Here is a 57,058-nt window from a genome sequence, read left to right as displayed (position 1 = left end):
TCCACGGGGGCGCCCGCAAAGGTGCCCTCCTGTTCCAGCACCGCCATCTGATCGGCGGTCAGCACCTTATAGGCGGTCGCCGGATGGCTCACTCGCCATCCTCCGGTCCGGCGGCGAGGTTCTCGCCGACGACCGCGTCGGGCTCGGGCGCGATGTCGGACGTGCCGTCGGCCAGGTTCATCTCGGCATCCTCCTCGGTCTCCTCGATGCGCGCGGCCGAGACGACATGCTCACCCGCCGCCACGTTGAAGAGCCGCAGGCCCGCCGAGCCGCGCCCGATGACGCGAAGCGACGCCAGCGACATGCGGATCAGCTTGGCCTGATCGGTCACCAGCATCAGCTGATGCCCCTTGGATGCCGGGAAGCTGGCGACGACATCGCCGTTGCGGGCGATATTGTCGATGTTCGTGATGCCCTGGCCACCGCGACCCGTGCGGCGATATTCATAGGCCGAGGACAGCTTGCCATAGCCGTTCGCGCAGACGGTCAGGATGAACTGCTCGGAGTTGCGCAGCTCTTCGTACCGCTCGACCGACAGCTCGGGCTCGCCTTCCTTCTCGCCCTTCCAGGGGGCGAAGCGCAGATAAGCCTCGCGCTCTTCCTGGGTGGTGCCGACGCGGTGCAGGACCGAGAGCGAGATGACCTCGTCCTCGCCCTTCAGCGCGATGCCGCGCACGCCGGTCGAGGTGCGGCTCTGGAACTCGCGCACATCGTCGGCGGCGAAGCGGATCGCCCGGCCGCAGCGCGTGGCGAGCAGCACGTCGTCCTGGGCACCGAGCAGCGCGACGCCGATCAGCCGGTCCTCGCTCTCGTCGTCGAAGCGCATCGCGATCTTGCCGTTCGAGGGGACGTTGGTGAACGCGTCCATCGAGTTGCGGCGCACCGCGCCCTTGGCGGTGGCGAACATGACGTGGAGCTTGCCCCACTCCGCCTCGTCCTCGGGCAGCGGCAGCACGGTCGAGATGGTTTCGCCCGGTGCCAGCGGCAGCAGGTTGACCATCGGCCGTCCGCGCGTGGCAGGCCCGCCCTCGGGCAGGCGCCACACCTTGTAGCGATAGACCTTGCCATGGTTCGAGAAGAACAGCACCGGCGTGTGGGTGCTGGTCACGAACAGCTCGGTGACGACGTCCTCGTCCTTGGTTGCCATGCCCGAGCGGCCCTTGCCACCCCGGTTCTGCGCGCGGAAGGCGTCGAGCGGGGTGCGCTTGATATAGCCCTGCATGGTCACGGTGACGACCATGTCCTCGCGCTCGATCAGGTCCTCGTCGTCGATGCCATCGGCGGCGGCGGCGATCTCCGAGCGGCGCGGGGTGGCGAACTGGTCACGGATCGCCACCAGCTCGCCGCGCATGACCTCATAGAGCTTCACGCGGTTGGCGAGGATTTCCAGCAGCTCGGTGATCGAGTCCGCCAGACCCTTCAACTCGTCGCCGATCTCGTCGCGGCCCAGCGCGGTAAGGCGATGCAGACGCAGGTCGAGGATGGCGCGAACCTGGGTCTCGGACAGGCGATAGGTATCGCCAAAGCCCTCGCTCTCGACCGCTTCGACCAGGCGAATATAGGGCGCGATCTCGGCGATCGGCCATTCGCGGGCAAGCAGCGCCTCGCGCGCGGCGACCGGCGAGGCCGAACCGCGAATGATCCGCACCACTTCGTCCAGGTTCGTCACCGCGATGACGAGGCCCAGCAAGATGTGCGCCCGCTCGCGCGCCTTGGCCAGTTCGAACTTGGAGCGGCGGGTGATGACCTGCTCGCGGAACTGGACGAAGGCCTGAATGATGTCGCGCAGGTTCAGCAGTTCGGGCCGCCCGCCGCGAATGGCGAGCATGTTGGCCGGGAAGCTGGTCTGGGCGGGGGTGTGCCGCCACAGCTGGTTGAGTACGACCTCGGGGGTCGCGTCGCGCTTCAGGTCGATGACGATGCGAACGCCTTCGCGGTTCGACTCGTCGCGAATGTCGCTGATCCCCTCGACCAGTGCCTTTTCAGACTTTCCATTTTTCGGGTCTTTGCGCGAGCGCGCGGCTTCGGCAATTTTTTCAACAAGCGCATTTTTGCCCTGTTGATAGGGAATTTCCGTAAGAACAATCGATCGGCGGTCGCCGCGCCCTTCCTCGATCTCGTGGCGCGAACGCACGATGATCGACCCGCGCCCGGTCTGATAGGCCGACCGCGCACCCGAACGGCCGAGGATCAGCGCGCCGGTGGGGAAGTCGGGGGCGGGGACGATCTCGTTGAGTTCCTCGACCGTGATCGCGCCGTTTTCCATATACGCCAGGCAGGCATTGACCACCTCGCCCAGATTGTGCGGCGGGATGTTGGTCGCCATGCCGACCGCGATACCGCCAGCACCATTGACCAGCAGGTTCGGGTATTGCGCGGGCAGGACCGAGGGTTCGCGCTCCGAGCCGTCATAGTTGGGCTGGAAGTCGACCGTGTCCTTGTCGAGATCGTCGAGCAGCGAGTTGGCGACCTTGGCCAGACGCGCTTCGGTGTAACGCATCGCGGCGGGCGGATCGGGGTCCATCGAGCCGAAGTTACCCTGGCCGTCGATCAGCGGCACGCGCATCGACCAGTCCTGCGCCATGCGGGCCAGCGCGTCATAGATCGCGCTGTCGCCGTGCGGGTGATATTTACCCATGACGTCACCGACGATGCGCGCCGACTTGCGGTACGGTTTGCCCGCGACGAAGCCGCTCTCGGCGGCCGAATAGAGGATACGGCGATGGACGGGCTTCAGGCCGTCGCGCACATCGGGCAGCGCACGCGCCACGATTACACTCATCGCATAGTCGAGATAGCTCGACTTCATCTCGTCGACGATGGAGATCGTCGAAATATCGGAAGGTTCCGCGAGGGTCGTCTCGTCGGCCAAAGTCTGTTGCTTTCCGGCTTGATGGTCAGATGGGAACCAAGGGTACTAGCCGAGCGTGAGCCGCCTGACCACCCCCGCGCGACCCCATTCGCGAGGGGCCGTTCGGGAGCAACGGCGGGCACGGAGCGGGTCGGCGGGGATGGGCCCGGCGCCTATGCTCTCCCCGGGCAGCAGGATCGCGGGACTTGTCGAGGCGCTGGTCGCCGACGGGAGTAAACGGCGACCAGCCAGGATCTTGTGCCGCCCCGGCGGTTTCGGCGACATGTCGCAAATGTTACTATTCTGTCATGACGTTGTCGTAACAGACGTTGTCGTAACAAGGGGTTTGACGGGTCAGGGCTGGACCTCCTTGCCCTCCCAGTCGAACAGCTTGCCGCTGTCGGGCGCGCGCAGTCCGTCGAGGACGTCGAGCAGTTGCACGGCGGCGCGGTCGGCGGCGAACAGGCCGCCGGGGCGGACATTGCCCTGAAACGGCCTGGACAGCGCGGTATCGACGGTGCCGGGATGAAGGGCGACGACGATCGAACGGTCGTTGCGTCGCTTGTGCTCGATCGCCAGCGTGCGGATGAACTGGTTCAGCGCCGCCTTGGACGCGCGATAGCCGTACCAGCCGCCCATGCGATTGTCGGAGATCGATCCGACCCGCGCCGACAGCGCCGCGAAGATCGTCTTGCCGGTGCGCGGCATCAGCGGCAGCAGATGCTTGGCGACCAGCGCAGGGCCGATCGCGTTGATCGCGAAATTGCGCGCCAGCCATGCGGGCGACAGCTGGTCGATCGCCTTTTCGGGCCCCTGTTCGCCGTCATGCAGCAGGCCGGTGGCGACGATCACCAGATCGGGGGCAGGGCCGCTGGCGATCCGCGCGGCGGCGGCGGCAATGCTGGCCTCGTCCTCCAGGTCGATATGCGTGTCGCCGGTCATCGAGCGGGCGAAGCGGGCGACTGCGATCCCCTCTTCCTCCAGCGCGTCGGCAAGGGCTGCGCCGATCCCGCCCGAGGCGCCGATGACGATTGCCCGTTTCCACTCGCTCATCGCACGAATCTCCACAGGGTCGGCGTGCTCGCCTCGGCATCGAACGCATAGCCGTCGCTATCGAAACCGCGCATCGCATCGGTGTCGGTGATGGCATGCTCGACCATCCAGCGCGCCATGGCGCCGCGCGCCTTCTTGGCGTGGAAGCTGACGAAGCGGTCGCCCTCGCGGAAATCGACGCCGATCACGCGGATGGACGCGGGCAGCTTGCCGTCGACGGCATGCCAATATTCCTGGCTGGCCAGGTTCAGGATGGTGCCGGTCCCCTCCGCCTCGACTTCCTCGGCCAGGCGCGTGGCGATCCGGTCGCCCCACCAGTCGGTCAGCTTGTCCCCGCGCGGCGCCCAGCGCGTGCCCATTTCCAATCGATAGGGACGCATCGCGTCCAGCGGGCGGAGCAGCCCGTAAAGCCCCGACAGCATCCGCAGATGATCTTGCGCGAACAGGATCGCGGGCTCGTCCAGCGTCTTGGCCTCCAGCCCGGTATAGACGTCGCCCGCAAAGGCGAACATCGCGGGCCGCTCGGGCGCGTCGGCGAAGTCGCGGAACCGCTCGGCATTCAGCTTGGCGAGCGCGGGCGAGATGCGCATCAGCGCGGACAGCTTCTCTTCGCCGAGGCCCGCAGCGGCGGCGGCCAGCGCGTCCGCCTCGACCGCGAAATGCGGACGGGTGGGGGCGAGATCGGGGAGGGGGCTCTTGTAATCGAGCGTCTTGGCGGGGGAAATGACGGCAATCATGATGGCGCACGCGCTAGCGGGCGGAGCGTTCGCGTTCAATCCGCGTTCAGCGGCTGACGGATAGGGTGGCACGCATCATCGCTTTGCTTGAACGGGACGAGACCTGTCCCTACAAGCGCGCCATCGACGGTTCCGGACCTGACAGGCTCTATTCTTGGAGAGAATTCGCATGAAAATCATTCCGAAACTCGCGCTGGCGGCGGTGCTTGCGACGGGCGTAGGTGGCGTTGCGCTGACCGCGCCGGCCGTCGCGCAGAAGAAGGGCAAGGAGCAGGAAGCCGGTGGCCTGAAGCTCAGCCCCGAGGCGTTGAAGGCGGCGCAGGCGGCACAGCCGGTGCTGCAGCAGAAGAATTATGCCGCCGCCGATCCGCTGGTGTCGGCGGTCGAGGCCGCGGCCAAGACCGAGGACGACAAGTATATCGCGGCCGCGATGCGCTACGAGCTCGAATCGGGCAAGCTGTTCGCCGCCCAACAGGCGAACCCGAATGCGCCGATCGACGAGGCCCCGCTCGCCAAGCCGCTCGACGTGCTGATCGCCAGCCCTTCGACCCCGGTGACGGACAAGCCGCGCTATGTCTATCGTCGCGGCGCGCTGGCCTATAACGGCAAGCAGTATCCGATCGCGCTGAAATATTTCGAACAGGCGCAGCAGCTGGGTTATAACGACCCCAACCTGCCGCTGCTGATCGTCAAGGCGAAAATGGAGACGGGCGACGTCGCGGGCGCGAACGCCGCGCTGGCCACCACCATCGACCAGATGAACGCCTCGGGCCAGAAGGCGCCGGAGGATTATTACAAGTACGCCATCGGTCGCGCCAACAAGAGCAAGATGGTCCCCGAGACGCTGACCTGGATGCGCAAGTGGATCGTCGCCTATCCGACGCCGCAGAACTGGCGCAACGCGCTGGTCATCTATGGCCTGCAGCCGGGTTCGCTGGCGACGCTGGACAAGAACCAGAAGCTGGACCTGTTCCGCCTGATGCGCGCCTCCAAGTCGCTGGCCGACCAGAACGACTATATGGAATATGCGCAATATGCGACCGACAAGGGCCTGCCCGCCGAGGCGGAAGCGGTCCTGAAGGAAGGCATGGCGACCGGCAAGATCCCCGCCGGTAACGCCACCGCCAAGGCGATGCTGACCGCCGCCGCCGCCAAGAGCCGCCAGGAAGGCTCGCTCGCCCCGACCGAGGCGCGCGCCAAGTCGGCCGGCGACGGCAAGCTCGCCGCGCTGACCGCCGAGGCCTATTACGGCCAGGGCAATTACGCCAAGGCGGCCGAGCTGTACCGCACCGCGCTGCAAAAGGGCGGTGTCGATGCGGGCGAGGTGAACACCCGCCTGGGCATCGCGCTCGCCGCGCAGGGCGACAAGGCCGGTGCGATCGCCGCCTTCGACGCCGTGAAGAGCGCCCCGCGCGCCGATCTGGCGGGCTTCTGGAAGGCTTGGCTCTCGACCCAGGCATAAGGTCAACTCCACGCCGATCCGGTCGGCGCGGTCCTGTCCTGCGGAAAGGCCTCGGCGAAAGCCGGGGCCTTTTTCGTTCCGGGGGGAGGGGGCGAAACTCCCTCCCACCCGCCGTTCAGCCTGAGCGCAGTCGAAGGCCACGGGATTGCGCGAAGCCGCAGGGCGCGCGCTTCGACTTCGCTCAGCGCGAACGGCTGTCTGGTCAGCGGCCCCAAGCGCCGCGCGCGCCGCGCCCTCCGTTCAGCCTGAGCGCAGTCGAAGGCCACGGGATTGCGCTCGCCTGGAGGGAGGCCGCAGGGCGTGCGCTTCGACCTCGCTCAGCGCGAACAGCTGTCGGGTCAGCAGCCCCAGGCGCCGCCCGCGTCCCGCCCTCCGTTCAGCCTGAGCGAAGTCGAAGGCCACGCGATCCCCCGGAAATGGAATTGCCCCGGCAAATCGAGGCCCAAGAAAAAAACCGGCCCCCCTCGCGGAAGGCCGGTTTCCTGTCTTGCCGAAAACCCGTGGGTCAGTCCGCTTCGATCGGAATCCCCGACACCTGCTTGGCGGTGCGAATGGTCAGCGAGGTCTTGACGCTGGCGACGTTGGGCGCCGGTGTCAGATGCCCGGTCAGGATTTCCTGGAAGCTCTTGAGGTCCGACGCGACGATCTTCAGGATGAAGTCGATTTCGCCGTTCAGCATGTGGCATTCGCGCACTTCGGGAATACCCGCGACATGCGCCTCGAACGCGGCCAGGTCATGCTCGGCCTGGCTGCGCAGCGACACCATCGCGAAGACGGTGATCGGAAAGCCCAGACGCGCGGCGTCCAGATCGGCGTGATAGCCCCGGATCGCCCCCGCTTCCTCGAGCGCGCGGACGCGACGCAGGCAGGGCGGGGCGGTCAAGCCGACGCGTTCGGCGAGTTCGACATTGGTCATACGGCCATCGGCCTGCAACAGCGCCAGGATCTGCCGATCGATACGATCGAGCGCCATTACACGATACTCCACATAAAAAGCCGATTCCCTATGTTCGTTTGCGGCTGGATATAAGAAAATTACGCACTACCGCAATTGTCTCACTTTGCAACGGCATGTCGCGTGATATTTGCAGGTTACCAGTTGGAAGGATAAAGACGTTACGTCAGGGTCCTCGGGGGCCATGGCCCAAGCGTAAAGGGAGCTCTGTGCGGTTCGACGACAGTCTGGCGACGATTCTTTCGGCCGACACTGCGACGCCATTCGGCGCGCAGACTGCCTGGCGGCAGCTTGTCGACCTGATGAGTCGCGGGCGGGTTCCCGCGGATCCGCCGATGCTGGCGCGACTGGCGGCGTTGCGCGATATCGTGCCCGAGCCCGTTCGGGCCGCCAGCGCCCGCATGCTGCGTCAGGGCCCGGCACCGGTCGCGCTGGTCGCCTTCTTCGCCCAGGACGATCTGCCCGTCGCGGGGCCAGTCCTGCGCTCGGTGACCCTGGCGGATGCGGACTGGCTGGCGATCCTGCCCCGGCTGACGCCCGGCACCCGATCGATCCTCCGTCATCGTCGAGATTTGTCGGAAACGGTGCAGCGGGGACTGGAGAGCTTCGGCGCGGTCGATTTCGTCCTGCCGCACTTCGGCGCGGAAACGGTGGCCGATCCCGAGCCTGAGCCCGAACCCGTCACCGTGGCGCCGACCCCATCCCAGCCGCAAAGCTGGCCGATCGCCCGCGACACGCCCCCGCCGCCGCCCGCCGCTGCGCCATTGCCGCCGCAGGAGCCGCCGGTCGCCGAACAGCCGCCGTTGTCGATCCTGCTCGATCCCGTGCCGACCCAGCCCGCCACGCCGTTCGTGGCGCTGGGGCAGGTGGCCCGGACCCTGCCCTTCATGGCCGAGGCGATGCGCCATGCCGAGCCCGCTTCCGCCCCCCCGCGCTATGAGATCGCCGATCTGGTCGCGCGGATCGACGCGTTCAACCAGCGCCGCGAAGAAGTGGCGGGGGCGACCCCGAGCCATGCGGGCCCGGCGCATTTCGATTTCGAGACCGACACGCGCGGACTGATCCTGGGCGTCGATGGCGTCGCGCGCGGGCCGCTGGTCGGCGTCAGCATCGCCGAGACCGTGATGCAGGGGCTGGCGCAGTTCGACGGCGTGGCGATGGGGGCGTTTCGTCGCCGCTCGCCCTTCCGCGACGCCCGGCTGGAGATTGGCGGCGCATCGGAAGCGGCGGGATCGTGGCGGGTTTCGGCCATGCCCTATTTCGACCCGCTGACCGGCCAGTTTCTGGGCTATCGCGGCAGCGGGCGGCGGCCCCGGCGCGACGAGATCGCCAATGCGGTCGGCGCCGACACGGCGTCGGACAAGGCCTCGTCCGATTCGCTGCGCCAGCTGGTCCATGAACTCCGCACCCCCGCCAATGCGGTGGCGGGCTTTGCCGAGCTGATCGAAAGCGAACTGCTCGGACCCGTCGCGCCGGTCTATCGCGACCGGGCATCGGCCATCCGGTCGATGGCGGCGGACCTGCTCGCCTCGGTCGAGGATCTCGACACGGCGGCGCGGATCGAGGGACGGGTGCTCGAGCTACGGCCGACCGTCGTGCCGCTGGAGCCGCTGATCCGGCGCATCCTGACCGAACTCCACCCGTTGGCCGAACTGCGCCGTGCGGAAATCCGGTTCGAGGCGCCCGAGCAGGCGATCACCGCCCTGGCGGATGACCGCGCGAGCGAGCGGCTGATCACCCGGCTGTTCTCTGTCCTGCTGTCCAATTGCGTGGTCGGCGAGCGGCTGGCCGCCGGGCTGGCGATCGATCAGGGCATGGCGGTGCTTCGCGTCGACCGACCGCTGGCCCTGACCGTCGAGACCGAGGGTGCGCTGCTCAGCGAGGCGGGCGACGAGGATCAGCGTGACGGCGCGCCGCTGCTCGGCACCGGCTTTTCGCTGCGGCTGATCGACAAGCTGGGCGCGGAGATGGGGGGCGGCCTGACCATCGGGCTCCACCGGGTCGTGTTGGCACTGCCGCTCGGCGGGGAGCAGCGCGCGGGACAGGCGTCGCGCCGCTGAAGCCGGCCATGTCGACCCGGCCCTGGCGCCCCGACCCGCCCAGCGCGGAGGAACGGATCGACTGGCCCGCCGATTTCGGCACCCGCTTCCTGGTCACCGTCGATGTCGAGGAGGAATTCGACTGGTCCGCGCCGCTCGACCGGCGGCACCGCGCGACGACGGCGATGCGGGCCTTCCCGGCGGCGCATCGGCGTTTTGCCGCGTCGGGCGTCGGGCTGACCTGCATGGTCGACTATCCGGTCGCGGTCGATCCGGCGTCGGTCGCGATCCTGTCCGAGTGTCTGAACGACGGGCGGTCGGAAATCGGGGCGCAGCTTCATGCCTGGGTCACCCCGCCCTATCGGGAGGTGGTCGACCCCTTCACCAGCCATGCGGGCAACCTGCCCCTCGCGCTGGAGGCGGCCAAGCTCGATACGCTGACCGAGGCACTGGCGCAGGGCTTCGGCACGGGGCCGCGCATCTTCCGGTCGGGGCGCTATGGGCTGGGGTCGTCCTCGCTGGGCCTGTTGGCGGAGCGGGGCTATCGGATCGACAGCTCGATGCGCGCGCTGCACGACTATGGCGACGAAGGGGGCATGGATTTCGGCGGCATCGCGGCGCATGGCTTTCGCCGTGACGGGATGATCGAGTTGCCGCTGACCAGCGTGTTCGACGGGCGCTTGCGGCGATGCGGACCGCGCCTCCATCGGTGCACGGGGCAGGTCCCATATGGTCGCGGAATGCTGGCACGGGCGGGGTTGCTCAACCGGATACCGTTGACGCCCGAAGGGGTGGGTATCGCCGATGCGCTGGCGGGGATCGACCGGTCCTTGCAGGACGGTATCCGCGTGCTGGTCCTTTCCTTTCATTCCCCGACGCTGGAGCCGGGGCATACCCCCTATGTCCGCGATGCGCGCGACCGGGCGCAGTTCGACCGGTGGTGGGATGCGGTGTTCGACCGGCTGGCCGAGCGGGGCGTCCTGCCCACCACGGTCGCGGATATCCTCGCGGCGCTCGACCGGCGCCCCGGCTGACACCGGCGGGCGACCAGGACGGCCGCCCGCCGGTCGGGGATCAGCGCTTCATCGCCTCGATCAGCTTCTTGACGTCCTGGCTGCGACCGCGCGGCAGGATCAGGATGTCGTCGCCGCTCGCCACGACGATCAGATTCTCGACATCGACCGCCGCGACGCGTACCCGGTCGGTGCGGATCAGGCAGTTCTTGGTATCGATCGCCAGCACTTCGCCGCGATGCGCATTGCCGAACCCGTCCAGCTCGCTGATCGCGTGCAGCGCGTCCCAGCTGCCGACATCGTTCCAGCCCATCGCGACCGGCACCACCGCGACGCGATCGGCGCGCTCCATGACCGCATAGTCGATCGAATCGGACGGGCAGGCGGCGAAGTCGGCCTCGTTGGGGCAGATGCGCTTGCCCTCATGCGTGGCACCGCGCATCGCCTTTTCGGCGGCGACGAGCATTTCGGGGGCGTGCTGGCCCAGTTCCTCCAGATAGCGGTCGGCGCGGAACAGGAAGATGCCACCGTTCCAAGCATAGTCGCCGCGCGCCAGCATCGCCTCGGCACGTTCCAGGCGGGGCTTTTCGACGAAGCGCGCGACCTGGTTGACCCCCGGCGCGATCTCGCGGCCGACCTGGATCCAGCCATAGCCGGTCTCGGGCTTGTCGGGCGAGATGCCGAAGGTCGCAAGCCAGCCCTGCGACACCATGGGCAGCGCGGCGCGGATCGCGGCATGGAACGCGTCCAGATCGGCGATGACATGGTCGGACGGCATGACCAGCAGCACGTCCTCGGGCTTGGCGGCGAGGGCGGCGAGTGCGATGGCGGGCGCGGTGTTGCGCGCCACCGGCTCGAGGATCAGCGCCTGGGCCGGGGTGCCCGCGGCGACCAGCTGGTTCTCAACCAGATCGGCATGACGTTGACCCGCGACGATGATCGGTGCCGCGAAGTCTTCCGAATTGGTGCGTTGCGCGGTCAGTTGCAACATGGTCTCGTCCGAGGTCAGCGCGAGCAGCTGCTTGGGCATTTCCGGCTTGGACATGGGCCACAGTCGCGTGCCGGAGCCGCCGGACAGGATGACCGGAACGATCGGATTGTGCATGAATGCCCCTTTGTTGATCCGCCATCGCCGATCGGATGACGGTTTCGCCTATAACGCGCCCATAACGCATATCTTCACGCTTCGTTTGTCATTCCGTGTAAAAATTGGGACAGTCGTGCGTTCAGGGGGGTGACGAGTAGCGTCCGGTCGATGATCCGTGTGTTCAAACACTATGTCCCCCATGCGGTTCTGCTGCTCGGGTTGGTCGATTTCACGCTGCTGCTGCTCGCCTCCGAGCTGGGGTGGCGGTTGCGGGCCTGGCAGATCGGCTATCCGGTCGGTGCGGCGATCGACCGCTGGCCGCAGATATTGAGCTTTGCCGCGCCGCTTCAGGTCGCGCTGCTGGCGGTGGGGGCCTATTCGACCGCGTCCTTTCTGTCGTTGCGCTTCGCGGCGGCGCGGTTGATGGTCGCGGTATCGCTGGGCGTCATCTTCCTGTCGCTGATCTTCTTCTTCTTTCCGGCGGTCTCCTATTGGCGATCGAGCCTGTTGTTCGCGATGATGTTCGCGATCCTTCTGCTGGTCGTCATGCGTGGCGCGTTGGGGCGGCTGCTGGGCGGGGACCGGTTCAAGCGGCGGGTGATCGTGATGGGGGCGGGGCGCCGCGCCGCCCAGATCGTCGAGCTGGCCGAGCGGCCGGGCGCCAATTTCCTGGTCGTCGGGGTGATCGCCATGTCCGACGCCGAAAGGGTGCTGCCACAGGCCATTCACCGCGAGGATATTCCCAATCTCCAGGCGTTCGTCGTCGGTCGCGAGGTGGTCGAGGTCGTGCTGGCGCTGGAGGAACGCCGCCGCGCCTTGCCCTATCAGGACCTGTTGCGTGTCCGGACGGCGGGCGTGCAGGTGTTCGAGCTGTCGAGCTTTCTGGAGCGCGAGACCGGGCGGATCGACCTGGCCTCGGTCAGCCATAGCTGGCTGATCTTCTCCGACGGTTTCTCGTCGGGGCGCGTCCGCTCGGTGATCCTCAAGCGGGCGTTCGACGTCACGGTCAGCCTGGTGCTGCTGATCGCGGCGGTGCCGATCATTGCGATCACCGCCATCGCCATCCGACTGGAGTCGAAGGGGCCCGTCTTCTATCGCCAGCGCCGTGTCGGCCTGTTCAACCAGGCGTTCGACATTCCCAAGCTGCGCTCTATGCGGCAGGATGCCGAACTGGCCGGGCAGGCGGTCTGGGCGGAAAAGGACGATCCGCGCATCACCCGTGTCGGCCGCTTCATCCGCAAGGTCCGGATCGACGAACTGCCGCAGATCTGGTCGGTGCTGAAGGGCGAGATGAGCTTTGTCGGCCCGCGCCCCGAACGCCCGCAATTCGTGGAACAGCTCGAACAGCAAATTCCCTTTTACGCCGAACGGCATATGGTAAAGCCGGGGATCACCGGATGGGCGCAGCTCAACTATCCCTATGGCGCCTCGATCGACGATGCGCGGCACAAGCTGGAATATGACTTGTACTACGCCAAGAATTATTCGCCCTTCCTCGACGCGCTGATCCTGCTCCAGACGCTGCGGGTCATCCTGTGGCCGTCGGGCGCGCGGTGAGCGACGCGGCCGGGCCGGGCGCCCCGGCGGCCAGCCCCTATCCGATGCTGCGGCGCAAGCGGCGACTCTGGCGTCGGGGGCGGTTGCCGCTTCGCGTCCGGCTGATCGCCGTGTTGGCGGCGATCGCGCTGGCGGTGGGGGCGCTGCTGGTCCAGCTGTTTACCGCCAGGCCGCCGGTCGACCCCGTGCTGGCGCTACGCAAGGCGAGCGTTGCACTGGAGGCGGGCAATTATCACGCCGCGCACGACCAGGCGCTCCAGGCCGCGGCTGCCGCGCCGCGCTCGGGGCCGGCGCAGATGATGCTTGCCCGGACCAGCCTGTTGCTGGGGCAGGGGGTGACGGCGGAGGCGGCGCTGGACCGCGCGCTGGCCGACGGCGTGCCAGAGGTCGAGACGCTGGCCGGGCGGGCGGAGGCGCGCTGGTCGCTGGGCAATCTGGCGGGCGCGCAAGAGGCGGTCGATCGCATGCCCGCGCAGCAGGACGCCGCGATGATGCGCGCCGCCGCGCAGGTTCGTGCCGCCCGCGCCGGTGGCGCGACGCTTCGCCGGATGTTGCAGGCGGTCGTGGCGCGCTTTCCGAACGACGCGCGAAGCTGGACCGATCTGGGTCGCAGCCGGTTCGGTGCGGGCGACATGCTGGGCGCGAGCGAGGCCGCGACCCGCGCCGCCGCGCTGGCCCCCGCCGATCCGGCGGCGCTGACCCTGCAGGCCGAGGTGGTGCGCGCGCGCTATGGTCTGGCGGCGAGCCTGCCCTGGTTCGAGGCGGCGTTACGGCGCGATGCCTATTATCATCCGGCGCTGATCCGTTATGCCGCGACGCTGGGCGATAGCGGCCGTTTGAGCGATGCGCTGGCGGCGACCCGCAGGGCGCTGGTGTCCGAGCCGGGCAGTCCCGAGGCATTCTACCTCCAGGCGGTGATCGCCGCGCGGGCCGGGCGTTTCGCCTTGGCGGAGGGCGTGCTGGAGCAGACGCGCGGCGCCTTGTCCTATCGTCCCGCCGTCGTGCTGCTCAACGGTTTGCTGGCCTATGCCCAGGGGCGGCCGCAGCGGGCGGTGCGGGTGTGGGGGCGGCTCGTCGCGATGCAGCCGATGAACGTCGCCGCCCGTCGCCTGTTGGCGGCGGCACAGATCGCGACGGGGGATCGCCCGGCCGCGCTGGCGACGCTTCGCCCGATCCTGAGCCGCGTGGATGCCGATGGCTATGCGCTGCGCCTCGCGGCGTTCGCGGCCCCGGCGGGGGAGGGGGCGGGCCTGGTCGACCGGATCGCGCAGGCGCATGTCGGCGAAGCGGCGATCTTTCGCCCCGACCGCCCGCTGGGCGACCTGACCATCGCGGCGGAAACCTCGCCGACCGACCCGACCTATGCGCTGGGGGTCATTCGCGCGCTGGCCAGCCAGGGGGACCGGGCAGGCGCGCTTGCCAAAGCGCAGGCGCTGGTCCGCGCCACGCCGGGCGCCCCGGCCGCGCTGCTGGCCTATGGCGATGTGCTGGCGACCATCGGCCGCCCGGCGGAGGCGCTGGGCCCCTATGCCCGTGCCGCCGATCTGACCTTCGACGAGCCGACGATGTTGCGGCTGGTCGACGGCTATGGGCGAGCCGGGCGGGCTAGGGATGCCGCCGTCGCGCTCGGCCTGTATCTCTCGCAAAACCCGCAGAGCGTGCCCGCGCGCCGTCTGCTCGGACGGTGGCAGCTGGCCGCCGGGGAATGGGATGCCGCGATCGAAACGCTCGAAGGATTGCGGATGCAGCTGGGGCCGGACGACGTCGCGCTGCTCCACGATCTGGCGCTGGCCTATGCCGGGGCCGGGGACGGGCTGGTCGCGCGGCGTTACGGCGCCGTGGCCTATGGGTTGGCTCCGATGAACGCGGCGGCGGCGGATGCCTATGGCGTGGCGCTGGCGGCGGCGGGCGAGACGGAGGGCGCGCGTCAGCTGTTCGACAAGGCGCTGGCGCTCGCTCCCGGCAATCCGGTCATTGCGGGGCATCGCGCCGCGCTCTGACGCCCGCCGGTCTTTGCAGCGGGGTATCCGCGCCGTAGAAGCGCGGGCATGACCGACCTTCCCGTTTCCGTGCTGGAGCGCATCGCCGCCGCGCTCGAACGCCTGGCCCCCGCGCCCATCGCCTCCGCCGATCCGCTGGCGCATCCCGCCTATCTGTGGCGTGACGGCGTGCTTCGGCCGGTGCGCGGCTTCGCGCCGCTGCCGCTGGACCTGTTGCAGGGGCTGGACCGTCAGCGCGAGGCGCTGCTCACCAATCTGACCCGGCTGGCCGACGGGCATGCGGCGCAGGACGTGCTGCTCTGGGGCGCGCGGGGCACGGGCAAGTCGGCGCTGGTGAAGGCCAGCGTCGCGGCGGTACAGGCGGCGCGGCCCGGTCGTCTGGCGCTGGTGTCGGTCGATACGCTCGACAGCCTGCCCACACTGTTCGCGCTGCTGGAAGGGGTGGACCGCGCCTTTGCGCTGTTCATCGACGATCTGGGTTTCGACGAGGCGGGCGAGGCGCGCAAGCTGCGCTCGCTGCTCGACGGCGGGGCGGAGGCGCGGCCCGCGCATGTCCGCTTGCTGGTCACCGCCAATCGCCGCCACCTGCTGCCCCGCGACCTGAGCGAGCAGGACAGCGCGATCAATCCGCGCGACGTGGTGGACGACCAGCTGGCGCTCGCCGACCGTTTCGGCCTGAGCCTGGGCTTCCACGCGCTCGACCAGGACGGCTATCTGGCGATCGTCCGCGCCTATACCGAGCGCCACGACCTGCCGTTCGACGGGGCCGAGGCGGTCCACTGGGCGACCCGGCGCGGCAGCCGTTCGGGGCGGGTGGCCTGGCAATATATCGTCGATCTGGCGGGACGGATGGAGCGGGTCCTGTAAGAGAAATTTCGTTTCGGTGAAAAAACCTCTTGCACCGATCCGAGCCGCTGGCTATTGGCGCGCCTCCAGCACGGATCGGCCTTCCCGAAAGGCTCTGAAAACCGATCCGTACTCTCTAGTCGGGGAGTAGCTCAGCCTGGTAGAGCACTGCCTTCGGGAGGCAGGGGCCGGAGGTTCGAATCCTCTCTCCCCGACCATTTCATCATCGCGAACATGACGTACCCCTTGCGGGGAGCACCCGACGTTGCTCGGCGCGGGCACCGTTTGCTGGTGTGATAGCGCCCTGCATCGCGATGATGGCGGGCATCCTTGTTCCGCCGCTCACCCCTCCCGGTTCATTGCGGCGTTGGCATTCGCCATCCGCCCTCAAGAGCCGCAGGAACTGGCCCTGACGATCAGCTCATAGGGAAGCTTGATCGAGGATCGGGCGCTCTCCGGACCATCGCTGCGGTCTGCCAGCAGGCTCACGGCGGCCGCCGCCATGTCGCAATTGGGTTGTCGGATCGTCGTCAGCTGCGGCCAGGCCATGCGGGCCAGTTGGGCGTCATCGAACCCGACGATGGACAATTTCTGCGGCACGGCGATCTGTGCCCGCATCGCGGCCACCAGCACGCCCAGGGCCATCTCGTCGTTGCTCGCGAAGATCGCGTCGGGTGCGCGGGGGCCATGTAGCAGGGCCTCCGCCGCGACGATGCCGGAGCGGAAGGTGAAGTCGCCCTGGACCACCAGCCGGTCGTCGGGCGCTATCCCGGCGGCGTCCATGGCATCGCGAAACCCAAGCCAGCGGCGATGGGTCGCGCTATGGGTCGGATTGCCCTTGATGAAAGCGATGTGGCGGTGGCCCAGCGCGATCAGATGCTCCGCCATGGTGCGGGCCGCCGCGCGGTCGTCGATGCTGACATAGGGTGTCCGGTCGACATCATTGCCCGGCGCGATGCGGACCACGGGCACCGCATGCCGCTCGAAGATCGCGATCAGGTCGGCGCAGTCGCAGATGGGCGGGGTGAGGATCGCACCCCCCAGTTTCAGCCCGACCAGGCTGTCCTCCAGCCTCGCCTGCCAGTCGGAACGGTCGAGCGAGACGGTCTCGATAACCACATGGCGGCCGAGCGATCGCGCCCGCTCGAGCGCGCCGAGCAGGACGTCATTGGCATAGCTGCACGCCGGGTCGTCGAAGAACAGCCCGATGAGGAAGGAGCGGGTGCTCGACAGGCTGCGGGCGAACGTGTTGGGCCGGTAGTTCAATTCCGCCACGACGCGCGCGACGGCCTCGCGCACCGCCGGGCGGACATGCGCTTCGCCGTTGATGACGCGCGAGACGGTCTTGGGGGAAACGCCGGCCTGCCGGGCCACGTCCTTGATGGTAAGCGCCTTCATCGAAACATCCGGCCGGAAGACAAGGAGCGGCACGCCGGGGTCAAGCGTCCCATATGGCGTCATCTTATGCAATCGGATGCGGCCCGCAATCATGCCGTGCCCCCGGGGCAGTCTCGATAGGAGACGGGCGATCGATACCGTCGTCGCGAAGTCCGGAAAGCATCGGGACGCCGACGGCGCGCCCCGCGAAACGCGCTGCTCCCGTCGCGAAGGACAAGGGGAGTGTGGCGGCGGAACCACAGTCATCCGGTTGATTCACCGGGCGATCCCGGCGCCGGTCAATTTTGTTGACACCGATGTCATGCCGTATAGCGTGATATGGCAAAATAATACGCCGACGCGATCGGTGAAACGCGGTCCGTGAAGGTCGCAAAGGGAGAGGTGACATGAAGGGGAAGACGCTTGCGCGCGTGCTCGTGCGCTCGACATCGGTTCTGGGGCTCACGGCGGGATTGCTGCTGGCCTCCCAGGGGCAGGCGCAGACGGCACCGGCCGAACCGCAACAAGGCACGCCCCAGGCCGATACCGGCAGCCAGACGCCGCCGCCGGGCGAGTCGAGCCCGACCAATCCCCAGCCCGAAACCAATTCGAGCGACATCGTCGTTACCGGCGTCCGCGCCTCGCTGGAGCGGTCGATCGCGATCAAGCGCGACTCCAACGGCGTCGTCGATGCGATCAGCGCGGAGGATATCGGCAAGTTCGCCAATACCAACCTGGCGGAATCGTTGCAGCGTATCACCGGCGTGTCGATCGACCGGCGCAACGGCGAAGGCTCGACCGTCACGGTGCGCGGCTTCGGCGCGCAATATAATCTCGTCACGCTCAACGGCCGCCAGCTGGCGACGTCCAATATCGTCGCGGTCGGCGGCGACCAGGGCGGCGACGGTGCGGGCGGCTTCGGGCGCTCGTTCGACTTCTCGAACCTCGCCTCGGAAGGGGTGAAGACGCTGGAGGTCTACAAGACGGGCCGCGCCGCGATCCCGTCGGGCGGTATCGGCGCGACGGTCAACGTGGTCAGCCGCCGCCCGCTCGACAATGCCGATACCGGGCTGGTCGGGTCGCTGGGCGTCAAGGGCAGCTATGACAACAGCTCGGCCGACTGCATCGACTGCGGCGCGCGCGTCACGCCCGAGGCGTCGGGCACGGTCAGCTGGTCCGACAGCGAGAAGCGCGTCGGCGTGTCGCTGTTCGGCAGCTATCAGAAACGCAATTTCAGCTTTGCGAGCGTCGCGCCGGACAATTGGAATATCCGCTCGCTCAACGACTTCCTCAACCCGGCCAACGGCTTCGTCAACGGCGCGACCAAGATCAACAACCGCCCGACGGGCAACCCGCTGGTATCGGTGCCCAACGACTTCCGCTATCACTTCTCGGAGGCCAGCCGCGAGCGGATCAACGGCCAGGCGATCCTGCAATTCCGCCCGACCGATACGCTGACCTTCACCGCCGATGGTCTCTATGCCCAGCTGCGCCAGTCGGAGCGCCGCTCGAGCCAGTCCAACTGGTTCAACCGGCCGTTCAGCGAGGTGACGTTCGACGACGCCAGCAACGGCGTCGCCACCACCCAGTTCCTGGCCGAGACGATCAACGGCGTGAAGGACGCGGCCTTCGAACAGGCGTACCGCGCGCAGAAGAACCGGCTGTACGATGTCGGCGGCAACATCGAATGGAAGCCGAGCGATCGGTTCACCCTGTCGGTCGACGGCCATATCGGCGAGGCGCAGAGCCTGCCCGACAATCCCAACGGCCAGACTTCGACCACCGTCGCGATCAACGCGCCGGTCGTGACCGGCCACACGCTGCGCTGGACCGAGAACGGCTTCCCGCAGCAGACGCTGGCGATCAACGACGGCACCCAGAGCACGACCCCGACCGGCCAGCCCTTCATCAAGGGCAATAACAACGGCGTACTGGACGTCGGCGATCTGGCAAGCGCGGTGCAGCGCCAATTCGCCTCGAACCAGACGCAGCGGATTCGCGAGCTGCGTGCCGATGCCGCCTGGGACTTCACCGATCAGATCCGGCTCGACGCAGGGGTCGATTACCGCACCACGACGACCCGCCAGACCCAGTTCAACACGCGCCAGGTGCTGGGCGACTGGGGCAACTCGCTGCCGCCCGACATCGCGCGACTGGCACCGGGGCAGGTTTTCCAGTTCTGCAATACCTGCAAGTTCGAGCATAACAATCCGAACGCCGACCCGAACACCCAGATCGCCTTCCGCACCCAGGATGCGACCAAGCTCTACAATACGCTGTTCAACTATTATTCCGGCGTGACGAACGACGGCGTCGACCACCGCAACAATATCGACGCGAACAGCGACAATTCGGTGCGCGAGAATATCTGGTCCGGCTATCTCCAGGGGAGCTGGAACGGGCAGGTGTTCGGCCGCAACGTCCAGATCGTGGCCGGCCTGCGCTATGAGAATACCAAGGTGCACGCCGTGTCGTTGCAGCCGGTGCCGCTGGCGATCGTGTGGACCGCGGACAATGACTTCGTGCTCCAGAACAGCACCGATCGCCAGGCGATCACGGCGCGGGGATCGTACAACAACTGGCTGCCCGCCGTGGACGCCAAGATCGAGGTGATGGACAATCTGTTCGCGCGCGCATCCTACAGCAAGACGATCTCGCGGGCGCCGTACGGCAACCTCTTCGCCTCGACGGGCGTCGGCGCGCCGGGACGGCCGACCGCGATCGGCGGCATCGCGACGGGTTCGGCCAACAATACCGGCCTGCTGCCGCTGTCGTCGGACAATATCGACGTGTCGGTCGAATGGTATCCGCGCAAGGATGTCTTCCTGTCGGCGGGCTTCTTCGACAAGCGGGTGCATAATTTCATCGGCAACACGGTGGTGAACCGCAACCTGTTCGGGCTGCGCGACGCGACCTCGGGGCAAGCGGGCACGCGCTCGGGCACGGCGCGCGAGCAGCTGACCAACACGTTCGGCGCCGACATCACCGACGTCAACCTGTTCACCTACACCGCCCTGCTGCAACAGAATGCGGGCAATGTGGCGGCGGCGAACGCGCAGTTCGCGGCCAATTACAACATGCAGAGCCGCGCGCTGAACCAGGGCTTCGTCGATTCGATCCTGAGCCAGGTCGACATCAGCCCCAATGCCAGCGACCCGTTGTTCAATTTCGCGGTCAACACGCCGATCAACAATCGCGACGCGCATATCTATGGCGTCGAGCTGGCGGGTCAGTATTTCCTGGGTGAGACCGGCTTCGGCATCGCGGCCAGCTATACGCTGGTCCGGGGCAATATCGGCATCGATATCGCGGCGGACCCCAGCGTGAACACCTTCGCGCTGGTCGGCCTGTCGGATACCGCCAATGCCACGCTGATCTACGACAAGAACGGCATATCGATGCGCCTGTCGTACAATTGGCGCGACAAGTTCCTGAGCGACATCAACCGCGGCGGCGACCGCAACCCGGTCTTCACCGCGCCCTATGGCCAGCTCGACCTGTCCATGAGCTTCGACCTGACGCCGCGCTTCGCGCTCGGCTTCGAGGCGATCAACCTGACCGAAGAAGGCGTGCAGACCTATGGTCGCGACCGCATGAACACCTGGTATCTGGCCGAAGGTTCGGCACGCTATCTGGTCGGCGCGCGGTATCGCTTCTGATTTCGGAAATCCGGAAGGCCGCTGTCCCCTCCGCGGTCTTCCGGGTACATGGGGCGATCATGGCCGCACCTGTCCTGCTCAACAATATCGACCATCGCGACCTTCGCGTCGCGATGGGTCATCATGCGCGCTTCGGCGACGCCATCAACCAGACCCGCGTATTCCCCGCCGAGTTCGAGGAGCTTCAGCGCGAATACGCCATATTGCTGCGCCGGGACGAAGCGGGTGCGCTATATGCGACCATCCTTCTGGGCCTGGACCCGGACGAGAACCTGTTCCTGAAGGGCGATCGCTGGGACGCCCGCTACATCCCGGCGACCCGTGCGCGCGGGCCGTTTTCGATCGGTCACGACCCCGCCGGTGAACCGATGATCTTCATCGATCCCGAGCATCCCCGACTGAGCACGGACGGCATGCCCGTCTTTCGCGAACATGGCGGCAATGCGCCGCTGCTCGACCATGTCTCGGTCATGCTGCAACGCATTTATGAGGGCGTGCAGACCGAGCAGGCCATGTACGAGGCCTGGGCGGCGCTCGACCTGCTGACGCCCGCCGTGCTGCAACTCGACCTGGACGAGGGGCGGCGATACAAGGTGCCGGACTGCCTGACGATCGATAGCGCGCGCCTGGCGGCGCTGGAGGGCGGGGCGCTTGGCGACCTTCATGCAAAGGATTATCTGCGCCCGGCATTCTGGATCGCGTCCTCGCTGGGCAATCTGCGCCATCTGATCGATCGCAAGCTGGTCGGCGATGTGCATGGCTGATCGCCTGTCCGCCGCGCGTCACGCCCGCGAGATGACCGGCACGCGGCCCCTCGATCTCGCCGCGCTGGTCCAGCGGGACGAGCCGGTCATCCTGCGGGGCTATGCCGCCGACTGGCCGCTGGTCCGCGCGGGGCGGATTTCCGCGCATACGGCCGCCGACTATCTCCTTCGCTTCGATCGCGGACGGCCGGTGACGGGCTATGTCGGCGACGCGGCGATCCGGGGGCGTTTCCATTATGACGAGACGGCCACCGCGCTGAACTTCAAGAGCCATACGCTGCCGCTTCGCGATCTGCTGGCGCGGTTGCTCGACGGGGCGGACGGGGAAGGGGAGGCGCCCGCGCTCTATATGGGGTCGACCGATCTCGACGCCTATCTGCCCGGCTTTCGCGCCGAGAATGACCTTGTGCCGTCGGATGGCCTGTTCGTCCGCCATCCGCCGCTGGCCAGTATCTGGATCGGCAATCGCACCATCGCCTCGGCGCATTACGACATGGCGAACAATGCGGCGATCTGCGCGGTCGGTCGGCGTCGCTTCACCCTGTTCCCGCCCGACCAGATCGCCAACCTCTATCCCGGACCGTTGGCCCCGACGCCGGGCGGGCAGGTCGTCAGCATGGTCGACTTCGCCCGGCCCGACCTCGATCGCTATCCCCGTTTGGCTGCCGCCATGGCCGAGGCCGTGGTGGCGGAACTCGAACCCGGCGACCTGCTGGTCTATCCGGCGCTATGGTGGCACCATGTCGAGGCGCTGGAGGCGTTCAACGTCCTCGTCAACTACTGGTGGAACACCGCGCCCGCCTATCTGGACACGCCGATGGATACGGTGATGCACGCCATGCTGTCGCTGCGCGATCGACCGCCGGCGGAAAAGCGGGCCTGGCGCGCGATCTTCGACCATTATGTCTTTGGCGATCCCGAAGCGGTCGTCGCGCATCTGCCCCCGGCGTCGCACGGCCCGCTCGCGCCGCTCGACGAGGCGATGGCGCGGCGGCTTCGCGCCTATCTTCTGCAAAGGCTGAACCGATGAGCGATCCCTGTCCGCCGACGCGGGTCGTCATCGCGGGGGGCGGGACCGCCGGGTGGCTGGCCGCCACCGCGCTCGTGCGGCAATTGGGGCCGCTCGTCCAAGTCGTCCTGGTCGAATCCGACGAGATCGGCACCGTCGGAGTGGGTGAGTCCACCATTCCCACCGCGCGCAGCTTCCATGGATTTCTCGGCATCGACGAGGCGGCGTTCATGCGCGCCACCCAGGCGACCTTCAAGCTGGGCATCGGGTTCGAGAATTGGGGCCGGGTCGGCGACCGCTATTTCCATCCGTTCGGAACCGTGGGGCGATCCGTGGCGATCGCCGATTTCCAGCATTTCTGGCTGGAGGCGCGGCGTCACGGGTTCGGCGGCGCCTATATCGACTATTCGCTCGAGGCGCGGGCGGCGGCGGCGGGCCGGTTCGGACGGGACGAGGCCGGGACCCTGGCCTATGCCTATCATCTCGATGCCACCGCCTATGCCCGCTTCCTGCGCGGGATCGCCGAACCCGCCGGGGTGCGCCGGGTCGAGGGCCGCATCGCCAGCATCGAGCGCCACGGCGAGGGCGGCGACATCGCCGCGCTGCATCTGGTATCGGGCGACCGGATCGAGGGGGACCTGTTCCTCGACTGCACCGGCTTTCGCGCGCTGCTGATCGAGGGTGCGCTGGAGACGGGTTTCGAGGACTGGAGCGAATGGCTGGCCTGCGACCGGGCGATCGCGGTCCAGACCGAGGCCGTCGCGGCTCCGGTCCCTTATACCCGCGCCATCGCGCACCGGGCGGGCTGGCGCTGGCGCATCCCGCTCCAGACGCGGGTGGGCAATGGCCTGGTCTATGCCTCGGCCCATATGAGCGAGGACGAGGCGACCGCCACCCTGATGGCGGGGATCGAGGGTATGCTGCTGTCCGAGCCCCGCGCCCTGCAATTCCGCGCCGGAATGCGTCGCCGGGCCTGGAGCCGCAACTGCGTGGCGCTGGGGCTTGCGGCGGGGTTCATCGAGCCGCTGGAGTCGACCAGCATCCATCTGGTCATGATCGCGGTGATGCGCCTGATCCAAGGCTTTCCCTTTCAGGGGCAGGACAGCGCGGCGCTGCGGACGCGGTTCAATGCCCAGTCGCGTCACGAATGGGAGCATATCCGCGACTTCATCATCCTGCATTACGCACAGACGGAGCGAACGGACTCGCCATTCTGGCAGCGCTGCTCGACGATGCGCGTGCCCGAGACCCTCGCGCAACGGATCGCATTGTTCGCCGAAAGCGCGGGGGCGTGGCAGGGGCAGGACGATCTGTTCAAGATCGATTCCTGGGTCTCGGTGATGCTGGGACAGGGACTTGTCCCGAAAGCCCATCATCGCATTCCCGGAATGCTGAGCCGTCAGGCGCTTAAGGATTCGTTCGACGGACTGGACCAACGGCTTTCGCGGCAGTTACAGCCGATCCCGGACCATCTTGCGTTTCTCAAGGGGTATTGCGGGGCGACGGCTTGATGGCATGTCGGGAATAAGGCGCGAGTTTCGCCCTGATCGTCCTCTGTCCTACCTGCCCTTTCCGAAGGGGGGGCTGTTGGGGGCTGCAGCTCCACCGACGGGATTGACGGCGGTGCCGTTGACCCGGAATTGATCGACAGAGCCGACACAATCCTGAGTTGTGCGATGCACGAGGTGGGGCTGTCGGCCATGATATTGGGGCCGTCGATTGTGACTATCGCAAATGCACGCAGCTAGCCTATCGGGCGATCCCACTATGGTAACCCTTCGACTTCGGGCCGATCCGCTATGAGGAATGGGAAGGACTCTTCCGGCCCGCAGGCGTCGGCGAGCGCCGGTCTTCCTGGCGAGGGACATTCGCCGCTGACGGTGGTCCGGCCTGTCCCGGTCCGATGACCTGGCTTGAGTCCATCGCCTTCGTCCTCGGGGTCGCGAACGTCACGCTCGTCGTGCGGCGCAGCCTGTGGAACTATCCCGTCGCGCTGGTGATGGTATCGCTCTATGCGCTGCTGTTCTGGCGGGAGCGGCTGTACAGCGACGCCGCGCTGCAACTCTTCTTCTTCGCGCTCAACCTCTATGGCTGGATCGTCTGGCGGCGCAGCGTCGCGCAGGCGGGCGAGGTGACGGTGGAGACGCTGTCCTTGCGCGCGCGTGGCGTGTGGCTGGCGGGGATCGCGATCGCCTCGCTCGGTTGGGGGGCCGCGATGGCACGCTGGACCGATGCGGCGATGCCCTTCTGGGATGCGTCCAATGCCGTTGCCAGCGTCGCGGCGCAGATATTGCTGGCGCGGCGGCGGCTGGAGAACTGGATTCTCTGGATCGTCGTCGATCTGTCCTCCATCGCGCTCTATGCGGTGAAGGGGCTGACGCTGACCGCCATCCTCTATGTCATCTTTCTGGGGCTGAGCCTGTGGGGCTATCGCGAATGGCGGGGGCGGGCGTGACGAGCATCTGCCTGCATGGGCCCGAAAGCACCGGCAAATCGACCGTCGGGCCGCGCCTCGCCCGGGCATTGGGCGGATGCTATCTGGGCGAATATGGCCGCGACTATGCCGAGGCGCATGGCACCGACTTCACCATGGCCGATCTGGTGGCGATCGGGCAGGGGCATGATGCCCGGCTGGCCCGGGCGATGGCGAAGGGGCCATGGCCGGTCGTGACCGATACCGATCCGCTGATGACCGCCGTCTGGGCCGACATGCTGTTCGCCGCGCGCGATCCCTGGTTCGCGACGTGGAACCGGCTGTCCGACGTCTATCTTCTCTTCGCCCCCGATCTCCCCTGGGTCGAGGACGGCACCCGCCTGTTCGGCACGCGCGCGGCGCGGCAACGCTTCTTCGACCTGTCGCGCGCCGAGCTGGATCGGCGCGGCGTGGCATACCGGTTGATCGAGGGGCAGGGCGAAAGCCGCTATGCAAATTGCATCGCCGCGCTAGAGCACTTTGGCATCCGCCCGCATCTTTGCTAACGGCGTCATCGAATAGCTTTTCAGGAAACCATTCCCCCCGTGTCCACGCCGCTCGACAAGATCCGCAACTTCTCCATCATCGCGCATATCGACCATGGCAAGTCGACGCTCGCCGATCGCCTGATCCAGTTCACCGGCGGCCTGACCGACCGCGAGATGAGCGAACAGGTTCTCGACAATATGGAGATCGAGAAGGAACGCGGCATCACCATCAAGGCGCAGACCGTGCGCCTGGCGTACAAGGCGCAGGATGGCGAGACTTATACGCTGAACCTGATGGACACGCCGGGCCATGTCGACTTCGCCTATGAGGTCAGCCGGTCGCTGGCGGCGTGCGAAGGCGCGCTGCTGGTCGTCGACGCCGCCCAGGGCGTCGAGGCGCAGACGCTGGCCAATGTCTATCAGTCGATCGAGCATGACCATGAGATCGTGCCCGTCATCAACAAGATCGACCTGCCCGCCGCCGAACCCGAAAAGGTCCGCGCCGAGATCGAGGATGTGATCGGTATCGACGCCTCGGGCGCGGTGCTGGCCAGCGCCAAGTCCGGCATCGGCATCGGCGACATTCTGGAAGCGATCGTCAAGAACATCCCCGCGCCCAAGGGCGACGCGACCGCGCCGCTGAAGGCGATGCTGGTCGACAGCTGGTACGACCCCTATCTGGGTGTCGTCATCCTGGTCCGCGTGATGGAAGGCACGCTGAAAAAGGGTCAGCAGATCAAGTTCATGCAGGCGGGCACCACCCACCTGATCGACCGCGTCGGCTGTTTCCGCCCGAAGATCGAGCAGCTGACCGAGCTGGGCGTCGGCGAAATCGGCTTCATCACCGCGCAGATCAAGGACGTGGCGCAGGCGCGCGTCGGCGACACGCTGACCGACGCCAAGAAGCCGACCGAGCAGGCGCTGCCGGGCTTCAAGGAAGTCCAGCCGGTCGTGTTCTGCGGCCTGTTCCCGGTCGACGCCAACGACTTTGAAAAGCTGCGCGAGTCGATCAGCAAGCTGCGGCTGAACGACGCCTCGTTCAGCTTCGAGATGGAAACCTCGGCTGCGCTCGGCTTCGGTTTCCGCTGCGGCTTCCTGGGGCTGCTCCATCTGGAGATCATCCAGGAGCGGCTGACCCGCGAATATGACCTCGACCTGATCACCACCGCGCCGTCGGTGGTCTATCAGATCGAACTGACGCACGACGGCGGGCAGATCGACCTGCACAACCCGGCCGACATGCCCGATCCCAACAAGATCGAGTCGATCAGCGAGCCGTGGATCGAGGCGACCATCTATGTCCCCGACGAATATCTGGGCTCGATCCTGAAGCTGTGCCAGGACCGGCGCGGCATTCAGAAGAACCTGACTTATGTCGGCGGGCGCGCGCAGGCGACCTATGAACTGCCGCTCAACGAAGTCGTGTTCGACTTCTATGATCGGCTGAAGTCGTTGTCGAAGGGCTATGCCAGCTTCGACTATCACCAGATCGGCTATCGCGAGGGCGACCTCGTGAAGATGTCGATCCTGGTCAATGAAGAGCCGGTCGACGCGCTGTCGATGATCGTCCACCGCGGCACCGCCGAAACGCGCGGACGCGGCATGTGCGAGCGGCTGAAGGAACTGATCCCACGCCACCTGTTCAAGATTCCGATCCAGGCAGCGATCGGCGGCAAGGTGATCGCACGCGAGACGATCAGTGCGATGCGCAAGGACGTGACCGCCAAATGCTATGGTGGCGACGCAACGCGTAAGCGCAAGCTTCTGGAAAAACAGAAAAAGGGTAAGGCCAAGATGCGCGAATACGGCTCGGTCAGCATCCCGCAGGAAGCCTTCATCGCGGCGCTGCGCATGGGTGACGAGGCGTAAGAACCCGGACCGGCCGGACGCGTGGCTGTTTAAAGCCGAGCGCCCGGTCGGGTCGGTAGCTCATGCACCGTCATCGGCATGGCGGCGAGATCCTTAGGGACGACCGCGTGAGCCCATTGGGACAGATGCCTTTGTGCTCCATCGATCGCCTTGCGGTTCCGTACGAACAGGTCGAGTTGAGGTAGGCTCTCGCACGGCTTGGGACCCCTGCCGCAGTGATAGCTTATGACAGCAATCGCATGTATCTCACCTTGTGGATCGAGTAGGATCGCACCCTTTTCATCGCAGGAATGAACGCGGCAGGCGGTGAAGAGGTGGCTGCCATCCGGTAAATCCCGGCGGGCGTCGGGCGGTCCGCCCAGAACGGCTTTGACTTGATCGATCAGGCGGCCATTATGGTAGAGCAGGCTGATGCGCTTGCGGCCATCTCTCCCCAAAAACTGAGCCAATGCCTGCTGGAAGTCCGGACGCCAAGATAGGGGATTGACCGTATCGCAGCCTGTTAGCCGCCGAAGCGAACACGGCTTCACGGCGACATCCGCAGACGGTGTAGCCAAAGCGATCGCCCACATTAAAGCCGCAAGCATCAAGACAATCCCCCCGAGAACACCGATCCATCGCATGGCGGACGGCGGTCCGCCAATGGGTTTTCGGAAAGACGTGCAGTACAAGCGGGGCGGCCGCCCAGGGAGTAAAGCGGCCGCCCTTCAGTGTATCAGAACGCGATCTTGATCGTGCCGCGATAGGACTGGTTCTCTACATCCCGGCGCTCGAAGGTCGTGTCGGCGCCCAGCGACAGCTGGACCCGGCCCGCGACATAGGACACGCCCATGCTCGCTTCGCCCCAGTTCTTGTCCTGGCCCGGCAGTGCGAACAGCGCGGAGGGGCCGATGCCGCCTGCGAAATTCGCGCCGAACACGCCCGGCCGATCCTGGAAGTCATGGACGTAATAGGCCGAGGCATAGGGGCGGAACGGTCCGTCCGAACTGAGCATCAGCCCGGCACGCCCCTGCACGCTGTTATAATCCTGGCGATCATAACGCAGGGCAGGGCCGCCGCCCGTCTCGGCCGTGGGGGTGAAGCCCAGATGGCTGACCCGCGCGGCGATACGCGGGCCGATTTTCAGACCGCCAAAACTATAGGTCTTGGCCAGCCCGACCTCGCTCGACAGCGCAAGTGCGTTGTCGCGCGACCGCAGGTCATAGGCGACCCCCGCCAGCGAAACGTTGCGCTGCGTCCGCGCCTGGAACACGCCCGCGCTGAACTGGCTGTCCAGCGAGACGCCACCCAGCTCGGTCTTGCCGTAGAGCGTGCCCTGATACAGGTCGCCGCGCGCATATTGCCCGAACGAGGTGTTGCCGGTCGTCTTGGTGTAGGAGAAGCCGAAGCCGATGATGCTCGCCTCGTCCACCTCGGTCTCGATGCCGGTCGCGACATAGAAGCCGTCGAACCGGTCGCGGACGTTCGCGCTGGTCGTCTGTGGCAGGGCGCGGGACCGGCCGTCGAGATAGCCGCCCGCCAGGAACACCGCTACATTTTCGGGCAGGACATTCTCGCGCATCGACACGCCGCCGCTGTCGGTCGCCATCTGCGGCTGGGTGCCGGCCAGATTGCTCATCGCAAGGCTGGCGACCTGCACCGGCTGGCCGACCATGGTCAGCGTGCCGCCCAGCCCCTCGCGCGGGGACAGGGTGGCGAGATGCTCGCGGTAGAAGCGCGCCGTGTTGTCGAGCGCCATCGTGCCCTGCGCCCGCTTCAGCGCCTCGGTCGAGGGGGCCAGCCCCTCCAACGAGGTGCGGATCGACGCGGCCGAGGCCAGGTCGAGCGTGCCGTACAGGCTCGGGAGATTGGCCTGGTTGCTGCGATTCTGGTCGAGCAGCCGGGCATAGGCGGTCTGGTACGGCGTGGCGTTGACGACATTGGCATAGGAGCCCGCGACGATCCGCGCGGTGATCGCATTGGCCGAATAGCTGAGCGTCGGGGTCAGGATGGCGCTGAGCGCGGCGGGGCTGTTGAACTGGCCGCTGATCCCGCCGGTCGCGGTGGCGATGGTATAGACGTCGCCCGCGCGGATCACCTGCCCGCTGACCGGTGCGAAGCCGACCGATCCGCCCACGTTCAGCTGCCCGCCGCTGCCATTGTTGGCGACGACGGCGATCTTGTCCGCCGTGCCGCCCGGCCCGACATCGATCAGCAGCTGCGTGCCCGAGGCCAGGATGACGTTGCCGCCGAAGGTCAGCGTCCCGATCGTGCCCGTGGTCCCCGGCGCGATCATGCCCGAGACGCTGGTGAAGAAGCGGCTATTGATCCGCCCCGTGCCCTGAAGCCCGCCCGCGAGCATCAGGTAATCGCCGCCCGCATTGATCGTGCCGCTATTGGCGACCATGCCCGCCAGATGGTTGAACTCGGCCACCGTGGACAGGGTGCCGCCGCTCGCCACGGTCAGCCGCGCCTGCGACCCGTTCAGCGTGAAGCGGTCGACCGTCGCCGAGGAGCTCAGCGTCGTATTGCCCGCCGCCGACAGGGTGACGTCGTAATAGCGCGCCGCGACCGTCCGGCTGGGGTCGACATTGTTCGGCACGAAGTTGGTCGCGCCCGGCAGGCCGTTGGCGATGGTCGCGGCCGGAAGCGCCGCCGCCGTCGCGCTGCCCGAGGCCTGGGCTTCGTCGGTGGCGGTCCGGCTGGTCTCGGTCAGAATCGCCTTGCCCGCCGCATTGGCTTCGCCCGTGCCGGTCTGTCCGGTGCCGTCGCCATCCTGCCGCGTGACCGCGCCGGTCTTGACATTATAGCATTCGACGCCGTCACAAATGTCGCCGAACTTGTTGGTCGGATCGTTTGCGAGGCCGAGGCCGGGCGAGGTGGGAACGCCATTCGTCAGCTGGCCGTTCTGGATGATCTGATAGGCCGGGTCGGTCGTCGTCACCCAGTGCGTGCCATCCTCCCAGGCGCCGTCGCCGGCCTTGGCGGCGGCATAGCGATAGGGGTTGTTGGCGGCGATATAGTCCCAGAAGAGGTAGAGCGGTTGGTAGAAGGACGAAGTGCCGTAGCTGGACGAAGCCTGCGCGTTGTAGAAACGGCTGCCGCCCGACAGCACGCCGATCACGACCTGCCGCGCAAAGGTGCGATCGAGGATCAGCGGCCCGCCCGAATCGCCGCCCGCCGTCGTGCCCTCATTGGGCAGTGCCTTGTCGCGGAACAGGTTGAAGTCGAACCGGCTGGCGGAGGAGGTGCCGCGACGGGGATCGTCGAAGTCGATCTGGTAGAGATTTTGCGGCAGGTTCGCGCCCTGGCCGAACAGCCACAGATTGCGGTCGTCGAGCGAGCCCAGCATGCCGATATAGTTTTCCGCGACGCGACGGCGGAAATCGATGCCGTTGGTGTCGCCCTGGTTGCCGACGCCGCTGCGGCCATAGCCGGTGACGGTCACGTGATAGCCGGTGCCGCTGTCGTTGCTGATCGAGGCGGGCGCGGGCAGGGCGGAAAACAGCAGCGCCCAGGTCGGGATGCCGGTCGCGGGCGTGTCGAGCGTGGCGAGCGCCACGTCGCCTTCCAGGAAGCCGGTCCGCTGCGACGCGGGATTCCAGCTGACCTGGTTGACATTGTAGAGCGCGTTGGCGGCCTTGGTCTTGAACTGGTCGGGATTGGCGCGGCCGCCCAGCGTGTCGAGCAGCCATTCGCGCACGCCGGTCAGATTGTCGGTCTTGAACCCGAACGAGATCGGCGTACCGCCGCGCGCCGTGCCGTAATCGGCGGCGGCGCGGGTGTTGACGCAATGCGCAGCGAAGATGACCGTGCGCGGGTTGATCAGCGTGCCGGTGCACAGGCTGAGGCTGCCGCCACCTGCGGAGACGAACATCTGTCCGACCCCGTTGACGCCCCCGGCATTGTCGATCGCGCTGGTCGCGGTGCCCGGCTGGGAGATGACGATCTGCGGTTCGTCGGTGACGCGCAGGCCCGGTACGGCCTCGATCGCGTTGGCGGCGCTGGCATAGTCCTGGGCGATCTGCGGGCGCGGTGTTTCGGCCGAGCTTTGCGCCTGTGCGGCGGCGGGCAGCGCCAGCAACGCGCTCGATGTCATCAGCGCGCGGCGAAGCCGGTCTGTGGCGGGCAGAGTGAGTCCCTGCATCATCATTATCATTCCCCTGTAGTCCGGCGTCGTCCTTACGCCGCTCCGATAACGGAGTTATTCGGGAAGATGGCGCGATACAATGACAAATGTCTGAAATTACGACATTTTGTTGTCAAGGTCGACGCGTAATTGCCGCGCCAACATAACCAAGGAAAGAACATGTCGAGCCGACGAAAGAAGCTGTGTCTGGTAGCGTGCAAAGTCTTGCCGTTCATTGCGTCATTGGGCGCGGTGCCCGCCGCGGCCCAGGAACGCGCGCCGTTGATACTGGCGGCCGCCAGTCTTCAGGAGTCGATGACCGCCGCCGCCGATGCCTGGGCCAGGCGGGGGCATGTCCGTCCCGTCATCTCGTTCGCCGCCTCCTCGGCGCTGGCGCGGCAGGTCCAGGCGGGGGGCAGGGCCGACCTGTTCGCCTCTGCCGACGAGGAATGGATGGACGTGCTGGAACGCGGCGGCCTGCTCGCCGCGCGGACCCGGAGCGCCTTTCTGGGCAATCGACTGGTGGTGATCGCTCCGGCCGGGCAGGGTGGTCATGTGACGACGCGCACGCTCGGCCGGACGCTGTCGGCCGGGCCGCTCGCCATGGCGGACACCGACAGCGTGCCTGCGGGCAAATATGGCAAGGCCGCGCTGGAGCGGCTAGGAGCCTGGTCCATGGTGGCCCCGCATGTCGTCCGTGCCGAGAATGTCCGTGCCGCGCTGGCGCTCGTTGAGCGTGGCGCGGCCCCCTATGGCATCGTCTATGCCACCGATGCCAGGGCGGCACCGCGCGTCCGCGTGGCGGGGATGTTCCCGGCGGCCAGCCATCCGCCCATCACCTATCCGCTCGCACGGCTGAAATCCTCGACCAACCCGGAAGCGGAAGGCTTCCGAAGGTTCCTGCTTTCGGGCGAGGGCAAGGCGATCTTCCGACGCTACGGCTTTTCGACGCGATGACGGCATGATGCTGTCGGCCGAGGAATGGGGGATCGTCCGGCTGTCGCTGCTGGTCGGGGGATCGGCGATGCTGGTCACGGTGCCGGTCGCCTTCGTCATCGCCTGGGCGCTGGCGCGGGGGCGGTTTCCGGGGCGGGTTCTGCTCGACGGGATCGTGCACCTGCCGCTGGTGGTGCCGCCGGTGGTGACGGGCTGGGTGCTGCTGCTCGCCTTCGGCCCCGCCGGGCCGATCGGGTCGCGGCTGGCGGCGTGGTTCGGGGTGAGCGTGCTGTTCCGCTGGACCGGCGCGGCGATCGCGGCGGGGGTGATGGCCCTGCCGCTGGTGGTGCGCGCCATCCGCCTGTCGATCGAGGCGGTCGATCCCCGGCTGGAGCAGGCGGCGCGGACGCTGGGGGCGGGGCGGTGGCGGGTCTTCGCCACCATCACCCTGCCGCTGTGCGCGCCGGGCGTGCTGGCGGGGCTGGTGCTGGGCTTTGCGCGCTCGATCGGCGAGTTCGGCGCCACCATCACCTTCGTCTCCAACGTGCCGGGCGAGACCGCGACGCTGCCGCTCGCCATCTACTCCGCGCTGCAACGCCCCGATGGCGAGGCGATGGTGTGGCGGCTGGCGGGGGTATCGGTCGCGCTGTCGCTGGTCGCGCTGATCGCGTCCGAATGGCTGGCGCGGCGCATGGGCCGGGGGCTGCATGTCCTTTGATATCGACGTCTCGGTCCGGCGCGGGGAGAGCCTCATCGCGGCGCGCTTCGCCACCGGGCCCGGCGCGACCGTGCTGTTCGGGCCATCGGGGGTCGGCAAGACCAGCATCCTGCAGATGGTAGCCGGATTGGTGCGGCCCGAAAGCGGCCATGTCCGCGTCGATGGCGAGACGCTGTTCGACGGCCCGGCGCGGATCGACGTGCCGCCCGAGCGGCGACGGATCGGCTATGTCTTTCAAGAGCCTCGGCTGTTCCCGCATATGCGGGTCGCGGCCAATCTGCGCTACGGCATGCGGCAGGCGGGCGGCGACCGGGACGGGGTCGTCGCGATGCTGGGCATCGGCCATCTGCTCGACCGCTGGCCGCGCACCCTGTCGGGTGGCGAGGCGCGGCGCGTGGCGATCGGGCGCGCGCTGCTCAGCGGACCACGCGTCCTGCTGCTCGACGAGCCGCTCTCCTCGCTCGACCGGGGGCGGCGGGGCGAGATACTGGATGCGTTGGTGGCGGTGCGGGACACGACCGGCATCCCGATCCTGATGGTGACGCACGACCCGGACGAGGCCGAGCGCATCGCCACCGCCATCGTCCGGCTATAGCGTCCACGTCAGAACAGGGTGGTCAGCACCACGCCGCCGACGATCGCGATGCCCGCCAGGATCTGACGCAGTTTCAGCGTCTCCCGGAACAGGCGGTGTCCGGCCATGGCGGCGATCGGCGCTTCGATGATGCCCAGCGCGCGGACGGGGGCCGCCGGGGACAGGGCCAGCGCGACGAACCATCCCGCAGAGGCGCAGGCCCCGCACAGCCCCGCGCCCAGCGAGGGCCGCCAGCGGCGCAGCACCTCCGCCAGCACCGCCGGATCGCGCCACGCCAGATAGAGGCCGAGCGCGACCGTCTGCATCGCCTGCACCACCGCGACACACACCAGTGCGGCGAAGATCGGATGCACCGGGTCGAGCGCCAGCGCAGCATGGCGAAAGGCGTTGAGCGAAAAGCCGAAGAACAGCCCCGAGGCCAGGCCCAGCGCCGCTCCGATCAGCGACCCGCGCCGCTGGTCGGGCGCGGGCCAGGACAAGGCGACCAGCCCGGCGGTCGTGATCGCGACCCCGGCCCAGGCGATGCCGCTGATCCGGTCATGATAGACGACCAGGCCGAGCAGCGCGGCGAGCGGCAAGGAGCTTTGCTGGAGCGCGGTGCCCACCGCGAACCCGGCGCGGTCCATGGCGGCGAGCAGCGCGGCGGTCGCCAGCACCTGCGACGCGGCCCCGACCGTGGCCGACAGCCAGAAGGCGCCGCCCCAATGCAGGTCGACGCCCGGCATCACGCTGTGCGCCACCGCGACGAACAGCAACGAGAAGGGCAGCCCGAACAGGAAACGCACCAGCGTCGCGCCCCAGGGCCCGGAGGAGGACATGACGCCGCGTTGCAGCGCGTTGCGGCCGACCTGGAAGACCGAGGCGGCGATGGTGGCGGGAATCCAGAGCAAGTTGGCCATGAAGTGCTCCTACGCCGTCATGTTGCGACTGCGAAGGGGTTTGTCGGCCCGGCCCGCGCGGAACACAGGCGAGGGCGGTGTCGTTGATAGGCATCATGATGGTTATCGGATGCCTGTCGCTGATCATCCTGCCGCTGCTCGGCTTCGTGATCGGCGCCTATTATGGTGGTGTCGCCATCGGCATCTGGGCGGCGCTGGCGGGCCTCGGCCTGGCGATCCTGGCCTGCGTTATCCCGGTCGTGGCACTGATCAAGGCGCGGCCGTCGCGGTGAGGATCACCTGGCCGGAATGCCAAAAGGGCGGCCCGTTGCCGGACCGCCCCTTCGTGCCGTGGCAAGTCCCCGGATGGCATGGGCCATCCAGGGCAAGTCGCCATTAGCGCTTCGAGAACTGGAAGCTGCGACGCGCCTTGGCGCGGCCATACTTCTTACGCTCGACGGCGCGGCTGTCGCGGGTCAGGAAGCCAGCGGCCTTGACCGGAGCGCGCAGAACCGGCTCGTACTTGGTCAGCGCCTGGCTGATGCCGTGCTTGACCGCACCGGCCTGGCCCGACAGACCGCCGCCCTTGACGGTGCAGACGACGTCATACTGACCTTCGCGCTCGGTGATGCCGAACACCTGGTTGATGACGAGACGCAGCGTCGGACGCGCGAAATAGACTTCCTGGTCACGACCGTTGATCGTGATCTTGCCCGAACCCGGCTTCAGCCAGACGCGAGCGACGGCGTCCTTACGACGGCCGGTCGCATAGGCGCGGCCGAACTTGTCCAGTTCCTGCTGACGCAGCGGGGTGGTGTTGACGCGCTCGACGGGAGCGGCGGGGGCTTCACCGGCGACGGCGGCGGGCTGCGCCGAAGCGGCGGCGGCCTGCTGGTTCAGCGTGGCGCCGAGATCGGCGAGCGACTGGCGGTTGTCGGACATTATGCGCCCACCTTGTTCTTGCGGTTCATGCTCGCGATGTCGAGCACTTCGGGGTTCTGCGCGGCGTGCGGATGCTCGGTGCCGGCGAAGATGCGCAGGTTGCGCATCTGCTGGCGGCCCAGCGGACCACGGGGGATCATGCGCTCGACGGCCTTTTCCAGGACGCGCTCGGGGAAGCGGCCTTCCAGGACCTTGGCGGCGGTGATGCCCTTGATACCACCGGCGTAACCGGTGTGCTTGTAGTACACCTTCTGGCCCAGCTTGTTGCCGGTGAAGCGCACCTTGTCCGCGTTGATGACGATGACATTGTCACCGCAATCGACGTGCGGGGTGAACGACGGCTTGTGCTTGCCGCGCAGGATGTTCGCGATGATGGTGGCGGCGCGGCCGACAACCAGGCCGTCGGCGTCGACGATATGCCACTTCTTCTCCACCTCGTGCGGCTTGGCCGCCTTGGTGGTCTTCATGAGCGCCTTCATGGGCGTGAGACCTTTCGGTTTGAAATGCAACACGCCGCCCTTTGTCTCGGGCGGCGCGGACGAGTGGCCAATGCTGGAGGTGCCCCAAAAAGTCAAGCAAAGCGCGGCTTTGCTGACGGGTATTATGATACCTTGAGGGCTCCGGGGTGGCTGCCCAGCCGGTGCGCGGCGGCGGTCGCGGCGATCAGCAGCAGCGCGGCATTGGCTTGATGCGCCACCGCGATGTCGATCTGGACACCCGACAGCAGCGTGGCGATGCCCAGCCCGATCTGGACGACGACCAGCACGATCACCAGCCAGCCTGCGCGCAGGGCGCCGGCGCGGATCGCGCGCGCCGCCATCAGCACGAGCATCGCCGCCGCCGCAAAGGCGAACCAGCGATGGATGAACTGGACGACGACCGGATTGTCGAAGGCGTTGGCGATGGCGGGCGTCATCATCGGCGTGCCCGCGGGGAACCAGGCATCGCCCATCAGCGGCCAGCTGGAAAAGGCATAGCCCGCATCCAGCCCGGCGGTCAGCGCGCCGAACATCAGCTGCACGAACAGCAGGACGAGCGCGCCCGCACCCAGCGCCGTCAGTCGCGCCGGAGCCGCCAGCCGGTTGCGATGGAGAGCCGCCAGGTCCAGCGCGGTCCAGACGATCCCCGCCAGGATAAAGAATGCGGTCAGCATGTGGACGGTCAACCGGATATGGCTGACATCGGTCCGGTCGACCAGGCCCGACGCGACCATCCACCATCCGACCGCGCCCTGCAGCCCGCCCAGCGCCAGCAGCGCGACCAGGCGCGGCTTGTATCCGGCCGGGATCGCCTTCCTCGCCCAGAACCAGATCAGCGGAAGGGCAAAGGCCATGCCGATCACCCGAGCCAGCACGCGGTGCAGATATTCCCAGAAGAAGATCGCCTTGAACCCGGCCAGCGTCATGTCGCGGTTGAAGGTCCAATATTCGGGGATGCGCTTGTAATTGGCGAACTCCGCCTGCCACTGCGCGTCGGTCAGCGGGGGGACGATGCCGGTGATCGGCTTCCATTCGGTGATCGACAGCCCGCTATTGGTCAGGCGGGTGATGCCGCCCACGATCACCATCGTCACGATCAGCCCCGCCACGGCGAACAGCCAGCGGGCGATGGCGCGGGGGCGGGCGGTGATCATGAAGGCGGGGCTCGGCTGCAACATGATGCCATCATAGGAAGCGGCGGCGGCGGCGGATAGTGGACCGAATGCCCTCTTCGCGAAAGGATGCGCGCACCGGCATGACGGCGGACCTTGCTCCCCGTGTCGCCACCACCTAAATCAACGCCATGGCGCATGCGCATCAACATCAGGAACCCGAAGGCGCCGATCTGGCCGTCGCCGCGAAAGCCACGCTGGAACGCGCGGGCGAACAATGGACGTCGATGCGCGCCAGCGTGTTCGAGGCACTGGCCGGGTTCGAAAAGCCCGCCAGCGCCTATGACATCGCCGATGCCATGTCGAAGGCGCAGGGGCGGCGGGTCGCCGCGAACAGCGTCTATCGCATCCTCGACCTGTTCGTCGGCGCCAATCTCGCCCGCCGGGTGGAAAGCGCCAACGCCTATGTCGCCAATGCGCATCCCGACTGCCTGCACGACTGCATCTTCCTGGTGTGCGACAAATGCGGGCAGACGATGCATATCGACGACGATCACCTGACCGGCGCGGTGCGCGACGCGGCGCGCGGCGCGGGGTTCCGCCCCGAGCGTCCGGTGATCGAGGTGCGCGGCCGCTGCGCGGACTGCGCCAAGGACTGATCCGGCCCGCTGCTCAGCGCAGCATCAGCCAGCCCAGCCCGGTCAGCAGCGCCAGCGCGTAGAGCCCGCCCTGCGTGCGCATCAGATAGGCCGCCCCCAGCACCCCCGCCGCCGCCAGTGCGCAGGTGGTGGCCGGGCGCGTGCCGATCCGCTCCAGGATCAGGACCCCGCCGACCAGATTGGCACCCGCATGGACCGCGATCCACAAATAGGACGGAAGCACGCCGATCGACCCGAGCAGCGGCATCTTGATGGTGGCATAGCCGCGCATCGTCGTAGGAAACAGATCGGCCGCCAGGTGGAATCCGATCCCGAAACCCAGCCCCGCCGCCACCGGCCATGTCCGGGGATCGAGCATCGCGATATAGAGCGGCAGCACACTGTGCACCACCGCGCTGCGATGCTGGAGCCGCAACGGACTGTCGAGATCGGGAAAGGTCGTGCCCGATGCCGTCGCCAGCGCGACCGTCGCGACCATGGTCCAGGGCCCGCCTCCCCCGGCGAACGCCAGAATTACCGCCAGGAGAAGAAACAGGGAGGCTGCCATCCGTGGCGGCTACCCATTTGTACTCCTTTTGTCCAGCGCGTCGAATCGGCCGCGACTCGGCAGATTATAGCCATTTTCCCATGCGGATCAGCGGCACCGTGACCCCCTCGACCGGCGCGGACCGGACGGGCGCGATCACCGCATAGCCGCAGGCGCGGTAGAGCGGTTCGCCGGCCAGCGTCGCCATCATCTCCGCTGAGTGGAAGCCCGCCGCCCGCGCGGCCTCCTCGCACCGCGCCAGGATCGCCCGACCCAGGCCCCGACGAACGAAATCCGGGTCGGTGTACATCGCGCGGATGCGCGCGGGCTGGGTCGTTGGATCGAGCAGCGCGGCGTCGCGCAGGCCCAGGCTGTGGTCGCCGCCATAAAGCGTCGCGCGGCGGCTCCATCCGCCACATCCCGCCAGCCGCCCCTCGCATTCGGCCAGCAGATAGCTGCCGTCGGCGACCAATTGCGTGTCGAGCCCCATGACCGAGCGGCTGGCGCGGATTTCGGCCGGGGAAAGAAATCCGTGCTGAAGCGTTGCGATGGCGCGGTCCATCAGGACCGCAATGGGTTCGAGGTCCTTGGGTTCGGCCCAGCGAAAGGTAAACATGTCCCGTTTCTGGCGCGATGACCGCAGACGTCAATCAAGATCCGGCCGACGGATGCAATCGACACCACCGATTTGCTGCGATAAGCCGGTGTGATGGCAGATATTCCTCAGACCCCGTTGCTTGACACGGTCCACACTCCCGACGATTTGCGTCGACTGGCTCCTGAACAGTTGCGACAACTCGCCGACGAGCTGCGAACCGAGACGATTTCGGCGGTGGGCACGACCGGCGGGCATCTCGGCTCGGGGCTGGGCGTGGTCGAGCTGACGGTCGCGCTCCATTATGTGTTCGACACGCCCGCCGATCGGCTGGTGTGGGACGTCGGGCACCAATGCTATCCGCACAAGATCCTGACCGGGCGGCGCGAGCGTATCCGCACCATCCGCCAGGGCGGTGGCCTGTCGGGTTTCACCAAGCGGACCGAAAGCGAATATGATCCGTTCGGCGCGGCGCACAGCTCGACCTCGATCTCGGCGGCGCTGGGCTTTGCGGTGGCGAACAAGCTGGCGGGAACGCCGGGCAAGGGCATTGCGGTGATCGGCGACGGCGCGATGTCGGCGGGCATGGCCTATGAGGCGATGAACAATGCCGAGCAGGCGGGCAATCGCCTGATCGTCATCCTGAACGACAACGACATGTCGATCGCGCCGCCGGTCGGCGGCCTGTCGGCCTATCTGTCGCGCATGGTGTCGAGCCGCGAGTTCCTGGGCGTGCGCGACGTGCTCAAGAAGCTCGCCAAGCGCTTCCCGCGTCCTATCCAGAAGGCGGCGCGCAAGACCGACGAGTTCGCGCGCGGCATGACCATGGGCGGCACCTTGTTCGAGGAGCTGGGCTTCTACTATGTCGGCCCGATCGACGGTCACAATCTCGACCATCTGATCCCGGTGCTGGAGAATGTCCGCGACGCCGAGGAAGGCCCGATCCTGATCCATGTCGTCACCAAGAAGGGCAAGGGCTATGCCCCGGCCGAGGCGGCGGCGGATAAATATCACGGCGTCCAGAAGTTCGACGTCATCACCGGCGCCCAGGCCAAGGCGCCGCCGGGACCGCCCGCCTATCAGAATGTCTTCGGCGAGGCGCTGGCCCGCGAGGCGGCGACCGATCCGACCATCTGCGCGATCACCGCGGCCATGCCGTCGGGCACCGGGCTGGACAAGTTCGCCGTCACCTATCCCGACCGCTTCTTCGATGTCGGCATCGCCGAACAGCATGCGGTGACCTTCGCGGCGGGACTGGCCGCGCAGGGTATGCGGCCCTTCTGCGCCATCTATTCGACCTTCCTCCAGCGCGCCTATGACCAGGTGGTCCATGACGTCGCGATCCAGAACCTGCCGGTCCGCTTCGCGATCGACCGCGCCGGACTGGTCGGAGCGGACGGGGCGACCCATGCGGGCTCGTTCGACGTCACCTATCTCGCCAGCCTGCCCAACATGGTCGTGATGGCCGCCGCCGACGAGGCGGAGCTGATCCATATGGTGCATACCTGCGTCCATCATGACAGCGGTCCGATCGCGGTCCGCTATCCGCGCGGCAATGGCGTCGGCGTGGCGCTGCCCGCGACGCCTGAACGGCTGGAAATCGGCAAGGGCCGCGTCGTGCGCGAGGGCAAGAAGGTCGCGATCCTGTCGCTTGGCACCCGCCTGGCCGAGGCGCTGCGCGCCGCCGACACGCTGGAGGCCAAGGGGCTGTCGACCTCGGTCGCCGACCTGCGCTTCGCCAAGCCGCTGGACGAGGCGCTGATCCGCCGGATGCTGACCACGCATGAGGTGGCGGTGACGATCGAGGAGAATGCGATCGGCGGCCTGGGCGCGCACGTCCTGACCATGGCATCGGACGAGGGGCTGATCGACGGCGGGCTGAAGCTGCGCACCATGCGCCTGCCCGATATCTTCCAGGATCAGGACAAGCCCGAGGTGCAATATGCGCAGGCCGGGCTCGACGCCGATGCGATCGTCGAGACAGTGCTGAAGGCGCTGCGCCACAACAGCACCCATGTCACCGAAGGCGCGCGGGCGTGATCCGGGGATGGACCGCCGTCATCGTCTTCACGACGCTGGCGGTGGTCATGATGGTGGGCGTGAATGTCCGCATGTGGCGGCGGATGAAAGCCGCCACCGCGGCGGCGAAGGCGGATGCCGAGCGGGAAGGCGAAGGCGATACGGTTGATCGGGGCGAACCTGCTTCAGCCTGACCCGGACCTCCGTTCGGTTCGATCCAAGTCGCAGGCCGAGGACATTCCCTGGTTTAGCCGTTCCCCGGCGAAGGCCGGGGCCCAGTTTCCATGGCACCGCGATGGCGCGGGTAATTGGCGTGGGAGGCTATGCGACCGATTGGCTTTGCCTCCCACTCACTGTCTCTATTTCCTCTCAGCTTCATCGAAACTGGGCCCCGGCCTTCGCCGGGGTACGCCGAGTGGTGAGGGATTCCCTTGGCCTTCGACTTCGCTCAGGCTGAACGGGGAGGGGGAGTAACTGAACGGGGCGGGGGAGCGGGTGGCCACAATCCCTTCAGCCCGTTCACGCTGAGCGCAGTCGAAGCGCACGCCCCGGCACCCGCCGCGAACCCGCCGTCAGGACCGCCCCAGATAATGCGCCTGCGCCGCGTCGGTCGCATTCACCGCCAGCACCGCCCGCGCCTCAGAAGGGGGTAACGGGCCCGAAGGCGTCGGCCGGTCCATGCCGCTCGCCGCGATCACCCGGCCGAGCAGCTCCTGCCCTTCCTGCCACCAACCCAGGCCGCTGGCGGCATTGATATGTCCCTGATGCCCGGCATCGACGAAGTGGCTGCCCCAGTCGACCGCCAAGCTGTGCGCCCGCTCGATCGAGATCCAGGGATCGTCCTGGCTGGCGACCAGGATCGAAGGGAAGGGAAGCGGGGTGCGTGGGCTGGGTGCGAAGCCCTTCAGGCTGTCGGGCGCGTCCGGCCGATCGACATCGGCTGGCGCCACCAGCAGCGCGCCGGCGACCGGCCAGCCATAGGGTTGCGGCGACAATTCCGCCCACCACGCCACCGCCAGACAGCCCAGCGAATGCGCCGCCAGGATCACCGGCGCCTGCGCCTGCCTGATCGCCTCGTCCAGCCGCGTCACCCAGGCGTTGCGGTGCGGGGTCGACCACATGCCCAGCTCGACCCGGATCGTGTCGGGCCGCGCCTCTTCCCACAAACTCTGCCAGTGCGATCGGCCCGACCCACCCAGGCCGGGGACGGTGAGGACGGTCGGCTTGCGCGCCTCATAGGATGCGAACGAACCCATATGGCATCTCCTTGGCTCAGGGCCGGGCTGCCGGTGGAGCGATGGGCATCGATCCTACGACTCCCGATCCTTGGCATCAACATATTCCTATCAATCTAATAGGCAATAGGCTTTCCGTCGGACGGATCGCGGCTTGCGACGGACGGAGGCGCGGGATAGGGGCGCTTATGGCCAAGCAGCGTGTCGACCAGATGCTCGTGGATCGCGGACTCGTGGAATCGCGTTCGCGCGCCCAGGCGATGATCATGGCCGGGCTGGTCTTTTCGGGCGAAACGAAGATCGCCAAGCCGGGCCAGCAACTGCCCGAGGATGCCGCGCTCGACGTGCGTGGCCGCGATCACCCCTGGGTCTCGCGCGGCGGCATCAAGCTGGCGCATGGCCTCGACCATTTCGGCTGGGACGTGGGCGGCGTGGTGGCGATCGACGTCGGCTCCTCGACCGGCGGCTTTACCGACGTCCTGCTGCAAAAGGGCGCGGCAAAGGTCTATGCGGTGGACAGCGGCACCAACCAGCTTGCCTGGTCGCTGCGCCAGGACCCGCGCGTCGTCGTCCATGAACAGACCAGCGCGCGCATCCTGACCGAAGCGCAAATCCCCGAGCCGGTCGACATGGTCGTGTGCGACGCCAGCTTCATCGGTCTGGCCAAGGTGCTGGAGCGCCCACTGAGCTTTGCCGGGCCCGAGGCGCGGCTGCTCGCGCTGATCAAGCCGCAGTTCGAGGCGGGGCGCGACGAGGTCGGCAAGGGCGGGGTGGTCCGCGATCCCGCGGTGCACCAGCGGGTGTGCGAGGCGGTCGTCGCCTGGCTGACCGGTATCGGCTGGCACGTCGTCGGCGTGACGCCCAGTCCGATCACCGGGCCGGAGGGGAATATCGAGTTTCTGGTCGCCGCATCCCGAAATTGAACGGTGCTGTCACGCATTCGCGGCAGCTTTTCGTTTACTGTTGTGTGGCACTGCGGCAGACCGACCGCCATCATGGGAAGAGAGGCACGCTTGGGCACGATCGCATCAAAGGAACAGTTGCGGATGTCGTTCCTGCGCTGGGCCATCGTGATCGTTCCGCTGATCCTGCTGCTGGGCTTCGCCTCGGGCCGCGCGGTCCCCTCGGGCAGCGAGAATGTCTGGTATCAGGCGCTGACCAAGCCCGAACTCAATCCGCCCGGCTGGGTCTTTCCGGTCGTCTGGACGACGCTCTACATCATGATCGGGCTGGCGCTGGCGATGATCGTCCATGCGCGCGGCGCGCGGGGGCGGGGCGTGGCGATCGGCCTGTTCGTCGTCCAGTTCGCACTGAACCTCGCCTGGACGCCGTTGTTCTTCGGCGCGCATCTGGTCGATATCGCATTGTTCGTGATCGTCGCGATCCTGGCCGTCTCGATCGCCACCACCTTCGCCTTTGCCCGTATCCGGCGCGGCGCAGCGTGGCTGATGCTGCCCTATTTGATATGGCTTTCGTTCGCGGGCGTGCTCAACTGGCGGATCGGTCAGCTCAATCCGAATGCGGAAAGCCTTGTGCCGCGCGCCCAGACGTCCCAAATGCTGTGAAACGATTTTTGGGAATTTGATCATGCAGGCCGACAACAAGCTGTTCGACGATTTCGCCAAGGTGATGAACGGCCTGGCCGGCACCGTGGCGGGCATGGGGCGTGAGGCGGAAGCCAGCGCCCGTTCGCGCGCGCGCGAATGGATCGGCGGGCTCGACTTCGTCAGCCGCGAGGAGTTCGAGGTCGCCAAGGCGATGGCCGTCGCCGCGCGGGACGAGGCCGATGCGCTGAAGGCGCGGCTCGACGCGCTGGAAGCCCGGCTGGCGAGCGCGCCCGTGACCGGGGCGGAATCCTGATCCCGACGGATAACATCGGTTCGCTGCCTGTCCCCAGCGGGCGGGCAGCTATCCACAGTTTTCGTGGGGTCTCTGCTTGCGGCGGGGCCGGACAGGGTGCACCCTGTCACGGTCTGGTTTTGTTCGCAGGAAGCCACGATGCTTGAATCGCACGATCACGAAACCGAGGAATCGGCGCCCATCGACATGCTGGAGGCGTATTTCGCCGCGCATGGGTGGGAGCATGAGCGCCATGAAGAAGAGATCGTCGCGACGGTCAAGGGCAGCTGGGCCAGCTATGAGCTGCGCGCGCTGTGGCGCGATGACGACAGCGTGCTGCAATTCCTGGCTTTTCCCGACATCAAGGTGACCGAGGATCGCCGCTCCAGCATCTATGAGGCGCTGGCGCTGGTCAACGAACAGCTGTGGATCGGCCATTTCGAGCTTTGGTCGAACAGCGGCATCCTGCTCTACCGCCATGCGGCGATGGTCGATGGCGGGGACGAGGGCACTATCTCGCTGTCCGCCACCGAATTGCTGGTCGAATCGGCCATCGAGGAATGCGAGCGTTTCTATCCCGTGTTCCAGTTCGTCCTCTGGGGCGGCAAGACCCCGCGCGAGGCCCTGGCCGCCGCGCTGATCGAGACGCAGGGCGAAGCCTGAGGAGCTGGGACGTGAGCGGTTTTCCCGACGGGCCGATCTGGCTGATCGGTTGCGGCAACATGGCGGGCGCGATGCTTCGCCGCTGGCTCTCCGAGGGGCTGGATCCCGCCCAGGTCACGGTGATTACCCGAAGCGGAACGCGCGCGCCCGATGGCGTCCGCTCGCTGACCGCGCTACCGACCGACGAGCGACCGGCGACCCTGATGCTGGGGTTCAAGCCGCAGCAGCTTGACGATATCGCGCCGACCCTGGCGCATCTGCGCCCCCGGCTGCTCCTCTCGATCCTGGCCGGGGTCGAGGAACGGGCGCTGGCGGAGCGCATCCCGGCGGACGCGGTCGTCCGGATGATGCCCAATCTGCCGGTCGCGATCGGGCAGGGGGTCACGGCGCTCTTCACCCGCTCGAACGATCCGGCCGTCCGCGCGGCGGCCGAGGCGCTCGCCCGACCGCTAGGCCTGGCGCCATGGATCGAGGATGAGGGGCAGTTCGACGCGGTCACCGCGCTGGCCGGATGTGGCCCGGCCTTCGTGTTCCGCTTCATCGATTCCATCGCGCAGGCGGGCGTGGCGCTCGGGCTCAATCCCGATCTCGCCCGGCAGCTGGCGCTGGCGACGGTCGACGGGGCAGGGGCCATGGCGATCGGTGCCGATGCGTCACCCGCCATCCTTGCCGATCGGGTCGCCAGTCCCGGCGGCTCGACCCGCGAGGGGCTCAATGTGCTGGATGCCGGGAATGCGCTCCAGCGGCTAATGGCCGACACGCTCGCGGCGTCGGAACGGCGCAATCGGGAAATGGCGGCGGCGGCGCGGCGCTGATCTGGGGTTCTCGCGAAGGCGCGAAGCCTCGCTCGCAACACCTTCGCGCCATCGCGTCTTCGCGCGAACCGAAATCAACCGTCGTTGGAACGCAGTTCCTCGATCCGGGCGCGCTCATTCTCGGGGATGAACCCCTCCAGCACCGTCCAGAACCCGGTCACCGCCTGCTGCCCCGCACGGGCATAGGCCTTGGCCAGCTTCTCGCGCAACGCGTCGAACAGCTCGGCCTCCATGGCCGCACCGGCCGGGGTCAGCCGTAGCAGCCTTTGCCGCCGGTCGCGGTCCCCCGGCCGCGTCTCCACCAGGTCGCGGCTCGCCAGCTCGTTGAGCACGCGCCCCAGCGATTGCTTGGTGATGGCCAGGAGCGACAACAGCTCGCTGACCGTCATGTCGGGCCGCCGCGCCATGAAATAGAGCGCGCGGTGATGCGCGCGCCCCAGCCCTTGCGCAGCCAGGCCACGATCGATGGATCGCACGAGGTGGCTATTGCCGAAATACAGCAATTCCATACCCCTGCGGAGTTCGGGTTCACGAAGAAACTGTGCCGATGCGGACTGGTTCGAGGCAGCCATGTTGACCCGTCTACTCACAGCGCCTAGGCCACGGCAACCCAAAACAGAGAGTTGATCATGGAAGCGCATCAATCCCTTACGTTTCGGTTCGATCCTAGCCAGACCCCGGTCGAGGCGAGCGAGCGGACGGCGCGTTTGGTCGATCCCGGCTTCGGGCGCGTTTTCACCGATCACATGGCCCTGATCCGCTATAGCGACGACAAGGGCTGGCACGACGCGCAGATCACCGCGCGCGTGCCGCTTCAGGTCGATCCGGCCGCCTCGGTCCTGCATTATGCGCAGGAGATCTTCGAGGGGATGAAGGCCTATCGCCTGGCCGATGGCGGCACCGCGCTGTTCCGGCCCGAGGCCAATGCCCGCCGTTTCCAGGATTCGGCGCGGCGCATGGCGATGCCCGAGCTGCCCGAGGACCTGTTCCTGGAATCGGTCGAGCGATTGGTCGAGGTGGAGCGCAACTGGATTCCCGAGCAGGACGGCGGTGCGCTCTATCTGCGCCCCTTCATGTTCGCCAGCGAGGTCTTCCTGGGCGTGAAGCCCTCGTCCGAATATCTCTACATGGTCATCGCTTCGTCGGTGGGCGCCTATTTCAAGGGCGGCGCGCCCGCCGTGTCGATCTGGGTCAGCCAGGGCTATACCCGCGCGGCTCCCGGCGGCACGGGCGCGGCCAAGTGCGGCGGCAACTATGCCGCCAGCCTGCTCGCGCAGAAGGAAGCGATCGCCAACGGGTGTGATCAGGTCGTTTTCCTCGACGCGGTCGAGCGCCGCTGGGTCGAGGAACTGGGCGGCATGAACGTCTTCTTCGTGTTCGACGACGGCTCGCTGGTCACGCCGCCGCTGACCGGCACGATCCTGCCCGGCATCACCCGCGATTCGATCCTGACCATCGCACGCGCGCAGGGCCTGACCGTGCGCGAGGAGCCCTATGCGATCGACCAGTGGCGTGCCGACGCCGCCAGCGGCCGCCTGGTCGAGGCGTTCGCCTGCGGCACGGCGGCCGTCGTCACCCCGATCGGCAGCGTCGCCGAGCCCGCGGGCCGCTTCACCATCGGCAGTGGCGGTCCCGGCCAGCTGACCACCCGTCTGCGCGACCAGCTGGTATCGATCCAGCGCGGCCAGGCCCCCGATCCGCACGGCTGGATGCGCCGCCTGGGCTGACGATTTTCCCCGCATTAGGGGCTTTTCAAGAGCGGCGCGCCCGGTATAAGGCGCGCCTCTCCACTGGGGCGTCGCCAAGCGGTAAGGCAACGGTTTTTGGTACCGTCATACGCAGGTTCGAATCCTGCCGCCCCAGCCAAGCACTGATTGCCCCAGCTAAGGGGACGGAAAACTGCGGTTTTCGGTAACTTGGCAGGGATTCAACCATCGCAGTGGCGTCAACTGACGCCAGTCGATGGAGCCAGTCCCTGATGCCAGCGATCGAGAACGTCACCCGCCGCAGTGCGGTCTATTGGTGGCGGCGAAGACTGCGTTTGGCGCCCGCGAGCGCAAAACCTATAACCGTAGTGATGATGGTCAGCCTTCTGACGAAGGACCAGCCGGTCGCGCGTCGACGCGCGGTCGCGATGACCGGGCAGAGCGAGACGGTGCGGATGAGCCTGTACGAGAAGATTGAGCGAGACGGCCTTACCGCCGACCAAGCCAGTGCCATATTTCAGGAGGAGATGATCCGCTACCGGAATATGCTGGCCTATCAGCACCAGTCGATCCAGCAGGACGGCGAAGGCCATGTCGCGGAACGCTTCGCGCAGATGCGGGCCATCTATGGCGCGGTGAACCGCGATTTTGCCGACAATGGCTTCACTGATTTTCTGGGAATCGATTATGTTGGCGGCTTCGACAGCCGCTTTGCCGACTTGGACGACGACGCACGCGGGCATCTCTATGCGATGCTCGGCCGAACCCCCGAATTGCCCGAGCATCTGCTGAAGGAAGCGCGAGACTTATTGCGCCGCGTGGGTATCGACGAATCCGGCGACCGGAGTGAGGCCGCCCGTCAGATCATGTGTCAGGCGCGAGCGGCGGCCGCGGCGTCGTACGCCGATCCGGCGTTGCAGGACATGGCCAATCGAATGGCCGTCGCGGCGACCATTATGCGACCCCTCGGCGCGGCGGCTCCTTCGCCTGCACAAAGCGTAGCCCCGACGCCAGCCCCCATGTCCGCGCAGACGGCGGCGAATGTCTCGGCCAATCCCGAGCAATGGGATGAGGAGGATGGGGAGGACGAGAAAGCGGAAAGGCAGCGCTACGCGCGCATGACCCCGTTGGAGGTAGTTGAGGCGTATATGAGCCTCAAGCCAAAGGCCCGAGGGCGCGCCACCGTGACCAAAGCGGCCGCTAACAAGCCTAAGTCACAGGCGAAGACTTGGGCCGACAGTCAGCGGCGTCAGTTTAAGGCGGCGGCCTTCTTGTTCGGCAAGTCGAATGGCGGCAAGCCCTTGGCGCAAACAAGGCAGGAGGATCTCAACCGGTTCTACGACCAGCTCAACCGCATGCCTTCCACGCATCACAAGTCGGTGCGGCACGAGCCGATGAAGATCGAAGACATCTGCCTCGAGGCTGCCGACCGGGTGGAGGAGGCGGAGAAGCACGCAGAAGCCATTAATTTCACGATCGGATTGGATGTCGGTACGATCAACAGGCACTTCGCCAACCTGAAAAAGCTGTCCACATGGCTTGCCAGCAAGACAAAAATGCGGGTGCTTGATTTCTCCGACTACATTCTCGTGGAAGAGGAGCGCGACGAACGGACGGAGCGTGATCCCTACACCATCCAGCAGGGGCAAGAGCTGTTCGCACTCGGAATCTGGACCGGCAGCCCAACGCTGGACGGCCGGTTCACGAAGGGAAGTGACGGCCGGATTTGGCATGATGCGGCTTATTGGATCATGCCGATTGTCTGGTACTCGGGTATGCGGCGTGAGGAAGCATGCAAGCTGCTCGTCGAGGACATCGGCGAGGAAGATGGCGTCCCGTATTTCGATATCCGCAACACCCGCGCCGGACGGGTCAAAACGGCCAAGAGCACTCGAAAGGTTCCCATCTGCGCGGAACTTCGCCGGCTCGGCCTGCTGGACTACGTTGCCGCGATGCGGGCGGCGGGCGAAGAATATCTCTTTCCGGAAATCGTGCCCGGCAAGGGCGGCCGACCGTTGGGCGATGTGTTCTTCAACACCATCTGGCTGAAGATCAAGCCGTTGCTGTCGCTCATCAAGCCGGGCCAGGCGGTGCATAGCGGCCGACACATGGTCAGCACCGAGCTGAAGGCGTTGCAGACCTTCGAAGAGACGCGGGCCGACCTCCTCGGGCAGCAGATTGGTGGCGAAAATGCCGTTCGCTATGCGGGAGCGACGCGGCTGGAGATCTTGGCGGATGTCGTGGACCGCCTGCCCATCGTCACCGGCCATCTGCCGTCGCCTGAAACCATTAATCTTCTTCCTAAGCATCTGCGCTGTGCGCGCCCGACGCGTCAGTCGGCGGGCCGGAGGACGCGAGGCTGACCAGCGCGGTTACAGCACGGAGATCAGCGCAGCCCCATCCGGTCCATCTTCTTGAGCAGGCCGACGCGCGACAGACCCAGTTCGCGCGTCGTATGGGTGTGGTTGTGCCCGGTCCGCTGAAGCGCCTCGACGATGCGGCGGCGTTCCAGAGCGGCGATTTCCTCTTCAAGACTTTGGGGGGCGATGGTGGCGACGCTCCCTACCGGTAACGGAGCGTCGCCGACCGCGAAGGCGAGGTCGGCGGCCGTGACGATGGTGCCCGCCGCGCCCAGGATCGCCAGCGCTGGGGCGCATTCGACGGCGGCGCGCAATTTGCGGACGTTGCCGGGCCTTCCCCGGCCCGCCAACCAATTCAGCGCGTCCGGCAAGAAGTTGGCCCAACCTTCGGCCGCCCGCCGCAGGAACAATCTGGCGAGCAGCGGTACATCGGTCGCCCGTTCGGCCAGCGACGGCGTGCGTAACACGACGCCCTTCTGCCGATAGAACAGGTCGGTTACGACGCGCTGGGTACCGTGCGGCTGAACGAAGGACTGCATTTGGGATCGCCCCGGGCGGGCCTGAACGACGGCTGTTAGGGCGCAGAGCTGACCGGCTGGTTTGCGAGACATGGATGGCGAGTTTCGGCAAGAGCCGCCGCTCGCAACAACGTCGCCGAATTTTGCAGTCTGGTCGGTCGCCGACAACTCAGAATTCGACAGCCCTTGGGACAAATCTGCTATTCGCAGTAGCCTCGCCGTACGGCGGGTTCGACGGAGTCCGGCCATTCGCGAGTGTCCCGAAAAGGACGATGTTTTGAGAAACCAGCCGCTCTCTGAAAGTCGAAAAATGGGGAAGCGGGGAATGTATTTGCCAGTGCGGTTCCGGCTGAGCGCGGACTATTCCGTTTCGCGTGACCCAATATCGACGCGGTACATAAAAGGGGCATAAATTTCCGCCAGGATAGCGGATGGGCGCTCTTTGGCCCGGGGCTTCGGGTGGATCGCGTGCGGGATCGGTCAGTCTCAAGGGGGGTGCTCAGCCGACGCGCGACGGTGCGCTATTTGCTGGCGCACTTCGCCAAGAGCCACCTCTGGCATGCCAGCACACTGCTCTTCGGCTTTTTCCTGACCGAGATCTGCGCATTGGATACGCGGGCGATGGGCGCGATCATGGCGGGGTCGCTGATGCTCAACGGTCTGATCGACGCCGCGCTCGGGGCCTGTTGGAGCCGGACGGTGACGACGGTGGGCGCCGCGACCCGTCGGCAGGCGCTGGCCGCGCCGGTTGCTTGTTTGTTCTTCCTGGCATTCTGCGCCACCCCGCTGCTGGCGCCCGGACACAGGCTGGGTTGGGCGATGGTGATGCTGCTGCCGTTTCGGGCCTGCTATCCCTTTGTCGACGTCCCGCAGAACGCGATGGTTGCCCTGCTCGTACCGGGAACGGACGCACGCTGCGAATTGCTGGCGCGGCGTAATGTCGCATCTGGGCTGGCCGGTCTGAGCGTCGCGACGATCGCGGCGCCGCTGATGATCCATGGGCAGACCCTGGCCGCGTGGCTGTCATGGGCCGGGTGCCTGGCACTTTTCGTGTGCGGCACGGCCTGGTCGCTGTGCGGCGGGCCGGAGGACGATCATCGCGCGCCTGCCGACCCCGTGCTCGAACGCGATACGCGCATCGCCATACCCATCCTTCTGGCGATATTGGTGTTGATGATGATCCTGGGCACTAGCTTTCGCGCCCTTGAACCCTATTATGCCGCCTATGCCGGGGCCGGCGGCGGTCTGCTGATCGGGGGCGCGATCGGGGGCATCGTCAGTCCGCCGATCTGGGCCCTGTGTCACCGGCGTCTCGGGCCAGCGAGCGTCCTGTCGGGCGCCGCCGCGCTGCTCCTGCTTGCCGCCGCCGCGTTGCTGGTCGCGCCACCCGCCATGGCCGGGGCGATGGCGGGGCTCGGCTTCGGCGCGGGGATGAGCGGCCTGTGGCTGATCCTCTGGTCGGCGATGATGGCCCATGCCGCCACGGCAAAGGCGACGGGTCATGCTGGTCTGTTCACCTGCGTCTCGAAACTGGGGCAGGCGGGGGCCATGTTGCTGCTCGGCGAGATACTCTCGGCATCGCCCTACCGCGTGACGATGGCCGATCCCCGGTCTGCGCCCCTGATGCTGATGGCGGCGGCGGCGGGTATCGTCGCGCTGCTGTGCGTGGCGGCCATCCCCGTCTTTCGCGTCAGTCGAACAGCGTGCGGTGAAAGACCAGGGCCGCGGCGCCCAGCGGGCCGGACAGTTCCGGCTCCAGATGCGCCACCATCGTCGCGGTGGCCGGTGCCCGTCGCCCGCGCCGGATCGGCCAGTGGTTTTCGGGCCAGTCGATCGCATCGACGATCCGCCGGGCGAGCGCACGCGGCAGGCGGCCGCCCAGGATCAGCGCTTCGCAATCCAGCGTGAAGCGCAGCGCGCCGAACAGATAGGAAAAAGACGGCTGATGCGTCGCCAGCCATGCCTCGACGCCAGGCCATTCTGGATCGAAGCGGGCGATCATGTCGGAGATGCCGTCACAATGAACGCCATGTTCGGCCAGGCAATCGCGCAGCGTCGCGAGATTGGGGGTGACGCGTCCGCTGGACAGGAACAGGCCGCCGATCTCGCCCGCATTGCCGTGGCGTCCGCGCATCAACGCGCCGTCGACCACGATGCCCGCGCCGAACCCGGCCGCGACGTTGATGTAGCAAAAGCTCTCGAACCGCGCGCCCGTCCCCAACAGGCGTTCGCCAAGTGCCGCGGCATTGGCGATATTCTCGACCACGACCGGCATCGCCAGGTCGCGCGCGATCGCATCGCCCAGATCGACAAGCGCCCAATCCTCCAGTTCGAAGCCGGGATTGACCGTGCCCGGATCGACGAAATAGCCCGCCACCGCGACCCCCAGCCCCTGCAGGCGCCGCCGGTCCAGGCCTGACGCCGCGAAGACATCGTCGCTGAAGCGCAGGACCTCCGCGATGATGGCGGACCGCGACATGTCGGGGCATGTCACCTCGCGCCGGGCGCGCACCGTTCCCGCCATGTCGATCAGGACGACGTCCGCCCGGTCGGTCATCACCGACAGGCCCAGGCTGAACGCCGCATCGGGTTCGATATGGATCGTGGTGCTCGGCTGGCCGCGCCCCGCAATGACCGACTCGCCCGAGCGGACCAGACCGGAGGCCTCCAGTTCCTCCGTCGCACGAAAGATCGCGGTGCCCGACAGGCCGCTCTCGCGGATCAGCACCGCCCGCGACACCTGGCCATGGCGGCGGATCATGCTCAGCACGCTGCGCGCACGCGCGGATAATCGACGGTTCGTCATCACCTTCCCCACGCCACCGGCGTCTACCCGGCTCGATCGGCGCTGCATAGCGCACGACTGTCAAAATAATATCATACATCATGATATATAAAGAGACCAAAGGGGAAGACGATCATGCGAATCACGAAGCGATGGGCCGATCTGTGGCTGGCGGGAACGATGCTGGCGGGGGTGTCGCCCGCGCTGGCGCAAGCGACGGATCCTTCGACCGGGTCGTCGACCGCCAAGGCGTCCGGCGAAGCGGGCGGCGAGATCGTCGTGACGGGCTTCCGCGCGTCGCAACGATCCGCCACGAAGGCCAAGAAGAACGCCGCCGTCATCCTCGACGCCGTGTCGCAGGACGATGTCGGCCGGCTGCCCGACCTCAATATCGTCGAGGCGAGCCGCCGCATCACCGGCGTCTCGGTGGTCGGCGGCGCGGACCCGACCAAGAACCGCGACATCTATCAGCGTGCGACGATCCGCGGGCTCGACCCGCGCTACAATCTGGTGACGATCGACGGCATTCCGCTCGCTTCACCCGACTGGGTCTATCGTGGCGCACGCCTAGACATGCTGCCCGCCTCGCTCGTGTCGCGGATCGAGGCGATCAAGAGTGTGTCGGCGCAATATGACCCCCATGCGCTGGGTGGGCAGATCAACATCGTGTCGAAAAGCGCCTTCGACCAGCAGGGGCACAGCTTCTTCGTGGTCAACGCCAATGGCGGCTACAACGACACCACGGGCAAGCTGGTGCGCGGCGGGGGCGCCTCGATCCGAACCGATGCCACGGCGTCGCGCGTGTTCGGATCGGGCGACCAGTTCGGTGTGGTCGCGTCGGTCGAATATCAGCGGCTGCCGTCGACGGCGCGCGCCGAACTGCCGGGCGACAGCAACGGTGCGGGGTGGAGCTATTTCACGGCGGCGGGCGCGCGGACAGCCTTTCCCGGCCTGTCGAACGGCAATCTCGTGCCCGTGCGCAACCAGGATTATTTCTTCGAGAATATGCGCACCCGCCTGTCGGGCAATCTGAAGCTCGAATGGCGACCCGACGATGCGACAGCCGTGTCGCTGTTCGGTGGCTATTATCACGATACCGACACCGAGACGCGCTACGAGGCGCTGACCCAGCCGACCGGCGCGCCGATCGGGACGACCCTGACCAGCGGCCGCTTCGCCCAGGGCGATACGCAGCAGGGGCTGACCTTCCAGCCGGTCAACCGCGACACCTGGCTCGTCGACATGAAGGGGCGGCATGATTTCGGCAGCGGCTGGGTGCTCGACGCGACGATCGCCCGGTCCAAGGCGCTGTACCGGGAACATCGCGAGATGATCAAATATGATGTCGCCCCGCGTGCCGGCGCGGCATCGAACGGGTTCGCGAACGCTTTCGGGTACAGCTACACGTTGGTCGACGGGCGTCCGCGCCTGACCTTCAACGACCCCGTCGCGGCGGCCGACCCGAATTCGTACAAGAACCTCTATTATCGCGACATCCACCGCGATCTGGATTCGACGGTCCAATATGCAACCGCCAATCTCGGCTATAACAGTGGCGCGGACGATCGTGGTGCGGGCCTGAACGTCGGTGTCGCCACGACGCGCACCGATGTCGGCTATGACCAGACCTATCTGGAATATGTCCCCGGCACCGTGGCTGGGCAGGCGGCGGTCGGCACGCTGGCGGGCCTCCTCTATCCGGAGCGTCCGGCGACCTATGAGACGCCGGGCGTCCCCTATCTGCTGCTCAACCGCGCTGCCGCCTGGGCGCGCTTCGCCGCGAACCGCAGCGCCTTCATCGCGACCAACCAGGTTGCGAACAATGTCGCCGACGACTTCAACGATATCGAACGGGTCAAGGCGGCCTATCTTCAGGGCCTTTACCGCACCGAGCGGTTCGACCTGCGCGCGGGCGTCCGCTACGACCGCACCGACCTGGTCATCGACACCAACCAGCTGGTCAACGCCACGACCTATACGCCGCAGCGGCGGACGACCGGCTATGGCTTCTGGTTGCCCTCGGCGCTCGCCACCTATGATCTGGGCGACGGAATGCGGCTGCGCGCGGGCGTGTCGAAGACGATCGGCCGCCCCGACTATAGCCAATATGCGGCGCGCACGACCTTCGGCGTCGGGACAGACGGCACGCTGACCATCAACACCGGCAATCCGGCGCTGAAGCCGCGCGAGGCGTGGAATTACGACCTGTCCTACGAATGGTATCTGGGGGGCGCGGGCATGGTGTCGCTCGCCGGGTTCGCCAAGGACATCCGCAACGAGATCTTCACCTCGTCCCAGGCGGGCAGCCCGACGAGCTTCGCCGGCGTCACCTACCAGACCGTGTTCATCAGCACGCCGCGCAATGCGGCGTGCGCACGGGTCAAGGGGATCGAGGCGAGCTATACGCTCGACCGGATCGCGGCGATCCCGGGTCTGGGCGTCAATGCTAACATCACCTTGCTCGACGGATCGTTCGACCAGCCGGTCAGCGCGGCGGGCATCGCGACCGGCCTACCCCGGACGCGGCGCACGACCGGCCTGATCCAGCAACCCGCCTATATCGCCAACATGACGGTCTTCTACGTCGCCGGGCCGGTCGAGCTTCGCGCATCCTATAATCGCATCGGCCGTGCGCTGCAGTCCGCCGATGGCGATACGCCGACCCGCGACCTGTATCAGGAACCGCGTCAGCAGCTGGACATGCAGGCGCGCGTGACGCTGCGCGAGGGCGTCGAGCTGGTCGGGCAGGTGCAGAACCTGACCAAGGAGCCGTTTATCGTCCGCCAGGGCGTGCGGCGCGATTATGTGAACTATTATTTCCCGGTCGGGCGCACCTTCTGGCTGGGCCTGTCGTGGAAGCCGAAATGGTAAGCCGGGCAGCCCAGGCCCTGCTCTGCGCCGCCTTTCTGTCTGCCGTCCCGGCTTGGGCTGCGCCCCCGCAGGAGGGGGGCGATGCGGTGCAGATCGTGCTCAAGTTCGTGAAGCACGGTTCGCCGGACCGTCCGGTCGCACGGTTCCAGCCGGAATCCTGTCCGGCCTGCGCGCCCGTGACCACGCCGCTGTTCAATGCGGACAATCCGCGCGAGACCGTGGTCGCCCTGCACGTGCCGAGGCGGCGATCGCTGGAACTGGCGTTCGACGGGCCGCGCCTGGCGGTGCGGCGCGTGCTCCTGTCGGGCGGGGACGTGCCGTTCCGGTCGGGGCCGCACGGCGTGGTGGTGCAGTTGCCGCCGGTCGCGACCGATGCGATCACCGCCGCCGAGGTCGCGACGCATATCGTCGAGCCGGGAATGGTGCTGCGCTTCGAACATGCCGACCCGGCGCGCCGCGCCGGTGCCTATGCGACCGGCCCATTTCCCGATCGGCAACGCCGCACGGCGAACGTGCTCGAATTTGCCCAGCGCGAAGTCGTGCGCCGCCTGGGCCTGGGCGAGGAGGCCGAGCGGGAGGGGCTGGGCCGCATCCAGATCATGGGTTTCGACACCAATGCCCCGCATGGTCATGTCGATGCGCCGCCGCATGTCCATATGCATCTGCGCTGGCCCGATGATACGGGCACGCAGATCGGCCATTACTATATCGGCCCGGATGGACTGCTGACCGAGAATATCGTCGGCGTGAAGGGCTTGGGTACGCCCGAGCGTCGCTTTGGCCGCGGCGATACCTTCACCTCGATCGCGCCCGACGGACGTGGCCTCTACAGCCACCGGATCACCGCGCGAGGGTGGCTGGAGATTGCCCGGCCCGGCGGTCGGTCCTGTCTCATAAAGCCCGATGGCGGCGCCGGTTTCGACGCCGGGGCGCAGGTCGTCTGCGGCGATGAACCGGCGACCCGGATCGCGGTGACGGACGACCTGCGCGGAGTCCTGACCGTCGTCACCGGGCCCGTGACAGAGGTGTTCCGCTACGATCCCGATACGGGCGCCCTGCTGTCCCCCGCCATCGCGCCCGCGCCGCCGCCTTCGGTCTTCGTCGCCGATACGGACCCCGACATTCGATTAGTACCGCGTACCGATCCACGAACCCTTCACTGAGGAACGATCCATGGGATTTCGCCTGTCCAGCATCATCGGCCTGGCATTGGCCTGCCTGGCGGTTTCGACCGCACATGCCGCGAATTACAACACGGACAAGATCGGCAATCTGATGAAGACCGCGCGCACCGACATGACGATGGTGTGCGCCCATCGGGGCCTGCACGGCACGGCGGTCGGCACCAACTCGCATCAGGACTGGCTGCGCGACGTGCCCGAGAATTCGGTCGCGGCGATCCAGGCCGCCGCGACGCAGGGCATCGAATGTTCCGAGATCGACCTGCGTTTCGACCGTCA

At 67.0% G+C, this 57,058-nt stretch carries 49 protein-coding genes, 2 tRNA genes and 1 pseudogene (2 of these 52 running past the window's edge); 33 read left to right on the top strand and 19 right to left on the bottom strand.

The window, feature by feature from the left end; genetic code table 11:
• From QE360_RS16620 to QE360_RS16605, 4 genes are all read right to left on the bottom strand, one after another.
• Positions 1-47, bottom strand: the start of a protein-coding gene (locus tag QE360_RS16620; RefSeq protein WP_309704214.1) for a DUF952 domain-containing protein. It extends 259 nt beyond the left edge of the window; only the first 47 of its 306 coding nucleotides appear in the window; it begins with the start codon at positions 45-47; its stop codon lies beyond the left edge, outside the window.
• A gap of 41 nt (positions 48-88) precedes the next feature.
• Positions 89-2,872, bottom strand: a complete 2,784-nt coding sequence (gene gyrA / locus QE360_RS16615; RefSeq protein WP_309703342.1) for a DNA gyrase subunit A — start codon at positions 2,870-2,872, stop codon at positions 89-91.
• Positions 2,873-3,205: 333 nt separating this feature from the next.
• A complete protein-coding gene (locus QE360_RS16610; RefSeq protein WP_309703340.1) occupies positions 3,206-3,904 on the bottom strand; it encodes an SDR family NAD(P)-dependent oxidoreductase in 699 nt (232 codons plus the stop codon).
• A complete protein-coding gene (locus tag QE360_RS16605; RefSeq protein WP_309694650.1) occupies positions 3,901-4,641 on the bottom strand; it encodes a peroxide stress protein YaaA in 741 nt (246 codons plus the stop codon). Before QE360_RS16605 ends, QE360_RS16610 begins: the two co-directional genes overlap by 4 nt.
• A 169-nt stretch (positions 4,642-4,810) precedes the next feature.
• Between QE360_RS16605 and QE360_RS16600 the strand changes: the two genes are divergently transcribed.
• Complete coding sequence (locus tag QE360_RS16600; RefSeq protein WP_309703337.1) at positions 4,811-6,103, top strand: tetratricopeptide repeat protein; 1,293 nt, start codon at positions 4,811-4,813, stop codon at positions 6,101-6,103.
• Between the two features lie 505 nt (positions 6,104-6,608).
• Here the strand turns inward: QE360_RS16600 and QE360_RS16595 are convergent.
• Positions 6,609-7,076: an Lrp/AsnC family transcriptional regulator gene (locus QE360_RS16595; RefSeq protein ID WP_042487895.1), complete on the bottom strand. Its 468-nt coding sequence runs from the start codon at positions 7,074-7,076 to the stop codon at positions 6,609-6,611.
• A 191-nt stretch (positions 7,077-7,267) separates the two neighbouring features.
• Here QE360_RS16595 and QE360_RS16590 point away from each other — a divergent pair, with 191 nt between their 5' ends.
• Together QE360_RS16590 and QE360_RS16585 are read left to right on the top strand one after the other, a co-directional pair.
• Positions 7,268-9,118 carry a HAMP domain-containing sensor histidine kinase gene (locus tag QE360_RS16590; RefSeq protein ID WP_309703335.1) on the top strand — a complete coding sequence of 617 codons (1,851 nt, stop codon included), beginning with the start codon at positions 7,268-7,270 and terminating at the stop codon, positions 9,116-9,118.
• Positions 9,119-9,126: 8 nt separating this feature from the next.
• Positions 9,127-10,131 (top strand): polysaccharide deacetylase family protein, encoded by a 1,005-nt coding sequence (locus QE360_RS16585; protein WP_309703333.1) that lies wholly within the window; start codon positions 9,127-9,129, stop codon positions 10,129-10,131.
• 40 nt (positions 10,132-10,171) lie between these two features.
• On the opposite strand, the gene QE360_RS16580 is transcribed toward QE360_RS16585, so the two are convergent.
• A complete protein-coding gene (locus tag QE360_RS16580) occupies positions 10,172-11,215 on the bottom strand; it encodes a mannose-1-phosphate guanylyltransferase/mannose-6-phosphate isomerase (protein ID WP_307098067.1) in 1,044 nt (347 codons plus the stop codon).
• A gap of 150 nt (positions 11,216-11,365) precedes the next feature.
• Here QE360_RS16580 and QE360_RS16575 point away from each other — a divergent pair, with 150 nt between their 5' ends.
• The 4 genes from QE360_RS16575 to QE360_RS16560 all read left to right on the top strand — a co-directional run bounded on the left by QE360_RS16575 (position 11,366) and on the right by QE360_RS16560 (position 15,818).
• Positions 11,366-12,754, top strand: a complete 1,389-nt coding sequence (locus QE360_RS16575; RefSeq protein ID WP_309703330.1) for a TIGR03013 family XrtA/PEP-CTERM system glycosyltransferase — start codon at positions 11,366-11,368, stop codon at positions 12,752-12,754.
• Positions 12,751-14,754: a tetratricopeptide repeat protein gene (locus tag QE360_RS16570; RefSeq protein WP_309703328.1), complete on the top strand. Its 2,004-nt coding sequence runs from the start codon at positions 12,751-12,753 to the stop codon at positions 14,752-14,754. Before QE360_RS16575 ends, QE360_RS16570 begins: the two co-directional genes overlap by 4 nt.
• Positions 14,755-14,802: 48 nt before the next feature.
• Positions 14,803-15,621 carry an ATP-binding protein gene (locus QE360_RS16565; RefSeq protein ID WP_309703327.1) on the top strand — a complete coding sequence of 273 codons (819 nt, stop codon included), beginning with the start codon at positions 14,803-14,805 and terminating at the stop codon, positions 15,619-15,621.
• Between the two features lie 120 nt (positions 15,622-15,741).
• Positions 15,742-15,818, top strand: a tRNA-Pro gene (locus tag QE360_RS16560).
• Positions 15,819-15,987: 169 nt separating this feature from the next.
• On the opposite strand, the gene QE360_RS16555 is transcribed toward QE360_RS16560, so the two are convergent.
• Complete coding sequence (locus tag QE360_RS16555) at positions 15,988-16,998, bottom strand: LacI family DNA-binding transcriptional regulator (protein WP_309703325.1); 1,011 nt, start codon at positions 16,996-16,998, stop codon at positions 15,988-15,990.
• Positions 16,999-17,384: 386 nt separating this feature from the next.
• Between QE360_RS16555 and QE360_RS16550 the strand changes: the two genes are divergently transcribed.
• The 7 genes from QE360_RS16550 (at position 17,385) to lepA (ending at position 27,239) form a co-directional block, all read left to right on the top strand.
• On the top strand, positions 17,385-20,636 hold the full coding sequence (locus QE360_RS16550; protein ID WP_309703323.1) for a TonB-dependent receptor: 3,252 nt from the start codon (positions 17,385-17,387) through the stop codon (positions 20,634-20,636).
• A 59-nt stretch (positions 20,637-20,695) separates the two neighbouring features.
• Positions 20,696-21,400: a SapC family protein gene (locus QE360_RS16545; RefSeq protein ID WP_309703322.1), complete on the top strand. Its 705-nt coding sequence runs from the start codon at positions 20,696-20,698 to the stop codon at positions 21,398-21,400.
• Positions 21,393-22,430 (top strand): cupin-like domain-containing protein, encoded by a 1,038-nt coding sequence (locus QE360_RS16540; protein WP_405052630.1) that lies wholly within the window; start codon positions 21,393-21,395, stop codon positions 22,428-22,430. Before QE360_RS16545 ends, QE360_RS16540 begins: the two co-directional genes overlap by 8 nt.
• Complete coding sequence (locus tag QE360_RS16535; RefSeq protein ID WP_309703320.1) at positions 22,427-23,920, top strand: tryptophan 7-halogenase; 1,494 nt, start codon at positions 22,427-22,429, stop codon at positions 23,918-23,920. The genes QE360_RS16540 and QE360_RS16535 overlap by 4 nt, the downstream gene beginning before the upstream one ends.
• A gap of 392 nt (positions 23,921-24,312) precedes the next feature.
• Positions 24,313-24,864: a nicotinamide riboside transporter PnuC gene (gene pnuC / locus QE360_RS16530; RefSeq protein ID WP_309703317.1), complete on the top strand. Its 552-nt coding sequence runs from the start codon at positions 24,313-24,315 to the stop codon at positions 24,862-24,864.
• On the top strand, positions 24,861-25,388 hold the full coding sequence (locus QE360_RS16525) for an AAA family ATPase (RefSeq protein WP_309703315.1): 528 nt from the start codon (positions 24,861-24,863) through the stop codon (positions 25,386-25,388). Before pnuC ends, QE360_RS16525 begins: the two co-directional genes overlap by 4 nt.
• A 39-nt stretch (positions 25,389-25,427) precedes the next feature.
• On the top strand, positions 25,428-27,239 hold the full coding sequence (gene lepA / locus QE360_RS16520; protein WP_183951813.1) for a translation elongation factor 4: 1,812 nt from the start codon (positions 25,428-25,430) through the stop codon (positions 27,237-27,239).
• A gap of 29 nt (positions 27,240-27,268) precedes the next feature.
• Here lepA and QE360_RS16515 read toward each other — a convergent pair whose 3' ends face one another.
• Positions 27,269-27,862 (bottom strand): hypothetical protein, encoded by a 594-nt coding sequence (locus QE360_RS16515; protein WP_309703312.1) that lies wholly within the window; start codon positions 27,860-27,862, stop codon positions 27,269-27,271.
• Between the two features lie 92 nt (positions 27,863-27,954).
• Complete coding sequence (locus QE360_RS16510) at positions 27,955-31,371, bottom strand: autotransporter domain-containing protein (protein ID WP_309703310.1); 3,417 nt, start codon at positions 31,369-31,371, stop codon at positions 27,955-27,957.
• 156 nt (positions 31,372-31,527) lie between these two features.
• On the opposite strand from QE360_RS16510, the gene modA reads away from it, so the two are divergent.
• From modA to QE360_RS16495, 3 genes are read left to right on the top strand one after another with little or no spacing between them, the layout of a single operon-like run.
• Positions 31,528-32,304, top strand: a complete 777-nt coding sequence (gene modA, locus QE360_RS16505; protein WP_309703308.1) for a molybdate ABC transporter substrate-binding protein — start codon at positions 31,528-31,530, stop codon at positions 32,302-32,304.
• A gap of 7 nt (positions 32,305-32,311) precedes the next feature.
• Positions 32,312-33,001: a molybdate ABC transporter permease subunit gene (gene modB, locus QE360_RS16500; RefSeq protein WP_307104498.1), complete on the top strand. Its 690-nt coding sequence runs from the start codon at positions 32,312-32,314 to the stop codon at positions 32,999-33,001.
• On the top strand, positions 32,991-33,596 hold the full coding sequence (locus tag QE360_RS16495; RefSeq protein WP_309703305.1) for an ATP-binding cassette domain-containing protein: 606 nt from the start codon (positions 32,991-32,993) through the stop codon (positions 33,594-33,596). The genes modB and QE360_RS16495 overlap by 11 nt, the downstream gene beginning before the upstream one ends.
• An 8-nt stretch (positions 33,597-33,604) precedes the next feature.
• Here the strand turns inward: QE360_RS16495 and QE360_RS16490 are convergent, their stop codons facing one another.
• Entirely contained in the window at positions 33,605-34,495 is an 891-nt protein-coding gene (locus QE360_RS16490; protein ID WP_309703303.1) for a DMT family transporter, read from the bottom strand.
• A gap of 95 nt (positions 34,496-34,590) precedes the next feature.
• Between QE360_RS16490 and QE360_RS16485 the strand changes: the two genes are divergently transcribed.
• Positions 34,591-34,767, top strand: coding sequence for a hypothetical protein (locus QE360_RS16485; RefSeq protein ID WP_309703301.1), 177 nt, complete (start codon positions 34,591-34,593; stop codon positions 34,765-34,767).
• A 103-nt stretch (positions 34,768-34,870) separates the two neighbouring features.
• Here the strand turns inward: QE360_RS16485 and rpsI are convergent, their stop codons facing one another.
• The 3 genes from rpsI to QE360_RS16470 form a co-directional block, all read right to left on the bottom strand.
• Entirely contained in the window at positions 34,871-35,416 is a 546-nt protein-coding gene (gene rpsI / locus QE360_RS16480) for a 30S ribosomal protein S9 (protein ID WP_309694698.1), read from the bottom strand.
• Positions 35,416-35,895, bottom strand: a complete 480-nt coding sequence (gene rplM, locus QE360_RS16475) for a 50S ribosomal protein L13 (RefSeq protein WP_037568175.1) — start codon at positions 35,893-35,895, stop codon at positions 35,416-35,418. The genes rpsI and rplM overlap by 1 nt, the downstream gene beginning before the upstream one ends.
• A 122-nt stretch (positions 35,896-36,017) precedes the next feature.
• A complete protein-coding gene (locus QE360_RS16470) occupies positions 36,018-37,073 on the bottom strand; it encodes a COX15/CtaA family protein (RefSeq protein WP_309703299.1) in 1,056 nt (351 codons plus the stop codon).
• 125 nt (positions 37,074-37,198) lie between these two features.
• On the opposite strand from QE360_RS16470, the gene QE360_RS16465 reads away from it, so the two are divergent.
• Positions 37,199-37,666 (top strand): Fur family transcriptional regulator, encoded by a 468-nt coding sequence (locus QE360_RS16465; RefSeq protein WP_307098104.1) that lies wholly within the window; start codon positions 37,199-37,201, stop codon positions 37,664-37,666.
• Positions 37,667-37,679: 13 nt separating this feature from the next.
• Here QE360_RS16465 and QE360_RS16460 read toward each other — a convergent pair whose 3' ends face one another.
• On the bottom strand, positions 37,680-38,213 hold the full coding sequence (locus tag QE360_RS16460; protein ID WP_309703297.1) for a hypothetical protein: 534 nt from the start codon (positions 38,211-38,213) through the stop codon (positions 37,680-37,682).
• A 64-nt stretch (positions 38,214-38,277) separates the two neighbouring features.
• Positions 38,278-38,808 carry a GNAT family N-acetyltransferase gene (locus tag QE360_RS16455; protein WP_309703295.1) on the bottom strand — a complete coding sequence of 177 codons (531 nt, stop codon included), beginning with the start codon at positions 38,806-38,808 and terminating at the stop codon, positions 38,278-38,280.
• 93 nt (positions 38,809-38,901) lie between these two features.
• On the opposite strand from QE360_RS16455, the gene dxs reads away from it, so the two are divergent.
• Together dxs and QE360_RS16445 are read left to right on the top strand one after the other, a co-directional pair.
• On the top strand, positions 38,902-40,827 hold the full coding sequence (gene dxs / locus QE360_RS16450) for a 1-deoxy-D-xylulose-5-phosphate synthase (protein WP_309703293.1): 1,926 nt from the start codon (positions 38,902-38,904) through the stop codon (positions 40,825-40,827).
• Complete coding sequence (locus tag QE360_RS16445) at positions 40,824-41,000, top strand: hypothetical protein (protein WP_309703292.1); 177 nt, start codon at positions 40,824-40,826, stop codon at positions 40,998-41,000. The genes dxs and QE360_RS16445 overlap by 4 nt, the downstream gene beginning before the upstream one ends.
• A gap of 378 nt (positions 41,001-41,378) precedes the next feature.
• Here QE360_RS16445 and QE360_RS16440 read toward each other — a convergent pair whose 3' ends face one another.
• The gene (locus QE360_RS16440) at positions 41,379-42,062 is read right to left on the bottom strand and encodes an alpha/beta hydrolase (protein ID WP_307098115.1); all 684 of its coding nucleotides are present in this window, start codon (positions 42,060-42,062) and stop codon (positions 41,379-41,381) included.
• Positions 42,063-42,229: 167 nt separating this feature from the next.
• Between QE360_RS16440 and QE360_RS16435 the strand changes: the two genes are divergently transcribed.
• The 5 genes from QE360_RS16435 to proC all read left to right on the top strand — a co-directional run bounded on the left by QE360_RS16435 (position 42,230) and on the right by proC (position 45,358).
• Positions 42,230-42,964: a TlyA family RNA methyltransferase gene (locus tag QE360_RS16435; RefSeq protein ID WP_309703291.1), complete on the top strand. Its 735-nt coding sequence runs from the start codon at positions 42,230-42,232 to the stop codon at positions 42,962-42,964.
• A 123-nt stretch (positions 42,965-43,087) separates the two neighbouring features.
• Positions 43,088-43,606, top strand: coding sequence for a TspO/MBR family protein (locus QE360_RS16430; RefSeq protein WP_309703288.1), 519 nt, complete (start codon positions 43,088-43,090; stop codon positions 43,604-43,606).
• Between the two features lie 22 nt (positions 43,607-43,628).
• Entirely contained in the window at positions 43,629-43,901 is a 273-nt protein-coding gene (locus tag QE360_RS16425; RefSeq protein ID WP_307098121.1) for an accessory factor UbiK family protein, read from the top strand.
• A gap of 138 nt (positions 43,902-44,039) precedes the next feature.
• On the top strand, positions 44,040-44,543 hold the full coding sequence (locus tag QE360_RS16420; protein WP_309703286.1) for a YbjN domain-containing protein: 504 nt from the start codon (positions 44,040-44,042) through the stop codon (positions 44,541-44,543).
• A gap of 11 nt (positions 44,544-44,554) precedes the next feature.
• Positions 44,555-45,358, top strand: a complete 804-nt coding sequence (proC, locus tag QE360_RS16415; RefSeq protein ID WP_309703285.1) for a pyrroline-5-carboxylate reductase — start codon at positions 44,555-44,557, stop codon at positions 45,356-45,358.
• Between the two features lie 74 nt (positions 45,359-45,432).
• Here the strand turns inward: proC and QE360_RS16410 are convergent, their stop codons facing one another.
• Positions 45,433-45,930: a helix-turn-helix domain-containing protein gene (locus QE360_RS16410; RefSeq protein WP_307099192.1), complete on the bottom strand. Its 498-nt coding sequence runs from the start codon at positions 45,928-45,930 to the stop codon at positions 45,433-45,435.
• A gap of 57 nt (positions 45,931-45,987) precedes the next feature.
• Between QE360_RS16410 and QE360_RS16405 the strand changes: the two genes are divergently transcribed.
• The 3 genes from QE360_RS16405 (at position 45,988) to QE360_RS16395 (ending at position 49,427) form a co-directional block, all read left to right on the top strand.
• Positions 45,988-47,085, top strand: coding sequence for a branched-chain amino acid aminotransferase (locus QE360_RS16405; protein ID WP_309694721.1), 1,098 nt, complete (start codon positions 45,988-45,990; stop codon positions 47,083-47,085).
• Between the two features lie 64 nt (positions 47,086-47,149).
• A tRNA-Gln gene (locus QE360_RS16400) sits at positions 47,150-47,224 on the top strand.
• Positions 47,225-47,336: 112 nt separating this feature from the next.
• Positions 47,337-49,427: an integrase gene (locus QE360_RS16395; RefSeq protein WP_309703283.1), complete on the top strand. Its 2,091-nt coding sequence runs from the start codon at positions 47,337-47,339 to the stop codon at positions 49,425-49,427.
• Positions 49,428-49,450: 23 nt separating this feature from the next.
• On the opposite strand, the gene QE360_RS16390 is transcribed toward QE360_RS16395, so the two are convergent.
• Entirely contained in the window at positions 49,451-49,963 is a 513-nt protein-coding gene (locus QE360_RS16390; protein ID WP_309703281.1) for a helix-turn-helix domain-containing protein, read from the bottom strand.
• Between the two features lie 438 nt (positions 49,964-50,401).
• On the opposite strand from QE360_RS16390, the pseudogene QE360_RS16385 reads away from it, so the two are divergent.
• Positions 50,402-51,607: pseudogene (locus QE360_RS16385) on the top strand (MFS transporter); the annotation flags it as partial.
• A 25-nt stretch (positions 51,608-51,632) separates the two neighbouring features.
• Here QE360_RS16385 and QE360_RS16380 read toward each other — a convergent pair.
• Entirely contained in the window at positions 51,633-52,748 is a 1,116-nt protein-coding gene (locus QE360_RS16380; RefSeq protein WP_309703278.1) for an ROK family transcriptional regulator, read from the bottom strand.
• Between the two features lie 114 nt (positions 52,749-52,862).
• On the opposite strand from QE360_RS16380, the gene QE360_RS16375 reads away from it, so the two are divergent.
• The 3 genes in view from QE360_RS16375 to QE360_RS16365 are tightly spaced (at most 10 nt apart) and all read left to right on the top strand, a layout consistent with a single transcriptional unit that may run on beyond the window.
• Complete coding sequence (locus QE360_RS16375) at positions 52,863-55,598, top strand: TonB-dependent receptor (protein ID WP_309703276.1); 2,736 nt, start codon at positions 52,863-52,865, stop codon at positions 55,596-55,598.
• Entirely contained in the window at positions 55,592-56,761 is a 1,170-nt protein-coding gene (locus tag QE360_RS16370) for a hypothetical protein (RefSeq protein ID WP_309703274.1), read from the top strand. The genes QE360_RS16375 and QE360_RS16370 overlap by 7 nt, the downstream gene beginning before the upstream one ends.
• Positions 56,762-56,771: 10 nt before the next feature.
• Positions 56,772-57,058: the 5' portion of a glycerophosphodiester phosphodiesterase family protein gene (locus QE360_RS16365; RefSeq protein ID WP_309703272.1), read on the top strand. The gene runs 913 nt beyond the window's last position; 287 of the gene's 1,200 nt are visible here — the first part of the coding sequence; the start codon lies at positions 56,772-56,774; the stop codon falls past the right edge of the window.

The sequence above is a fragment of the Sphingomonas sp. SORGH_AS_0789 genome (assembly GCF_031453055.1).
In the GTDB taxonomy this organism is placed as follows: Bacteria; Pseudomonadota; Alphaproteobacteria; order Sphingomonadales; family Sphingomonadaceae; genus Sphingomonas.
Note: the sequence above shows the minus strand (reverse complement) of the source record. Positions and strands in the feature narration are given on the sequence as shown.

Excerpts from the sequence above, each read along its gene's own strand:
- QE360_RS16610 (WP_309703340.1), bottom strand. The coding sequence starts at position 3,904 with ATGAGCGAGTGGAAACGGGCAATCGTCATCGGCGCCTCGGGCGGGATC.
- QE360_RS16605 (WP_309694650.1), bottom strand. The coding sequence starts at position 4,641 with ATGATTGCCGTCATTTCCCCCGCCAAGACGCTCGATTACAAGAGCCCC.
- QE360_RS16600 (WP_309703337.1), top strand. The coding sequence starts at position 4,811 with ATGAAAATCATTCCGAAACTCGCGCTGGCGGCGGTGCTTGCGACGGGC.
- QE360_RS16595 (WP_042487895.1), bottom strand. The coding sequence starts at position 7,076 with ATGGCGCTCGATCGTATCGATCGGCAGATCCTGGCGCTGTTGCAGGCC.
- QE360_RS16585 (WP_309703333.1), top strand. The coding sequence starts at position 9,127 with ATGTCGACCCGGCCCTGGCGCCCCGACCCGCCCAGCGCGGAGGAACGG.
- QE360_RS16580 (WP_307098067.1), bottom strand. The coding sequence starts at position 11,215 with ATGCACAATCCGATCGTTCCGGTCATCCTGTCCGGCGGCTCCGGCACG.
- QE360_RS16575 (WP_309703330.1), top strand. The coding sequence starts at position 11,366 with ATGATCCGTGTGTTCAAACACTATGTCCCCCATGCGGTTCTGCTGCTC.
- QE360_RS16565 (WP_309703327.1), top strand. The coding sequence starts at position 14,803 with ATGACCGACCTTCCCGTTTCCGTGCTGGAGCGCATCGCCGCCGCGCTC.
- QE360_RS16555 (WP_309703325.1), bottom strand. The coding sequence starts at position 16,998 with ATGAAGGCGCTTACCATCAAGGACGTGGCCCGGCAGGCCGGCGTTTCC.
- QE360_RS16550 (WP_309703323.1), top strand. The coding sequence starts at position 17,385 with ATGAAGGGGAAGACGCTTGCGCGCGTGCTCGTGCGCTCGACATCGGTT.
- QE360_RS16545 (WP_309703322.1), top strand. The coding sequence starts at position 20,696 with ATGGCCGCACCTGTCCTGCTCAACAATATCGACCATCGCGACCTTCGC.
- QE360_RS16540 (WP_405052630.1), top strand. The coding sequence starts at position 21,393 with ATGGCTGATCGCCTGTCCGCCGCGCGTCACGCCCGCGAGATGACCGGC.
- QE360_RS16535 (WP_309703320.1), top strand. The coding sequence starts at position 22,427 with ATGAGCGATCCCTGTCCGCCGACGCGGGTCGTCATCGCGGGGGGCGGG.
- pnuC (WP_309703317.1), top strand. The coding sequence starts at position 24,313 with ATGACCTGGCTTGAGTCCATCGCCTTCGTCCTCGGGGTCGCGAACGTC.
- QE360_RS16515 (WP_309703312.1), bottom strand. The coding sequence starts at position 27,862 with ATGCGATGGATCGGTGTTCTCGGGGGGATTGTCTTGATGCTTGCGGCT.
- QE360_RS16510 (WP_309703310.1), bottom strand. The coding sequence starts at position 31,371 with ATGATGATGCAGGGACTCACTCTGCCCGCCACAGACCGGCTTCGCCGC.
- modA (WP_309703308.1), top strand. The coding sequence starts at position 31,528 with ATGTCGAGCCGACGAAAGAAGCTGTGTCTGGTAGCGTGCAAAGTCTTG.
- modB (WP_307104498.1), top strand. The coding sequence starts at position 32,312 with ATGCTGTCGGCCGAGGAATGGGGGATCGTCCGGCTGTCGCTGCTGGTC.
- QE360_RS16495 (WP_309703305.1), top strand. The coding sequence starts at position 32,991 with ATGTCCTTTGATATCGACGTCTCGGTCCGGCGCGGGGAGAGCCTCATC.
- QE360_RS16490 (WP_309703303.1), bottom strand. The coding sequence starts at position 34,495 with ATGGCCAACTTGCTCTGGATTCCCGCCACCATCGCCGCCTCGGTCTTC.
- QE360_RS16485 (WP_309703301.1), top strand. The coding sequence starts at position 34,591 with ATGATGGTTATCGGATGCCTGTCGCTGATCATCCTGCCGCTGCTCGGC.
- rpsI (WP_309694698.1), bottom strand. The coding sequence starts at position 35,416 with ATGTCCGACAACCGCCAGTCGCTCGCCGATCTCGGCGCCACGCTGAAC.
- rplM (WP_037568175.1), bottom strand. The coding sequence starts at position 35,895 with ATGAAGGCGCTCATGAAGACCACCAAGGCGGCCAAGCCGCACGAGGTG.
- QE360_RS16470 (WP_309703299.1), bottom strand. The coding sequence starts at position 37,073 with ATGTTGCAGCCGAGCCCCGCCTTCATGATCACCGCCCGCCCCCGCGCC.
- QE360_RS16465 (WP_307098104.1), top strand. The coding sequence starts at position 37,199 with ATGGCGCATGCGCATCAACATCAGGAACCCGAAGGCGCCGATCTGGCC.
- QE360_RS16460 (WP_309703297.1), bottom strand. The coding sequence starts at position 38,213 with ATGGCAGCCTCCCTGTTTCTTCTCCTGGCGGTAATTCTGGCGTTCGCC.
- QE360_RS16455 (WP_309703295.1), bottom strand. The coding sequence starts at position 38,808 with ATGTTTACCTTTCGCTGGGCCGAACCCAAGGACCTCGAACCCATTGCG.
- dxs (WP_309703293.1), top strand. The coding sequence starts at position 38,902 with ATGGCAGATATTCCTCAGACCCCGTTGCTTGACACGGTCCACACTCCC.
- QE360_RS16440 (WP_307098115.1), bottom strand. The coding sequence starts at position 42,062 with ATGGGTTCGTTCGCATCCTATGAGGCGCGCAAGCCGACCGTCCTCACC.
- QE360_RS16435 (WP_309703291.1), top strand. The coding sequence starts at position 42,230 with ATGGCCAAGCAGCGTGTCGACCAGATGCTCGTGGATCGCGGACTCGTG.
- QE360_RS16430 (WP_309703288.1), top strand. The coding sequence starts at position 43,088 with ATGTCGTTCCTGCGCTGGGCCATCGTGATCGTTCCGCTGATCCTGCTG.
- QE360_RS16425 (WP_307098121.1), top strand. The coding sequence starts at position 43,629 with ATGCAGGCCGACAACAAGCTGTTCGACGATTTCGCCAAGGTGATGAAC.
- QE360_RS16420 (WP_309703286.1), top strand. The coding sequence starts at position 44,040 with ATGCTTGAATCGCACGATCACGAAACCGAGGAATCGGCGCCCATCGAC.
- QE360_RS16410 (WP_307099192.1), bottom strand. The coding sequence starts at position 45,930 with ATGGCTGCCTCGAACCAGTCCGCATCGGCACAGTTTCTTCGTGAACCC.
- QE360_RS16405 (WP_309694721.1), top strand. The coding sequence starts at position 45,988 with ATGGAAGCGCATCAATCCCTTACGTTTCGGTTCGATCCTAGCCAGACC.
- QE360_RS16395 (WP_309703283.1), top strand. The coding sequence starts at position 47,337 with ATGCCAGCGATCGAGAACGTCACCCGCCGCAGTGCGGTCTATTGGTGG.
- QE360_RS16390 (WP_309703281.1), bottom strand. The coding sequence starts at position 49,963 with ATGCAGTCCTTCGTTCAGCCGCACGGTACCCAGCGCGTCGTAACCGAC.
- QE360_RS16380 (WP_309703278.1), bottom strand. The coding sequence starts at position 52,748 with ATGACGAACCGTCGATTATCCGCGCGTGCGCGCAGCGTGCTGAGCATG.
- QE360_RS16375 (WP_309703276.1), top strand. The coding sequence starts at position 52,863 with ATGCGAATCACGAAGCGATGGGCCGATCTGTGGCTGGCGGGAACGATG.
- QE360_RS16370 (WP_309703274.1), top strand. The coding sequence starts at position 55,592 with ATGGTAAGCCGGGCAGCCCAGGCCCTGCTCTGCGCCGCCTTTCTGTCT.